This is a genomic window from Kitasatospora sp. NPDC127067 (assembly GCF_042724755.1).
GTDB classification, from domain to species: domain Bacteria; phylum Actinomycetota; class Actinomycetes; order Streptomycetales; family Streptomycetaceae; genus Kitasatospora; species Kitasatospora lactacystinica.
The window spans coordinates 1-54,284 of record NZ_JBHXEM010000036.1 but is presented as its reverse complement, the minus strand read 5'-3'; the positions used below and the strand labels follow the sequence as shown (position 1 = coordinate 54,284).

At 74.3% G+C, this 54,284-nt stretch carries 54 protein-coding genes and 2 pseudogenes (1 of these 56 running past the window's edge); 26 read left to right on the top strand and 30 right to left on the bottom strand.

The genetic code is table 11. The features are described from left to right. The 3 genes from ACFWJ4_RS17650 to ACFWJ4_RS17640 all read left to right on the top strand — a co-directional run. Positions 1 to 1,055, top strand: partial view of an STM4012 family radical SAM protein gene (locus ACFWJ4_RS17650; RefSeq protein WP_359903990.1) — the 3' portion only. It extends 280 nt beyond the left edge of the window; the window shows 1,055 of its 1,335 coding nt (coding positions 281-1,335); its start codon lies off the left edge, out of view; its stop codon occupies positions 1,053 to 1,055. Beyond that, on the top strand, positions 1,052 to 1,966 hold the full coding sequence (locus tag ACFWJ4_RS17645) for an STM4011 family radical SAM protein (RefSeq protein ID WP_380544834.1): 915 nt from the start codon (positions 1,052 to 1,054) through the stop codon (positions 1,964 to 1,966). Before ACFWJ4_RS17650 ends, ACFWJ4_RS17645 begins: the two co-directional genes overlap by 4 nt. A gap of 192 nt (positions 1,967 to 2,158) precedes the next feature. After that, the gene (locus tag ACFWJ4_RS17640; RefSeq protein WP_359903984.1) at positions 2,159 to 2,539 is read left to right on the top strand and encodes a VOC family protein; all 381 of its coding nucleotides are present in this window, start codon (positions 2,159 to 2,161) and stop codon (positions 2,537 to 2,539) included. A 75-nt stretch (positions 2,540 to 2,614) separates the two neighbouring features. Here ACFWJ4_RS17640 and ACFWJ4_RS17635 read toward each other — a convergent pair whose 3' ends face one another. Further along, positions 2,615 to 3,325, bottom strand: a complete 711-nt coding sequence (locus tag ACFWJ4_RS17635; protein ID WP_380544831.1) for a rhomboid-like protein — start codon at positions 3,323 to 3,325, stop codon at positions 2,615 to 2,617. A gap of 289 nt (positions 3,326 to 3,614) precedes the next feature. Between ACFWJ4_RS17635 and ACFWJ4_RS17630 the strand changes: the two genes are divergently transcribed. The 3 genes from ACFWJ4_RS17630 (at position 3,615) to ACFWJ4_RS17620 (ending at position 6,815) form a co-directional block, all read left to right on the top strand. Further along, positions 3,615 to 4,274, top strand: a complete 660-nt coding sequence (locus tag ACFWJ4_RS17630; protein WP_380544828.1) for a rhomboid-like protein — start codon at positions 3,615 to 3,617, stop codon at positions 4,272 to 4,274. Positions 4,275 to 4,485: 211 nt separating this feature from the next. Then, positions 4,486 to 5,898 carry an argininosuccinate synthase gene (gene argG, locus ACFWJ4_RS17625; protein WP_380544826.1) on the top strand — a complete coding sequence of 471 codons (1,413 nt, stop codon included), beginning with the start codon at positions 4,486 to 4,488 and terminating at the stop codon, positions 5,896 to 5,898. 248 nt (positions 5,899 to 6,146) lie between these two features. Then, on the top strand, positions 6,147 to 6,815 hold the full coding sequence (locus ACFWJ4_RS17620) for a GAP family protein (protein ID WP_380544823.1): 669 nt from the start codon (positions 6,147 to 6,149) through the stop codon (positions 6,813 to 6,815). 98 nt (positions 6,816 to 6,913) lie between these two features. Here the strand turns inward: ACFWJ4_RS17620 and ACFWJ4_RS17615 are convergent, their stop codons facing one another. From ACFWJ4_RS17615 to ACFWJ4_RS17605, 3 genes are all read right to left on the bottom strand, one after another. After that, positions 6,914 to 7,723 carry a hypothetical protein gene (locus tag ACFWJ4_RS17615; RefSeq protein ID WP_380544820.1) on the bottom strand — a complete coding sequence of 270 codons (810 nt, stop codon included), beginning with the start codon at positions 7,721 to 7,723 and terminating at the stop codon, positions 6,914 to 6,916. Continuing rightward, positions 7,720 to 8,292, bottom strand: coding sequence for an RNA polymerase sigma factor (locus ACFWJ4_RS17610; protein WP_380544817.1), 573 nt, complete (start codon positions 8,290 to 8,292; stop codon positions 7,720 to 7,722). The genes ACFWJ4_RS17615 and ACFWJ4_RS17610 overlap by 4 nt, the downstream gene beginning before the upstream one ends. A 378-nt stretch (positions 8,293 to 8,670) precedes the next feature. After that, entirely contained in the window at positions 8,671 to 9,144 is a 474-nt protein-coding gene (locus tag ACFWJ4_RS17605) for a MarR family winged helix-turn-helix transcriptional regulator (RefSeq protein WP_380544814.1), read from the bottom strand. 169 nt (positions 9,145 to 9,313) lie between these two features. Between ACFWJ4_RS17605 and ACFWJ4_RS17600 the strand changes: the two genes are divergently transcribed. Continuing rightward, complete coding sequence (locus tag ACFWJ4_RS17600; RefSeq protein ID WP_380544811.1) at positions 9,314 to 9,724, top strand: organic hydroperoxide resistance protein; 411 nt, start codon at positions 9,314 to 9,316, stop codon at positions 9,722 to 9,724. A 168-nt stretch (positions 9,725 to 9,892) separates the two neighbouring features. Here the strand turns inward: ACFWJ4_RS17600 and ACFWJ4_RS17595 are convergent, their stop codons facing one another. Further along, on the bottom strand, positions 9,893 to 10,246 hold the full coding sequence (locus ACFWJ4_RS17595) for an SHOCT domain-containing protein (protein ID WP_380544808.1): 354 nt from the start codon (positions 10,244 to 10,246) through the stop codon (positions 9,893 to 9,895). A 151-nt stretch (positions 10,247 to 10,397) separates the two neighbouring features. Here ACFWJ4_RS17595 and ACFWJ4_RS17590 point away from each other — a divergent pair, with 151 nt between their 5' ends. Continuing rightward, the gene (locus tag ACFWJ4_RS17590) at positions 10,398 to 10,964 is read left to right on the top strand and encodes a hypothetical protein (RefSeq protein ID WP_380544805.1); all 567 of its coding nucleotides are present in this window, start codon (positions 10,398 to 10,400) and stop codon (positions 10,962 to 10,964) included. Positions 10,965 to 11,048: 84 nt separating this feature from the next. Here ACFWJ4_RS17590 and ACFWJ4_RS17585 read toward each other — a convergent pair whose 3' ends face one another. The 3 genes from ACFWJ4_RS17585 to ACFWJ4_RS17575 all read right to left on the bottom strand — a co-directional run bounded on the left by ACFWJ4_RS17585 (position 11,049) and on the right by ACFWJ4_RS17575 (position 13,963). Then, positions 11,049 to 11,699 (bottom strand): beta-glucanase, encoded by a 651-nt coding sequence (locus tag ACFWJ4_RS17585; RefSeq protein ID WP_380544802.1) that lies wholly within the window; start codon positions 11,697 to 11,699, stop codon positions 11,049 to 11,051. Positions 11,700 to 11,839: 140 nt separating this feature from the next. Next, on the bottom strand, positions 11,840 to 12,466 hold the full coding sequence (locus ACFWJ4_RS17580) for a CBS domain-containing protein (RefSeq protein ID WP_359904120.1): 627 nt from the start codon (positions 12,464 to 12,466) through the stop codon (positions 11,840 to 11,842). Between the two features lie 297 nt (positions 12,467 to 12,763). Then, complete coding sequence (locus ACFWJ4_RS17575; RefSeq protein WP_380544800.1) at positions 12,764 to 13,963, bottom strand: FAD-dependent monooxygenase; 1,200 nt, start codon at positions 13,961 to 13,963, stop codon at positions 12,764 to 12,766. Positions 13,964 to 14,084: 121 nt separating this feature from the next. Between ACFWJ4_RS17575 and ACFWJ4_RS17570 the strand changes: the two genes are divergently transcribed. Both ACFWJ4_RS17570 and ACFWJ4_RS17565 read left to right on the top strand, forming a co-directional pair. Continuing rightward, entirely contained in the window at positions 14,085 to 14,798 is a 714-nt protein-coding gene (locus ACFWJ4_RS17570) for a TetR/AcrR family transcriptional regulator (RefSeq protein ID WP_380544797.1), read from the top strand. Between the two features lie 120 nt (positions 14,799 to 14,918). Next, a complete protein-coding gene (locus tag ACFWJ4_RS17565) occupies positions 14,919 to 15,719 on the top strand; it encodes a HEAT repeat domain-containing protein (RefSeq protein WP_380544794.1) in 801 nt (266 codons plus the stop codon). A gap of 118 nt (positions 15,720 to 15,837) precedes the next feature. On the opposite strand, the gene ACFWJ4_RS17560 is transcribed toward ACFWJ4_RS17565, so the two are convergent. Continuing rightward, on the bottom strand, positions 15,838 to 16,203 hold the full coding sequence (locus ACFWJ4_RS17560; protein WP_380544791.1) for a hypothetical protein: 366 nt from the start codon (positions 16,201 to 16,203) through the stop codon (positions 15,838 to 15,840). Positions 16,204 to 16,474: 271 nt separating this feature from the next. Here ACFWJ4_RS17560 and ACFWJ4_RS17555 point away from each other — a divergent pair, with 271 nt between their 5' ends. Then, the gene (locus tag ACFWJ4_RS17555; protein ID WP_359903939.1) at positions 16,475 to 16,744 is read left to right on the top strand and encodes a GlsB/YeaQ/YmgE family stress response membrane protein; all 270 of its coding nucleotides are present in this window, start codon (positions 16,475 to 16,477) and stop codon (positions 16,742 to 16,744) included. Between the two features lie 86 nt (positions 16,745 to 16,830). Here ACFWJ4_RS17555 and ACFWJ4_RS17550 read toward each other — a convergent pair whose 3' ends face one another. Next, the gene (locus ACFWJ4_RS17550; protein WP_359904117.1) at positions 16,831 to 18,732 is read right to left on the bottom strand and encodes an amino acid transporter; all 1,902 of its coding nucleotides are present in this window, start codon (positions 18,730 to 18,732) and stop codon (positions 16,831 to 16,833) included. 460 nt (positions 18,733 to 19,192) lie between these two features. On the opposite strand from ACFWJ4_RS17550, the gene ACFWJ4_RS17545 reads away from it, so the two are divergent. Further along, on the top strand, positions 19,193 to 20,776 hold the full coding sequence (locus ACFWJ4_RS17545) for a N,N-dimethylformamidase beta subunit family domain-containing protein (RefSeq protein WP_380544788.1): 1,584 nt from the start codon (positions 19,193 to 19,195) through the stop codon (positions 20,774 to 20,776). 11 nt (positions 20,777 to 20,787) lie between these two features. Here ACFWJ4_RS17545 and ACFWJ4_RS17540 read toward each other — a convergent pair whose 3' ends face one another. Next, entirely contained in the window at positions 20,788 to 21,615 is an 828-nt protein-coding gene (locus ACFWJ4_RS17540; RefSeq protein ID WP_380544785.1) for a hypothetical protein, read from the bottom strand. 158 nt (positions 21,616 to 21,773) lie between these two features. On the opposite strand from ACFWJ4_RS17540, the gene ACFWJ4_RS17535 reads away from it, so the two are divergent. Together ACFWJ4_RS17535 and ACFWJ4_RS17530 are read left to right on the top strand one after the other, a co-directional pair. Then, positions 21,774 to 22,508, top strand: a complete 735-nt coding sequence (locus ACFWJ4_RS17535) for a polyprenol monophosphomannose synthase (protein WP_380544782.1) — start codon at positions 21,774 to 21,776, stop codon at positions 22,506 to 22,508. Between the two features lie 108 nt (positions 22,509 to 22,616). Then, complete coding sequence (locus ACFWJ4_RS17530; protein WP_380544779.1) at positions 22,617 to 23,996, top strand: aromatic acid exporter family protein; 1,380 nt, start codon at positions 22,617 to 22,619, stop codon at positions 23,994 to 23,996. On the opposite strand, the gene ACFWJ4_RS17525 is transcribed toward ACFWJ4_RS17530, so the two are convergent. The 6 genes and pseudogenes from ACFWJ4_RS17525 to ACFWJ4_RS17500 form a co-directional block, all read right to left on the bottom strand. Then, positions 23,945 to 24,394: an SRPBCC domain-containing protein gene (locus tag ACFWJ4_RS17525; RefSeq protein WP_380544776.1), complete on the bottom strand. Its 450-nt coding sequence runs from the start codon at positions 24,392 to 24,394 to the stop codon at positions 23,945 to 23,947. The genes ACFWJ4_RS17530 and ACFWJ4_RS17525 overlap by 52 nt on opposite strands. 4 nt (positions 24,395 to 24,398) lie before the next feature. Next, the gene (locus tag ACFWJ4_RS17520) at positions 24,399 to 24,872 is read right to left on the bottom strand and encodes a VOC family protein (RefSeq protein ID WP_359903924.1); all 474 of its coding nucleotides are present in this window, start codon (positions 24,870 to 24,872) and stop codon (positions 24,399 to 24,401) included. Between the two features lie 89 nt (positions 24,873 to 24,961). Next, positions 24,962 to 26,980, bottom strand: a complete 2,019-nt coding sequence (locus tag ACFWJ4_RS17515; protein WP_380544773.1) for a phosphocholine-specific phospholipase C — start codon at positions 26,978 to 26,980, stop codon at positions 24,962 to 24,964. Between the two features lie 44 nt (positions 26,981 to 27,024). After that, positions 27,025 to 28,461 carry an endonuclease/exonuclease/phosphatase family protein gene (locus tag ACFWJ4_RS17510; RefSeq protein ID WP_380544770.1) on the bottom strand — a complete coding sequence of 479 codons (1,437 nt, stop codon included), beginning with the start codon at positions 28,459 to 28,461 and terminating at the stop codon, positions 27,025 to 27,027. Between the two features lie 305 nt (positions 28,462 to 28,766). Beyond that, positions 28,767 to 29,015 (bottom strand): annotated as a pseudogene (locus ACFWJ4_RS17505) (metal-sensitive transcriptional regulator); the annotation flags it as partial. A gap of 151 nt (positions 29,016 to 29,166) precedes the next feature. Further along, positions 29,167 to 29,514: a PRC-barrel domain-containing protein gene (locus ACFWJ4_RS17500; protein WP_380544883.1), complete on the bottom strand. Its 348-nt coding sequence runs from the start codon at positions 29,512 to 29,514 to the stop codon at positions 29,167 to 29,169. A 267-nt stretch (positions 29,515 to 29,781) separates the two neighbouring features. On the opposite strand from ACFWJ4_RS17500, the gene ACFWJ4_RS17495 reads away from it, so the two are divergent. Beyond that, positions 29,782 to 30,597, top strand: coding sequence for an SAM-dependent methyltransferase (locus ACFWJ4_RS17495; RefSeq protein WP_380544880.1), 816 nt, complete (start codon positions 29,782 to 29,784; stop codon positions 30,595 to 30,597). Positions 30,598 to 30,791: 194 nt separating this feature from the next. Further along, complete coding sequence (locus ACFWJ4_RS17490) at positions 30,792 to 31,253, top strand: GNAT family N-acetyltransferase (RefSeq protein ID WP_380544767.1); 462 nt, start codon at positions 30,792 to 30,794, stop codon at positions 31,251 to 31,253. A 28-nt stretch (positions 31,254 to 31,281) separates the two neighbouring features. Here ACFWJ4_RS17490 and ACFWJ4_RS17485 read toward each other — a convergent pair whose 3' ends face one another. The 3 genes from ACFWJ4_RS17485 to ACFWJ4_RS17475 all read right to left on the bottom strand — a co-directional run bounded on the left by ACFWJ4_RS17485 (position 31,282) and on the right by ACFWJ4_RS17475 (position 35,743). Continuing rightward, on the bottom strand, positions 31,282 to 31,959 hold the full coding sequence (locus ACFWJ4_RS17485; protein ID WP_359914739.1) for a response regulator transcription factor: 678 nt from the start codon (positions 31,957 to 31,959) through the stop codon (positions 31,282 to 31,284). Then, a complete protein-coding gene (locus tag ACFWJ4_RS17480) occupies positions 31,956 to 33,317 on the bottom strand; it encodes a histidine kinase (protein ID WP_359914736.1) in 1,362 nt (453 codons plus the stop codon). The genes ACFWJ4_RS17485 and ACFWJ4_RS17480 overlap by 4 nt, the downstream gene beginning before the upstream one ends. 224 nt (positions 33,318 to 33,541) lie before the next feature. Further along, positions 33,542 to 35,743 carry an MMPL family transporter gene (locus ACFWJ4_RS17475; protein WP_380544764.1) on the bottom strand — a complete coding sequence of 734 codons (2,202 nt, stop codon included), beginning with the start codon at positions 35,741 to 35,743 and terminating at the stop codon, positions 33,542 to 33,544. Positions 35,744 to 36,121: 378 nt separating this feature from the next. On the opposite strand from ACFWJ4_RS17475, the gene ACFWJ4_RS17470 reads away from it, so the two are divergent. From ACFWJ4_RS17470 to ACFWJ4_RS17460, 3 genes are read left to right on the top strand one after another with little or no spacing between them, the layout of a single operon-like run. Continuing rightward, complete coding sequence (locus ACFWJ4_RS17470) at positions 36,122 to 37,246, top strand: DegT/DnrJ/EryC1/StrS family aminotransferase (protein WP_380544762.1); 1,125 nt, start codon at positions 36,122 to 36,124, stop codon at positions 37,244 to 37,246. A gap of 22 nt (positions 37,247 to 37,268) precedes the next feature. After that, on the top strand, positions 37,269 to 38,213 hold the full coding sequence (locus ACFWJ4_RS17465; RefSeq protein ID WP_380544760.1) for an NAD-dependent epimerase/dehydratase family protein: 945 nt from the start codon (positions 37,269 to 37,271) through the stop codon (positions 38,211 to 38,213). Positions 38,214 to 38,225: 12 nt separating this feature from the next. Next, a complete protein-coding gene (locus ACFWJ4_RS17460; protein WP_380544757.1) occupies positions 38,226 to 39,317 on the top strand; it encodes a hypothetical protein in 1,092 nt (363 codons plus the stop codon). Positions 39,318 to 39,372: 55 nt separating this feature from the next. Here the strand turns inward: ACFWJ4_RS17460 and ACFWJ4_RS17455 are convergent, their stop codons facing one another. The 3 genes from ACFWJ4_RS17455 to ACFWJ4_RS17445 all read right to left on the bottom strand — a co-directional run bounded on the left by ACFWJ4_RS17455 (position 39,373) and on the right by ACFWJ4_RS17445 (position 41,966). Beyond that, the gene (locus tag ACFWJ4_RS17455) at positions 39,373 to 40,143 is read right to left on the bottom strand and encodes a polysaccharide deacetylase family protein (RefSeq protein WP_380544754.1); all 771 of its coding nucleotides are present in this window, start codon (positions 40,141 to 40,143) and stop codon (positions 39,373 to 39,375) included. Further along, entirely contained in the window at positions 40,140 to 41,000 is an 861-nt protein-coding gene (locus ACFWJ4_RS17450) for an SDR family NAD(P)-dependent oxidoreductase (RefSeq protein ID WP_380544751.1), read from the bottom strand. Before ACFWJ4_RS17450 ends, ACFWJ4_RS17455 begins: the two co-directional genes overlap by 4 nt. Positions 41,001 to 41,078: 78 nt before the next feature. After that, the gene (locus ACFWJ4_RS17445; protein ID WP_380544748.1) at positions 41,079 to 41,966 is read right to left on the bottom strand and encodes a DMT family transporter; all 888 of its coding nucleotides are present in this window, start codon (positions 41,964 to 41,966) and stop codon (positions 41,079 to 41,081) included. A gap of 201 nt (positions 41,967 to 42,167) precedes the next feature. Here ACFWJ4_RS17445 and ACFWJ4_RS17440 point away from each other — a divergent pair, with 201 nt between their 5' ends. After that, positions 42,168 to 42,890 carry a DUF981 family protein gene (locus tag ACFWJ4_RS17440; protein WP_359914711.1) on the top strand — a complete coding sequence of 241 codons (723 nt, stop codon included), beginning with the start codon at positions 42,168 to 42,170 and terminating at the stop codon, positions 42,888 to 42,890. A 263-nt stretch (positions 42,891 to 43,153) separates the two neighbouring features. On the opposite strand, the pseudogene ACFWJ4_RS17435 reads toward ACFWJ4_RS17440, so the two are convergent. Next, positions 43,154 to 43,273 (bottom strand): annotated as a pseudogene (locus ACFWJ4_RS17435) (serine hydrolase); the annotation flags it as partial. 51 nt (positions 43,274 to 43,324) lie between these two features. Next, positions 43,325 to 44,128 carry an SAM-dependent methyltransferase gene (locus tag ACFWJ4_RS17430; RefSeq protein ID WP_380544745.1) on the bottom strand — a complete coding sequence of 268 codons (804 nt, stop codon included), beginning with the start codon at positions 44,126 to 44,128 and terminating at the stop codon, positions 43,325 to 43,327. Positions 44,129 to 44,426: 298 nt separating this feature from the next. Between ACFWJ4_RS17430 and ACFWJ4_RS17425 the strand changes: the two genes are divergently transcribed. Both ACFWJ4_RS17425 and ACFWJ4_RS17420 read left to right on the top strand, forming a co-directional pair. After that, positions 44,427 to 45,026 carry an RNA polymerase sigma factor gene (locus tag ACFWJ4_RS17425; RefSeq protein ID WP_380544742.1) on the top strand — a complete coding sequence of 200 codons (600 nt, stop codon included), beginning with the start codon at positions 44,427 to 44,429 and terminating at the stop codon, positions 45,024 to 45,026. Further along, complete coding sequence (locus ACFWJ4_RS17420) at positions 45,023 to 45,754, top strand: hypothetical protein (protein ID WP_380544740.1); 732 nt, start codon at positions 45,023 to 45,025, stop codon at positions 45,752 to 45,754. The genes ACFWJ4_RS17425 and ACFWJ4_RS17420 overlap by 4 nt, the downstream gene beginning before the upstream one ends. Before the next feature lie 29 nt (positions 45,755 to 45,783). Here the strand turns inward: ACFWJ4_RS17420 and ACFWJ4_RS17415 are convergent, their stop codons facing one another. The 5 genes from ACFWJ4_RS17415 to ACFWJ4_RS17395 form a co-directional block, all read right to left on the bottom strand. Continuing rightward, positions 45,784 to 47,598, bottom strand: coding sequence for a condensation domain-containing protein (locus tag ACFWJ4_RS17415; RefSeq protein WP_380544737.1), 1,815 nt, complete (start codon positions 47,596 to 47,598; stop codon positions 45,784 to 45,786). Positions 47,599 to 47,721: 123 nt separating this feature from the next. Further along, the gene (locus ACFWJ4_RS17410; protein WP_380544734.1) at positions 47,722 to 48,399 is read right to left on the bottom strand and encodes a 4'-phosphopantetheinyl transferase family protein; all 678 of its coding nucleotides are present in this window, start codon (positions 48,397 to 48,399) and stop codon (positions 47,722 to 47,724) included. Beyond that, positions 48,396 to 49,181, bottom strand: coding sequence for a hypothetical protein (locus tag ACFWJ4_RS17405; RefSeq protein WP_380544731.1), 786 nt, complete (start codon positions 49,179 to 49,181; stop codon positions 48,396 to 48,398). The genes ACFWJ4_RS17410 and ACFWJ4_RS17405 overlap by 4 nt, the downstream gene beginning before the upstream one ends. 4 nt (positions 49,182 to 49,185) lie before the next feature. Continuing rightward, positions 49,186 to 49,476 (bottom strand): phosphopantetheine-binding protein, encoded by a 291-nt coding sequence (locus tag ACFWJ4_RS17400; protein ID WP_049653836.1) that lies wholly within the window; start codon positions 49,474 to 49,476, stop codon positions 49,186 to 49,188. A 145-nt stretch (positions 49,477 to 49,621) separates the two neighbouring features. Continuing rightward, positions 49,622 to 50,554 (bottom strand): 3-oxoacyl-[acyl-carrier-protein] synthase III C-terminal domain-containing protein, encoded by a 933-nt coding sequence (locus ACFWJ4_RS17395; protein ID WP_380544728.1) that lies wholly within the window; start codon positions 50,552 to 50,554, stop codon positions 49,622 to 49,624. 178 nt (positions 50,555 to 50,732) lie between these two features. Between ACFWJ4_RS17395 and ACFWJ4_RS17390 the strand changes: the two genes are divergently transcribed. The 4 genes from ACFWJ4_RS17390 (at position 50,733) to ACFWJ4_RS17375 (ending at position 54,166) form a co-directional block, all read left to right on the top strand. Beyond that, positions 50,733 to 50,996, top strand: coding sequence for a hypothetical protein (locus ACFWJ4_RS17390; protein WP_380544725.1), 264 nt, complete (start codon positions 50,733 to 50,735; stop codon positions 50,994 to 50,996). Beyond that, the gene (locus ACFWJ4_RS17385) at positions 50,993 to 52,138 is read left to right on the top strand and encodes a glycosyltransferase (RefSeq protein WP_380544723.1); all 1,146 of its coding nucleotides are present in this window, start codon (positions 50,993 to 50,995) and stop codon (positions 52,136 to 52,138) included. Before ACFWJ4_RS17390 ends, ACFWJ4_RS17385 begins: the two co-directional genes overlap by 4 nt. Positions 52,139 to 52,377: 239 nt before the next feature. Next, positions 52,378 to 53,361, top strand: a complete 984-nt coding sequence (locus ACFWJ4_RS17380; protein WP_380544720.1) for an ATP-binding cassette domain-containing protein — start codon at positions 52,378 to 52,380, stop codon at positions 53,359 to 53,361. Between the two features lie 40 nt (positions 53,362 to 53,401). Continuing rightward, a complete protein-coding gene (locus ACFWJ4_RS17375; RefSeq protein ID WP_380544717.1) occupies positions 53,402 to 54,166 on the top strand; it encodes an ABC transporter permease in 765 nt (254 codons plus the stop codon). Positions 54,167 to 54,284 lie beyond the last annotated feature (118 nt).

The window sequence follows — 54,284 nt, the reverse complement described above, 5'->3', positions numbered from 1 at the left end:
ACGACGGGGCCCGGTTCGCGCTGGCCGCGTTCGGCGGCGGCACTCCCACCTATCTGACGGCCGGCGAGCTGGAACGGCTGTGCGACATCGCGGAGCGGCGGATGGGCGCCGACCTGCGGGCGGTGCCGCTCTCGGTGGAGGCCTCGCCCGCCACCGCGACCGCCGACCGGCTGGAGGTGCTGGCCGCCCGGGGCACCACCCGGCTGAGCCTGGGCGTGCAGTCCTTCGACGACGCCGAGGCGCGCTCCGCCGTCCGCCCGCAGAAGCGGGCCGAGGTGGAGGCCGCCCTCGGCCGGATCCGCGCGGCCGGGTTCCCGGTGCTCAACATCGACCTCATCTACGGCATCGACGGCCAGACCGAGGCGAGCTGGCTCCGCTCGCTGGACACCGCGCTCGCCTGGCGGCCCGAGGAGCTGTACCTCTACCCGCTGTACGTCCGCCCGCTGACCGGCCTGGCCCGGCGCGGGGAGCAGGAGAGCCGCTCCTCCTGGGACACCCGGCGGCTCGCGCTCTACCGGGCCGGCCGCGACCACCTGCTCGCCCACGGCTACCAGCAGGTGTCGATGCGGATGTTCCGCCGGGCCGCCTCCCCGCAGGCCGGCGCGGGCGAGTACGCCTGCCAGACCGACGGCATGGTCGGCCTGGGCTGCGGCGCCCGCTCCTACACCTCGCGGCTGCACTACTCCTTCGACTACGCGGTGAACGCCACCGAGGTGCGCGGCATCATCGACGACTACGTCGCCACCGAGGACTTCCACCGTGCCGAAGTGGGTCACTGGATGGGCGGTGCGGAGCCTCGCCGGCGGCACCTGGTGCAGTCGCTGCTCCAGGCCGAGGGCATGCCGCTGGCGGACTACCGTGCCCGGTTCGGCGGGTCCCCGGCCGAGGACTTCCCGGCGGAGCTGGCCCGGTTCGCCGAGCGCGGCTGGCTCGCCGACGGCGACCCGGCGTTCCTGCGGCTCAGCCCGGAGGGCCTGGCGCACTCGGACGCCGTCGGGCCGATGCTGTTCTCGCCCGGGGTCCGGGCCCTGATGGCGGCGTACGAGGCGAAATGACCTTCCTCGGCATGCCCTCCGCCTCGCCGCCGGAGGAGGACGGCGCGCGGGACCTCACCCTGCTCTACCGCGGTCCGCTCTCCTCCTGCGACTACGACTGCCCGTACTGTCCGTTCGCCAAGCGGCGCGACAGCCCCGGACAACTGCGGGCTGACCGGGCCGCGTTGGAGCGCTTCACCGGCTGGGCCGCCGGGCGCGCTGGAACCGGCGACACCCTGTCGCTGCTGTTCACGCCCTGGGGCGAGGGGCTGGTGCGGTCCTGGTACCGCCGCGCGCTGGTCGAGCTGAGCCGCCTGCCGCACGTCCGCCGCGTCGCGATCCAGACCAATCTCAGCTGTCGCACGGGCTGGCTCGCCGAGGCCGACCTCGACGCCCTCGCCCTCTGGGTCACCTTCCATCCCGGCCAGGTCACCCGTGACCGCTTCCTCGCCAAGTGCCGCGAGCTGGACGCACTCGGTGTGCGGTACAGCGTCGGTGTCGTCGGCCAGCCCGAGCACCTCGACGAGGCCGGCCGGCTGCGCGCCGAGCTCTCCGAGGACGTCTACCTGTGGGTCAACGCCGCCGAGGGCCTCGACTACACCGACGCCGAGGCCGCCCGATGGGCCGCTCTCGACCCGCACTTCGGCTACAGCCGGCACGCCCATCCCAGCGCCGGGCTGCCGTGCCGCACCGGCGAGTCCGTGCTGTCGGTGGACGGCGACGGCACGGTGCGCCGCTGCCACTTCGTCCGGGACGTCCTCGGCAACCTGTACGACGGCAGCTACCGCACCCGACTGCGGGCGCGGGCCTGTCCGTTGCCGGTCTGCGACTGTCACATCGGCTACGTCCACTTGGAGGCCCTGCCGCTGTACGAGCTGTTCGGTGCGGGAGTACTGGAACGTGTGCCGCACGGCTGGCCACGGGGCCGGTGACACCTCCGCCGCCGGCCGGCCACCCCGGGTGAGGGCCTCACTTCGCCCGCGCCGCCGAAGTCACCTCGCTCCGGAGGCCGGCCCCGCATGACGTCCGGCAACCTCCCGCGCACAGTCCGAAGCCGTTCCGCGCCCACCGGGCGGTACCGCCCGCACATCCCTAGCCTGGTGACAGGGAGGAGGCGAAACACCATGCTTGGAGACGCTCCGCTGCAAGCAGTCATCCCCGCCGCCGATCTCACCCGCGCCAAGGCCTTCTACACCGACACCCTCGGTCTCAAGCTCGCCGAGGAGAGTGAGGAGGAGTTCGTCTGCGACACCGGCGGCACCCAGGTCACCGTCTACCACACCCCCAGCGGCGGTCAGGCCGCCCACACCCTGGCCAGCTTCAAGGTCGCCGACCTCGACACCGAGATGGCCGGCCTCCGCGACCGCGGTATCACCTTCGAGGAGTACGACTTCCCCGGTCTGAAGACCGTCAACGGCGTCGCCGAGGGCGAGGGCATGCGCGCGGCCTGGTTCAAGGACAGCGAAGGCAACATCCTCTGCGTGTCCCAGCGATTCGGCCGGTAGTAGTCCCGCCACCCGCCCGGTCGGCGGGCGGCCCCGCAAACCCGCCCGCCGACCCGTCCCATCGACGGCCGTCGGTCACCGTCGGCGCGCCCGCCGCCAGACCGTGCGGGCCGAGGCGACCGGGTCGAAGGAACCCGGGCGGTCGCGGGTCAGCGGGTAGCAGGCGAAGCCGATCAGGGCCGCGCTGAAGTGGCCGATGCTGGTGTAGTCCCGGCTCTGCAGCACGCCCAGTCCGTAGACCACCAACACCCCGGCCGCGTACAGGTATCGCCAGGGCCGGACGATCAGATAGGTGAGTACCGCGACCACTCCGGCCAGCGCATAGCTGACGCCGTAGTCCAGGGTGTAGACGGCGCTCGGCGAGGCCAGTCCGCGGTGGATCGCCCAGCCGAGCACGCCCTCGCTGAGGTACGTGGCGCCGACGTGCGCGAGCGCCGCCACCGAGATCCAGCGCAGCGTGCCGAGCCATCGTTCGGCGGGCACGTGGAAGAGGTTGTACAGCAGGAAGTAGGACAGCCAGCCGCCGCCCGCGATCCAGAGGGCACTGGTCACCAGGACGCGGACCGGCGAGACCTGGAGGTGGTGGAGGTTGGTCGAACGCCGCTCCAGGATGCGGTCGGCGGTCGCCGGATCGACGTGCCGGATCACCTGCGTGGTGACGAGCAGGATCGCCAGCCAGATGTAGGTCCCCGGCGCGCGCCGGACGTAGGCCCACACCGCGTGGGCGGCACGCACCCACCGGGGCCGCCGGTGTGCCTCGGGGCCCTTGACGGTGCTGCCGGCCATCGACGCCTCCTCGCGACACTCCTCACCATCCCCCTCACCCTCGCCCCCGCCCGGCCCCGCCGCCACCCACCACCTTGTCGCCGGTCGCCGGGTCGCCCGCCACCCGCAACGACCTGCCACCACGACGTGGCCGCACGAGAGAACGGCACCTCCCGGCACCCCGCCTCCGGCCCCGGCGCCTTCCGGCCGTTCGCGTACGCTGACGCTCGGACCGTCCCGGCCGCCGCCTTCCCCGCCGCGCACCGGGCGAGCCGGTTCCGGGAACCGCCGAACAAGGGCACCAGGCACGATGAGCGATCGCCTCGCCACGAGGACACCGACCGGCCCCGCGGCTTCCCGGCACCCGGCGCTGAGAGCCGCCGTCCGGCTGCGCCTCACCACGGCGTACGTCCTGCTGCTGACCGTGACGGCCTCCTGGCTGGCGAGCCAGGGCCATGCCGAGCGGGCCCGGTTCGTGCGGCACAACAGCAGCAACATCCATCACATGGAAGTGGGCAAGTGGTGGACCCTGTTCACCAGCGGCCTCGTGGTCGACGGGGTCCCGTCCTGGGCGGGTATCGCGGCTGTCGCCGTCGTCCTGGGCCTGGCCGAGTGGCGCTGGGGTCCGGCCCGGGCCGGTGCGGTCTTCGTCTTCGGGCACCTGGGCGCCACCCTGCTCACCGAGGGCGCCATGTGGGTGATGGTGACGGCCCGCATCCCGGGCGCGCTCTCCCGCGCCCGGGACGTGGGCATCAGTTACGGCCTGGTCGCCACCGGTGCCTGCCTCCTCGCGCTCGGCCCGCGTCCGCTGCGTCGCTACGGACTGTCGGCGCTCGCCGTGGCCCTGGCCGCCGCCTGGGCGCTGGATCAGCAGCTGGCCGACGCCGGCCACCTGGTCGCCCTCGGGCTGGGCACGCTCGCCTCCCGTACCGCCTGGCTGCGCACCCGGGCACCCGCACCGGCCTCCTGATCGGCCCCAACTACCCGTCCGACCAAGCGAGTCGGCCGGCTCACCGCCCGACGCGCGGCGGCCGGGCAGCCCCCTGCAGCCTCCCAGGCTTTCGTATGCTCTTGCATTACTCTGCAAATCTATGCCAGAGTTCGGGCATCGGATCGATTACGCCGAATCCCGTCACACATCGCTAGATCAGGGGCCCGCCATGCGGGTCAAGGGTGCATCCATGTCGAAGGTCTTGAGCAAGCTGCCGGTCGGTGAACGGATCGGCATCGCATTCTCCGGTGGGTTGGACACCTCCGTCGCCGTCGCGTGGATGCGCGAGCACGGTGCGTTCCCCTACGCCTACACGGCCGACATCGGCCAGTACGACGAGCCGAACCTCGCCGACGTCCCGGCCCGTGGCCGCGCGTACGGCGCCGAGCAGGCCCGGCTGGTCGACTGCCGGGCCGCGCTGGTCGAGGAGGGCCTGGCCGCCCTCGCCTGCGGCGCCTTCCACATCCGCTCCGCCGGGCAGACGTACTTCAACACCACCCCGCTCGGCCGCGCGGTGACCGGCACCCTGCTGGTGCGCGCCATGCAGGAGGACGGCGTCTCCATCTGGGGCGACGGCTCCACCTACAAGGGCAACGACATCGAGCGGTTCTACCGCTACGGCCTGCTGGCCAACCCCAGCCTGCGGATCTACAAGCCGTGGCTGGACCAGGCGTTCGTCGACCAGCTCGGCGGCCGCAAGGAGATGTCCGAGTGGCTCGCCGAGCGCGACCTGCCGTACCGGGACTCCGCCGAGAAGGCCTACTCCACCGACGCCAACATCTGGGGCGCGACCCACGAGGCCAAGCGGCTGGAGTACCTGGACACCTCCCTGGAGATCGTCAGCCCGATCATGGGCGTGGCCTTCTGGGACCCCGAGGTCGAGATCCTGACCGAGGACGTCACCGTCGAGTTCGAGTTCGGCCGCCCGGTCCGGATCAACGGCCAGGAGTTCGCCGGCGCCGTCGACCTGGTCCACGAGGCCAACACCATCGGCGGCCGGCACGGTCTGGGCATGTCGGACCAGATCGAGAACCGCATCATCGAGGCCAAGAGCCGGGGCATCTACGAGGCCCCCGGCATGGCGCTGCTGCACATCGCCTACGAGCGGCTGCTCAACGCCATCCACAACGAGGACACCATCGCCACGTACCACACCCAGGGTCGGCGGCTCGGCCGGCTGCTGTACGAGGGCCGCTGGTTCGACCCGCAGTCGCTGATGCTCCGGGACAGCATCCAGCGCTGGATCGGCCACCCGGTCACCGGCAGCGTCACCCTGCGGCTGCGGCGCGGCCAGGACTACTCGGTCCTCGACACCCAGGGCCCCCACTTCAGCTACCACCCGGAGAAGCTGTCGATGGAGCGCAGCGTCGACGCCGCGTTCGTCCCGGACGACCGCATCGGCCAGCTGACCATGCGCAACCTCGACATCGCCGACTCGCGCAGCAAGCTGGAGCAGTACGCGGTGCACGGCCAGCTGGCGCCGTGGAGCGGCCTGATCGGCGAGCTCGCCCCGGGCGGTGCGGCTCCCATCGCCGCCGGCACCGGTGACGAGAAGGACCCCACCGCGCTCGACCTCGCGGCGATCGAGTCCGGCACCGACTGACGCGGCCCGTGCCCGCGGAGGGCCGTCGCACCCCGGTGGTGCGGCGGCCCTCCGTCGCTCTCCGCCTCACCCTCCGCCCGCAGCCGCCCGCAGCCGCCCGTCGGCACCCCTCGGCGCCCATCCCCGCACCCGCCCGAACCCGCGCTCCGTGCCGCCCTCACCCGAACGGCGGCACCGGCCGTGCGCCGCCCGCCCGTCGGTAGCTGAATGGCGGACGGCGCCCGGCGACGGGAAGGGCAGGTGCGGGGATGGGCGAGGCGATCGGCCCGATGCTGGCCTCCGCGGTGGCGGTCGCGCTCTCCCCGCTGCCGCTGATCGCCCTGCTCCTGATCCTCGCCTCACCTCGCGGCCGGGCCAACGGGATCGCCTTCACGGCCGGCTGGCTGCTCGGCCTGACCGCGGTGGTGGCCGCCGTCGTGGCGGCGGGAACCGCGTGGAACCCCACCCGCACCACGCCGACCTGGCCGTCCTGGCTGAAGCTCGCCCTCGGTGTCGTGCTCCTCCTGCTGGCCGCCCGGCAGTGGCGCGAGCGGCCGCGCCCCGGCCGGGTCACCGCGCCGCCGGTCTGGCTGCTCTCGATCGACCGGCTGTCCGCCGCCCGGTCCGCCGGTCTCGCCGTGGTCCTGGTCGTGACCCGTCCGAACACCCTCGTCCCGGCCGTCGGCGGGGCCGCCTCCATCGCCGCCGCCCCGACCGGTGGCCGGGAAGCGGCGGTGGCGGCCGCCGTGCTGGTGCTGCTCGGTTCGCTGGGCACCCTGGTGCCCTTCGCGGTCCACCTGCGGGCCGACGGCCGCGCGCGGCGCTCCCTCGGCGAGTTGCGGGCCTGGACGGCCACCCACAACGCGGCGATCATGGTCGTCGTCCCGCTGCTGCTCGGCGCGGAGTACCTGGGCGCCGCCGTTTCCGGGCTCACCTGACCCCTGCCCTCCCCCGGTCCCCGGCGACGGCCTCGGCCCGCGCGCTCCCCCGGACACCCTCCGCCCCCAACACCGGCCGCCCCGGCAGCCGCACCCGGTCACCTGATCCGCACCACTCCCCGCCCCCGTACCGCCCGGACCGCCAACCGCCCGGGGTCGGCCCCCGGCCGCGCCGCGACCGCTTCCCGCACCGTCAGCAGGATCTCGCCGTCGTAGCGCTCCGCCAGCACCCGCGCCAGTTCCGCCGCCCCGCCCGGCCGGACGTCCGGCGCCAGCTCCGGCAGCCGGCCCGGGGCGCTGAGGTCCTGGGCCTGGGCCGCCCAGTGGGCCGCGTCGCACCGCTCGCCCTCGGCCGTGTAGTGCACCGCCAGGCAGTGCACGGCCAGCTGGTCCCCGTACTGGGCGGCTATCCGCCACCAGAAGACGCCGTCCGCCGTGCGGCCCATGCCGTACAGCAGGCAGCCCAGGGTGCGGAAGGCGGTCTTCTCCGCGAGTTCGAGGTCCAGGGCCAGCTCGCCCGGCTCCACCGCGCCCGCCACCCCCGCGCACAGGTGCCGCAGGTCGCGCCGCAGCTCCGCCCGCCCTCCGGCCCACCGGGTCTGCCCGGGGAGCGCCCCGGGACCGGGTCCCGCCCCCGGACCGGAGCCGGCGCCCGCCCCGGCACCCGCGCCCAGCCCGGCGCCCGTCCCCGCCCCCGCCGCCGGTCCCGGGCTCGGCCCCGAGGCCGGCGCGTGCGGCGGCCGGGCACCGGCGGGCGGCCTGGCGGGGCGTTCGCGCACGGCCGGGGCGGGCCGTCGAACGGCGGCGAGCCGCTCGGCCAGCCGGCGCGTGAAGTCCACCGGATCGTGGTCGTCGAACTCCCGGGCCAGCTCACCGGCGTGCACGCGCAGCAGGTCCACGACCTTCATGTCCGCGCCCCGTCGTCGTCCGGGTGCTCCAACAGGTACTCCAGGTGGCGCCGTCCGAGGCTGTAGTAGGTGCGGGCGGTGGTGTGCGCGATGCCGAGGGACCGTCCGATGTCGTGGTAGGACAGTCCCGCCTGGCGCAGCCGGACCACGTCGGCCTGGACCGGGGCGGCCCGCGCGAGTTCCTCCATCGCCCAGTCCAGGGCGTCCAGTTCGGCGAGCTCGTTCAGCTCGTCCTGGCTGGTGTCGGGACGGCGCTGGGCGATCACCCGCAGTCGCTTGCGTTCGGTGCGGCGGCGCTCGCGCAGCACGTCCACGACCGCGTCCTTGACGATCTTGAAGGCGAAGGCCTGCGGATCGGGGCTGGCCAGAGCCCGGCGCCAGTTCTTGTAGAGCGTGGCGCCCGCGTTCTGGACGGCGTCCTGGGCGTCCTCGCGGTGCCGCAGGCGCTGCTGGGCGTAACGGAGGTACCCGGAGTTCTCGCGAGTGAAGAAGGCCTCGAAGTCGTTCGGCAGGTCGCCGAGCGGGTCGGCTCGCAGGCCCCGCTCCTCGCCCGGCCCGGGAGTGCTCACGCGGCCCCCCCTTTCATCGGTCGGCTGGCCGGCCCACCGGGTGGCACGCCGACGGCCCCTTGGGGGCTCGTCGTGTAACCGTCCGGGAGCTCCGGGTTGTTGACCGGATCGGGCGGACAATTGCCGAACGTTTCCGTTCACTTCCGAACAGCGTGGCTGACCTGCCGCTTCGCCCTGACGAGCCCGGCCCGAGGGGCAACAATGTGACCCAGATCACAGAGCACGGGAGGGTGGCTTGACAAGCCCCACGACCGCACCTCCGACTCCCACGCCCCACCGGCCCACCTCGCCGGCCCGTCCCACCGGCCCGCCGATCCACCGGCCCACCCGGCGAGCCGCCGCACCACCCCCGCGCACGGACGCGGGCCGCTCCACCCCCTACGGAGCCGGCTCCACCTCCGCCGCGTCCAGCGCGGCGGTGACCCGGTCCAGCAGTCCGCGCAGCGCGGCCAGGTCCTCGACCGGCAGCCCGGTCGCCGCGAGCAGCCGGCGCGGGACCTGCCCGGCCCGCTCACGCAGCGCCGACCCCTCGGGGGTCGACCGGACGGTCACCGACCGCTCGTCCTCCGCACTCCGCTCGCGGCGCACCAGCCCGGCCGCCTCCAGCCGCTTGAGCAGCGGGGAGAGCGTCCCGGAGTCCAGCCGCAGCCGCTCGCCGATCCGCTTGACGGGCAGCTCGCCCTCCTCCCACAGCACCAGCATCACCAGGTACTGCGGGTAGGTCAGCCCGAGATCCCGCAGCAGCACCCGGTACACGCCTCCGAAGGCGCGGGAGGCCGCGTTGAGCGAGAAGCAGATCTGCTGGTCGAGGCGGAGCAGCTCCTCGTCGGCCATGCCGGAATGGGTGGTCATGGACCCATGGTACCGATCACCATCACGCCATTGAGTTGTGCGCAATTGAATTGCGTGCTCTACTGGTCGCAGCGCAGCGACGACCCAGCGGCCGCCGCGAAGCACGCCGGACCGGCAACCGCCCGGACCACCGGCCGCAGGAACACCCAGGACCTGAAGGGACGCCACCATGGACGCGCTCTACACCGCAGCCGCCACCGCCAACGGCCGGGAGGGCCGTGCCGTCAGCTCCGACGGACAGCTGGACCTCGCCCTCGCCATGCCGCCCGCGCTCGGTGGCAGCGGCCAGGGCACCAACCCCGAGCAGCTCTTCGCCGCCGGCTACGCCGCCTGCTTCGCCAGCGCCCTCGGCCTGGTCGGCCGGCAGGCCCGGGTGGACACCAGCGAGGTCTCGGTGACCGCCGAGGTGTCCATCGGCAAGGACGGGGCCGGCTTCGGCCTCTCCGTGGTGCTGCGCGTCGAACTGCCCGAGTCCCTCGCGGGCGAGACCGGCGAGCTGCTGGTCAAGCAGGCGCACGAGGTCTGCCCGTACTCCCGCGCCACCCGGGGCAACATCCCGGTCGAGCTGGTCGTCGAGTAGGCACCCGGCCGTCGGCCGGTCACCGAGACCCCCCGACCGGCCGACCACGGTCCCGCCCCCGGCGACGGAGCGGGCCCGCCGCACCCGCAGTGCGGCAGGCCCGCTCCGTGTCGTTCCGGGGTCGATCGCCACCGGGCTCGACCGCCGCCGGACCGATCGGCACCGGGGTCAATCGCCGCCCGGCCGGTTCGCCGAACGCAGCGTCTCCAGTCGGTGCCGGTACTCCTCCGCGTCGATCTCACCCCGCGCGAACCGCTCCGCGAGCAGCTGCTCCGGTGGCGTCCCCCAGCCCCCTAGGCTCCCCTGCCCGGCCTGGCCCCAGCCCTGCGGGCCTCCCGCCCCGGATCCGCCCGTGCCCGGAGCCCCCCGACCGGGCGGGATCGGCTGCCGCGAGCGCGAGAAATAGCGGAACAGGGCCACGGCCAGGAGCACGGCGATCACCAGGAGCAGCAGCGTCCCGAACGCCATCAGCCCCATGCCCCAGCCACCCACGACGTGGCCGTGTCCGTGCCAGTACCTCATCAGGACCTCCTCCTCCGGCCCCGTCGGGGCCCGCCGAGGTGAGCAGCGCCTACCACCATCGTGCGCCCGCCACCGGTGAAAGCGGCATGAGGGAAGCCGGAGAAAACGGTCCGGTGCCCGGCGCGGCGCCCACCGGGGTAGCGTGCCGCTCGTGACCCACCATCCGCCGCCCGTGTCCCACCCCCAGTGGCCCACGACTCACCAGCCACCCACGGCCTTCCGACCGCCGGACGACGACCGCTCCCCCGAGCAGCTCGTCGCCGCCGGGGCGCTGCGGCGTCACCCGGACGCGCGCCCCGTCCCGGCGCTCGGCCACTCCCCGATCGGCTACGTCACCACCGCGCTCTGGGCCGAGCTCACCGCCCTCGCCATCGCGCCGGGCGCCGCCGAGACCACCGCCGCCGCGCTGCTGCGAGCGCTCGCCGACCGCGCCGTGGACGCGGCGCTCGCCCCGGGCAACGAGCGCGCCCCGCGCGACGACCTGTACGTGACCGACCCCGCCCACATCGGCCCGCACCGCCGGGCGGTCTGGTTCCAGCGTTCCGGCCGGCCCGGCCCGCAGGGCGCGAACGGCCTGTACGGCCACAACGGCCAGAACGGTCCGCAGGGCCTGTACGGCCCACGCGATCCGCACACCCTGCTCACCCCGCTCGACCCGCGCGGCGGGTACGCCCCGCGCGGCCCGATCACCGCCGCCTTCGCACCCCGCGAACCGTAGGCACCCCACGAGCCGCAGGAGCCCCACGGAGCGCCGTCACCTCGGGCACCCGTGAGCCCGCCCGCCCGCTCGGCGCCCGCCCGCTCAGCGCTCGACCCGGAGGCCGCGGCAGACCCAGCTGAGCCGGTCCGGCCCGCCGTAGGGCGGCCGGTCGTGGTACGTCCCGTCCGCCACCGACATGTTGACGATCAGGTACGCGTGCCACCCGGACCCGACGCCGTGCAGGTCCGCGTAGACCAGCTCGTCCTCCACGTACCAGTCCACCGAGTTCGCGCCGAGCACCACCCGCAGATCGAAGGTCGCCCCCGGCCCGATCCCGGAGCCCGCGCCGTGCCAGTACCGGTAGCCGCCCCGAACGTGATTGGAGATCTCCAGCAGGTCGGGGTTGTCCGGGTGGTACTCGAAGACGTCCACCTCGTTGCCGCCGTCCCGCCAGGTCCAGATCGCCGGCCAGGCGCCGAGCTCGACGGGCAGTGTCACGTTCGCCGACAGCACGTCCCCGGCACGGAGCTGGAAGCCGTCCGGACTGCCCTCGGTGGTCAGCAGGTTGCAGCTCCACAGCCCGCCGCTGTGCCGCCGGACCGCCGCGAACACGCCGTCGGGGCAGTAGTCGCGGTTGAGGTAGTCGAGTTTGTGGTCGCTCCGGTTGGTCGGCCCCATCCGGGGATAGGCGCTGCTGCGCCCGGCGATCCACTGACTGGTCGAAGTGAAGTCCGCGTCGAACACGACTGCCACGGCCGCCTCCCCGAAGCTCCGCCGTCCCGGCAGTCCGCACTGACGGGCACACAGGGTGAGTTACCCGATACCCTCCGCAGTATGCGAAGCGGATCGTTCGGGTCCGGGGCGAACGCGCGGATCGGGGACGGCGCGACCGGTCAGCCGACCGGCGCCGCCCCTTCGGCCCCGAGCCGGTCGGTCACCGAGACCACCCCGTCCACCGAGCGGCACAGGTTGAGCACGATCGGCACCAGGTGCTGCTCTGGCACGGTGCCGCTGAGCACCACCCGCCCCTGGTTGACCTCCACCCCGACCTGCGCCGGGCTGACCCCGTCGATCCGGCCGAGCACCTCCTCGACGATCTCGCGCCGGATCACCACGTCCTCGCGCAGGAACACCCGCAGCAGGTCGCCGCGGCTGACCATGCCGATGACCCGCCCCTCCTCGTCCAGCACCGGCAGCCGCTTCAGGCCGTGCCTGCTCATCAGCCGCGCCGCCGCGACGATGCTGGTGTCCGGTGTGGTGCAGACCGGTTGCGCCGTCATCAGATCGGCCGCGGTCACCTCGCCGTTCGGGCCGGCCTGCGCCGACTCGGGCGCGGGCAGCAGGCTGGCCGGGTCCTCCTGCGCGGCCAGGGTCCGCAGCAGGTCGGCCTCCGAGACCACGCCTAGCGGGCGCGCCTCCGGGTCCACCACCGGCACGCCGGTGATGTCGTACTCGCTCAGCAGCGTCACGATCTCCCGGAATCCGGTCTCGGGGGAGACCAGGACGACGGGGCTGGTCATCACGGATTCGACGGTGGCATGCCGCACGCCGGTTCACCTCGTCCAACGATCCTGCTCCGACCGGACGCGGATCGTCCCGGCCGGTACCGGCAGCATCGCTCGCGGCGGCGCCGATCGCCAGGGGCCAAGGGGCCGAACGGGTGGGACCTTGGGCCCCGGCCCGCGAACACGTTCCCGACACCGGGTCCGCCGGACCGCACCCCCGGCATCACGTCCCCCGGAGGGCGCGGCCCTCGCACGATCGACTCGCGGGACCGTCCGGGTGGAGGCTCCTGGGGCCGTACCGGGTGTCGCCGGTCAGCCAGCGAGTTCCCGCCGACGCTGTGAGTCGCGCTCGTAGTCCGGCAGTTCGACGCCGCTGACCCGCTTGCCCAGCTCCAGCATCCGCTCCAGCACCCAGCGCCGGTTGAGCAGCGCGTTGCGGAACCGCAGGCCCGCGGCCGTGCGCGGGGCGAGGAACGGCCCGGTCCGGTCCCCGCCCTTCTGGCAGCCCTGCGCGTAGCCGCGCAGCAGCTGCTCGTACCGTCCGAAGGCGGCCCGGTGGTCGCCGCGCGCCCGGGCCAGCTCGCCCGCCAGGACGTACGCGGCCACCACCGCCGTGCCGGTGCCCATACCGCCGATGGTCGCCCCGCAGGCGGCGTCGCCGATCAGGGCGATCCGGCCGGTCGACCAGGCGGGCACGTCGGCGCGGCTGATCGAGTCGAAGTACAGCTCGGGGGCGGCGTCCAGGCTCTCCAGCAGCTGCGGCACCCGCCAGCCGAGGCCGGTGAAGGCGGCCCGGACCAGGGCCTTCTGCTGCGCCGGGTCGCGGCGGTCGTGGCGCAGCTCGGGCGAGGCGAAGAGGCAGAACGCGCCGGCCCGGCCGGGGTCGCGGTGGGCGGCACCGACGGACATCAGCCGGCCGGGGACGTTGAGGCCGACCGCGCCCGTCGGCAGCCCGAGGTCGTTGGGCAGCTGCCAGGTGGCCGCGTAGTAGCCGAGGTGGCGGACGTAGCGCCGCTCGGGGCCGAAGGCGAGCCGGCGGACGGTGGAGTGCAGCCCGTCGGCGCCGATCACCAGGTCGAACTCGCGTGGTGCCGCGTGCCGGAAGGTGACCCGGACTCCGCTCGGGCTCTCCTCCAGTGCGGTGACCGAGTCGCCGAAGACGTACTCGGCGCGGGCGCTGCTGTGCCGGTGGAGCAGTTGGGCGAGTTCCCCGCGCGGGACCTCCAGGTCGCCGCCGGCGAATTCGGCGGGCAGGTGCAGCAGTCGGCGCCCGTCGGGGCCCACGAAGGTCATCGGGCTGCCGCCGGTGCCGAGCGTGCGCAGTTCCTCCAGAACTCCCATCCGCTCCAGCACGGTCAGGTGGGTGCGACCGCGGAAGTCGACGTCCTGGCCGCCGTCGCGCAGTGCGGGGGCCAGCTCGACCACGGTCACCTCGAAGCCGTACCGGCCCAGCCAGTGGGCCAGCGCGGGGCCGGCGATGCTCGCGCCCGAGATCAGGACCTTGGTGCTCATGGAAACCACTCCGTCCGGGAATCAGAAAACTGTGTCTCGCGGACACTGTTTGTTGCTGTGTACGGTAGACACAGTTGGCCTGGAAGGACAACCCCCCAGGCCGCGGCCCAGGACGGAGCGAATGATGGCCGAGGCGGCGAACGACACGGTGCGACTGCTCTGGGGGCCGCCGGCCAGACCCACCCGGGGGCCGAAGCCGGCCCTGAGCCTGGAGCGGATCGCCGCGGCGGGGGTCGAGGTCGCCGACGCGGAGGGGCTCGCCGCGGTCTCCATGCAGAAGGTGGCCGGACTGCTCGACTTCACCAAGATGTCGCTCTACCGCTACGTCCCCGGCAAGGCCGAACTGATCGCCCTGATGGTCGAGTCGGCCGTCGACGCGCCCCCGGACGCCTCGGAGGGGGCCGACTGGCGGGATCAACTCACCACCTGGGCCCACCACTTGGCCGAGTCCTTCGCCCGCCACCCGTGGCTGCTGGACGCCACCGTCGGCGCGCGGATCATCGGCCCGAAGGAACTCGGCTGGCTGGAACGGGTGGTGACGGCACTCGACGGCCACGGGCTGACCGGCCCCGAACGGATGGACGCCGCCGTCCTGCTCACCGGGCACGTGCGCGGGATCGCCGCGCAGGCCCGCGCCGCCGGGCCGGCCGCCACCCCCGAGGCCGAACTCCTCGCCGCCCTCGGCACCGTGGTCCAGGAGCACGCCGACCGCTTCCCCGCGGTCGCCGCCGCCATGGCCGACCCGGGCGGCCGCGACCAGGCGCTGGAGTTCGGCCTGGAGCGCATCCTGGACGGACTGGCCGCCCTGATCGACCGCCGCGCGGGCACCGCCTGAACCGCGCCCCCCCGGGACAGCGGGCCGCCTCCCCGGGCCGCCGGGCCGCCTCGCCGCCCGGCAGTGGCACCCGGAAAATCGCTCGGAACGCCACCCGGCCGCTCGCTAGGATCCCGCCCCATGGCGATGTTCGTACACCTGACCGCCGCGGCGAACGCGCCGCGCATCCGCCGCACCGGGATCCGCGCCGACAGCCGGGGCCAGGGCGGCGCGCGCGGGGTGTACTGCTTCCCCGTGCTGCCCTCGTACACGCTGACCCACCAGTGGCTGCGCGAGCTGGCCCGGTTCGGCCCCAAGGGCGCGCTGGTCGCGGTGCACCTCCGGCTGGACGACGAGCAGGAGGTCCTGGCCGGCCACTACCGCGACCGGGCCCGGGGCGTCCAGCAGCCGCTGCGCGCGGCCGAGGCGGTCCGGCGGATCGGCACACTGGCCGACCCGCGCGGCTGGGAGGTGTTCCTGCCGCGCGCGGTGGGCGCCCGCGAGGTGCACCGGGTCCGCGCCGTGCCGCAGGTCACCGGCTGGCGCTACGTGCCGGGCGCCCACGGCACCCGGCCCTGCACCTGTCAGGGCTGCCGGATCTACGGCGAGTACGGCGGCCGCCGGCTGCGCGAGCGCCACCCGCACCCGCTGGACGGCCCGCCGCCGCCCGTGCCCGTGCTGCTCGCGCGGATCGCGGCGGCCGGCGAACCGGGCGACCCGGCCGAACTGCGCTCCGCGCTGCACTGGTTCGGACTGCGCCGGCGCGGCCCGGTGGACCGGCTCGCCCGGCTGGCCTCCCATCCGGCCCCGGAGGTGCGCGAGGACCTGGTTCGGGCCGTCGGCCGCTGGTCCACCCCGGGCGTCGCCGAACTGCTGGACGGCCTGGCGGAGGATCCGCACCCGCGGGTCCGCGAGGCCGTCACGGCGGTCCGGGACGTCTGAGGTCCCGGCCGCCGTCGGGTCGTACGCCGCCGCCGGGTCGTTCACGGGTGCCGGACCGTTCGCCGGTGCCGGCACTCTGTCGCCGGTTCGGGCCCCGGCACCGGATCGGGCGTCGGCGTCAGGAGACGCGCTTGAGCTGCCAGGAGTTCTTCTCCAGGCTCGGCACCGCGGAGTACTGACAGCCGGAGCCGTAGAAGGTGCTCACGATCGTCCAGCCGGCCGGCGGCCAGGTCGAGGCGCAGGCGTTGACGACGGTGCCGACCGGGTAGCCGGTGAGCTGCATGATCTTCTTGGTGTTCGGGGTGAACCCGGAGCCGCAGCCGGCGCTGTTCCACCACTGGACGTCCACGAAGCCGGTCGGCGTCAGCGAGGAGGAGCAGCTGGTGCTGGTGTCGCCGGGCGCGGCCTGGGCCGTCCCCATGGTGAGGGTGAGCGCGGCGGCGGCACAGCCCAGGGTCAGCGCGGCGGAACGAAGTCGAATCACGGGGGTCGGCTCCTCTCGGCGACGCGGCACGTCCGCGTCCCGCCCATTCCTATCCGTGCGGCCGCGACGGCGGACAGCGGATTTCCCGCCCGACCTGCGGCGGGTTCTCGCCCGTCCCGGCCGGGAGCGGCCCGGTGGCACGCCGCCGACCTGCGCGGTCTCCGGTCGACGTGCCCGTTCGCCCGATCCGGGTGATCATGGGACGAACCTCGTCATCGGCGATTCGGCGCACCGGGCCGTCGGCCCGGGTGCGCCCGGAAGGTGGACTGCGATGTTCCAGCTCCTGTGGATTCTGCTCATCGGCTTCGTGCTGGGCGTGATCGCCAAACTCATCCTGCGCGGACCGCAGTCGATCCCCTGGTGGCTGACCATGCTGCTCGGCGCCGCCGGGGCCTGGCTCGGCAACGCCGTCTCCGGCTGGATCGGTGTCCGCCACACCTCGGGGATCGACTGGATCCGCCACATCCTGCAGATCGTCTTCGCCGTCGCCCTGGTGGCCTTCGTCGCCCCCGCGTGGAGCAGATCCCACCAGAACCGCTGACCGGCCGGCGCGCCGTTCCGTCCCGAAGCCGGGAGGGCCCGGTCACCGGCCGACGCGCCGTGCGGGCCGCCGGCGGCCGGGCCCGCTCAGCCCACGTGGACGGCCGGCCGGCGTGAGCGGTCCGGCTCGGCCTCGCGCAGCACCTCGCGGGTGACCGGGGCGATCTCGCCCTGTCCGAACAGGAAGAACCGCAGGAACTGGGCGAACGGGTTGCCCTCGGTCCACTCGAAGTAGATGTGCGGCTGTTGCCCGGTGAGGTCGCGCACCCGGAGCAGCAGGGCCGCCAGGGCGTTGGGCACGCTGGAGCTCTCCAGGGTGAGCACCCGGTAGCGGTCGTGCAGCACCTCGCCGCGCACGGTCAGTTCGGCCTCGAAGTCGGACGGGTCTAGCACGGTGACCTCGACGAAGACCAGGTCGTCCTCGGCCGGGATGTCGTTGTCCCGCCGGATCTGGTGGATCTTGTCACGGTACTCGGCGAGGTCCCGGCTGTTCGGTTCGTTGGCGATCAGCCGCAGCGGGCGGTGGGTGTAGTCCCGGACGAACCGCTCCGCGACGTCGTCCAGCACCACGTCGGTGACGCGCAGTTCGAAGGCGCGCTTGAGCCGGGAGAGGAACGAGACCAGCATGATGCCCGCGATGAAGCAGGCGCCGATCTTCACCCCGTCCGGCCGCTCGGCGATGTTCACCGCCGTGGTGTAGAGGAACACCGCGGCGATCACCGCGAAGCCGGCCCGCCAGCGGCGCTGCCCGGCCTTGTGGGCGGCGATGGTGACGGCGATGGCGGCGGAGCTGATCAGCACCAGCACGCCGGTCGCGTAGGCGCCGCCCTGGGCGTCCACGTTGGCGTCGAAGATCCAGGTCACCAGGAAGGCGATCAGGGTGAGCACGACGACGGTCGGCCGCACCGCGCGGGCCCAGTGCGGGGCCATGCCGTAGCGGGGCAGGTAGCGCGGCATCAGGTTGAGCAGCCCGGCCATCGCGGAGGCCCCGGCGAACCAGAGGATGGCGATCGTGGAGAGGTCGTAGACGCTGCCGAAGGTGCTGCCCAGGTACTCGTGGGCGAGGAAGGCGAGCGCCCGCCCGTTGGCCTGGCCGCCGGGCTCGAACTGGTCCGGCGGGATGAGCAGCGTGGTGATGAAGCTGGTGGTGATCAGGAAGACGCTCATGATCGCGGCGGCGGTGGTCAGCAGCTTGCGGGCGCCGCGGATCCGGCCGGTGGGCTTCTCCTCGGTGTCGTCCGGGTCGCCCTCGATGTGCGGCATCACGGCGACGCCGGTCTCGAAGCCGGACAGGCCGAGCGCCAGCTTCGGGAAGACGATCAGCGCGACGCCGATCATCGCGATCGCGTTGCCGTGCTCCACGGTCAGCGCGTCCGTCCACTCGGTGAACAGCTGCGGCTCGCTGAACACGTGCCACAGCCCGTTGGCCACCACCACGACGTTGAGCGAGAGGTACACCGCGACCAGCACCACGGCCAGGCCGATCGCCTCGCTGAAGCCCTTGAGGAAGACCGCACCGAGCAGCGCGATCATGATCATGGTCAGCATGATCTGCTTGCCGGTCAGCGCGTCGTGCAGGTGCGGGTTCTCCACCAGGTGCGCGCTGGCGTCGGCGGCGGACAGCGTGATGGTGATCATGAAGTCGGTGGCCGCGAAGCCCAGCAGGGTGAGCACGAAGAGCTTGCCCTGCCAGAAGGACAGCAGCCGTTCCAGCATCGCGATCGAACCCTGGCCGTGCGGGCTCTCCTGGGCCACCCTCCGGTAGACCGGCAGCGCGCCCAGCAGGGTGACGGCCACCAGCACGATGGTCGCCAGCGGCGAGACCAGCCCGGCCGCGAGCGCGGCGATGCCGGGCTGGTAGCCGAGCGTGGAGAAGTAGTCCAGGCCGGTCAGGCACATGACCCGCCACCAGCGCCGGCCCTCCTCGTGCGGAACCTCGGCGTGCGGGCCGGGGTGCTGCTTGGCCTTTTCGGCCAGGCCCTCCAGCATCCAGGCCCGGAACCGCCCGCGCCGGGAGTCCTGCCCCGCCCCCGCTTCGGCCGACCCCGACGAAACCACGTGCACCCCTGTCCACGACTCGGCCGGGCGCGGACGGCTCCGGACCCCCTGCGGCCGCCGGACGGCGCGCCTGGTCAGGCTAGGGGACCGGCCCGCCGGGGCCGGGCCACCGCGCCGGTCGACACACCCGGGTGCGCCCGTACGGCCCTGCCCGGTCGCGGGCCGTCCCGGCCGCCTTCGCCGGCGCCCCTGAAGCGCCCCTGTGGCGCCCCCACGGAGCCCGGCGACGGCTGCGGCCCGGCGCGGCGGCCCGCACGGGCCTCGCGAAACACGCGAGGATGTCCGCGCGGCCGACACACCGGGCCGGCGGCCCGCAGCGCGCCGCCACCGACCGGGTCGACGCGCCCACGGCCCCGGACACGGGCACGCACGAGGAAACACGGAGGTCGCGGTGGCGGAGCCGAGCCGGCGCAGGATTCTGGGCCTGGGCCTGATGGCGGCCGCCGTCACCTCCTGCGGCCACCCCCGCCCGGCCCCGGCCGCCGCGCAACCGTCCGCCGCCGCGGCCGCGGCGGCCTCCTCCGCCCCGAGCACCCCCGGCAGCCCGGCCGCCGACGGGCGCACCGGGCCGACGAGCGAGCGCTCCCGCCCCGGCAACCCCGACTGGGAGATCACCGACCCCGGCCCGGACGACGCCATCGCGGGCTTCGCCGACCGGGTCAGCGTCCTGCCCGGCGAGCCCTTCGGCCTGCACGTCTCCACCCCGGCCGCGGCCTTCACCGTCTCCGCCTACCGGATGGGCTGGTACGACGGCGCCCGCGCCCGGCTGGTCTGGCGCCGCGAGCACGTCCCGGGCAGCCGGCAGGCCGCGCCGCACGTGGACCCGGTGACCCGCACCGTGCTGACCGGCTGGCAGCGCACCCTCGCGGTGGACACCGCCGGTTGGCCCGAGGGCGCCTACCTGCTGCGCCTGGACGCCGAGGACGGTTCCGGCCGGCGCTACGTCCCGCTCACCGTCCGCTCGGCGAGCACCGCCGGCAGGACCGTGATCATGAGCGCCCCGGCGACCTGGCAGGCCTACAACGAGTGGGGCGGCTACAGCCTCTACAACGGCCCGACCGGCGGCCTGGCCACCCGCTCGCTGAAGGCCGTCTTCGACCGACCGTACGACTACGACCACGGCGCCGGGCTGTTCCTGGTCTACGAGGCGCCCCTGGTCGCCCTCGCCGAGCGGCTCGGCCTGCCGCTCGCCTACACCACCGGCATCGACGTGGCCCGCGAGCCCGGCCTGCTGACCGGGGCCGCCGCCGTCCTGTCGCTCGGCCACGACGAGTACTGGTCGCCCGAGCAGCGGGCCAACGTGGTCACCGCCCGCGACGCCGGGACCAACCTGGCGATCCTGGGCGCCAACTGCTGCTTCCGCCGGGTCCGGTTCGAGCCGACCGACCTCGGGCCGGACCGCGCGGTGGTCTGCTACAAGGACGCCTGGGCACAGGACCCGGGCCACCTGTCGGGCGCCCCGGCGACCACCGACTTCCGGGCCGGCCCGGGCGCCGACCCGGAGAGCTCGATGCTCGGCGTCATCTACGACGGCTACCCGGTGGACGCCCCGTACGTGGTCACCTCGCCCGGGCACTGGGCCTTCGAGGGAACGGGCGTCGCGGCCGGGGCCTCGTTCCCGCACCTGGTCGGGGTCGAGTACGACCGGGTGGACACCGGCTTCCCCACCCCCCGCCCGATCGAGGTGATCGCCCACTCCCCCGTGGTCTGCGACGGCCGCCGCTCCCACTCCGACACCGCCTACTGCACCGTGCCGGGCGGCGCCGGGGTGTTCGCCACCGGGACGATGCGCTGGGTCGAGGCGCTGGACGCCCGCGGCCCCGGCGGCGGCCGGGCCGACCACGGCATCGACGCGCACGCCGGGGACCTGGTCCGCCAGGTCACCGAGAACGTCCTGCGCGCCTTCGCCGCCGGCCCGGCCGGCCGGGCCCGCCCGGCCCAGGACAACCTCGCCGCCGTCTACGGCACGGCGTAGCGGGGCCCGGCTCAGCCGGTGGCCGGCGGGGTGAAGGTCTCCGCGGGGCCGAAGTCCGAGACGCGTTCCTTCGTCACGACCGGCTTGCCGGCGACCACCGTCGATTGTTCACTGCGGACGGTCCGGCCGAGCCGGTCGATCCACAGCTCGCAGTCGGCCCCGTCCGTGCCCTCGTTCTGGCGCCCGACCCCGTAGCTCGGGTCCGCGCGGCGCAGCTCGGCCGGTGAGAGCCGGGCGCTCAGGTGGAACACCGGCACGCCCGCCTCGGTCTCCATGCCCTTGCGGGCGGCGGGCCCGGCGTCCAGCAGGACCTTGGCGTAGCCGTCGTTGTCGTATGCGCCGACCCCGACGCTCGCCGGGGGCTTCTGATCAGTCGTCCACCGGGTCTCACCGTTCTCCTTGTTCCGCCGGTAGACGGCCTGGTCGATGATCACTGTCTCCTCCCAGGCCAGCACGGAGGGCCCGCGGACCATCTTCGCCTCCGTACGGGATCCCTCGGCCGGAGTGTTGTGGTTCGACCGGGCGGTGACGGTGGTCAGCTCCTTCTCGCCGCCCTCGCCCCTCTCGACGGTCATCTCAAGGGTCGCGGCGTACGGCTCCCGGGAGCGGTGGGCGATCGCGACGGCGGGGTCGAAGGCTCCGGTCGCGTCGGCCGGTGCTCCGGTCGCATCGGCCGGTGCGCCCGTGGCGCCGGCCGGTGCGGCGGTGGCGCCGGTGGACGCTCCGGCCGTGGGGGCGGCCTTCGGCGGAGCGGCGCTGTCGGCGCCGCAGCCGGTCAGCGTGGCCAGTGCGAGGACCAGGGCGGTGACGGGCAGAGCGGTGCTGCGACGAATCGTCAAGGAGGGCTCCGGGTCGGCGTTCGGAAAGGGCGGCGGCAGCCTCCCACATCGGCCCATCGCGGTCGAACGGGTTTCCGCCCCGCCCGGGGCGGGAGCCGGCCGACACGCCGGATAGACTCGCACGGTCCCATCCGGAGCAGGCACGAGGGAAACAGAACATGGTCGAGGCCTCCCCCAAGGTCGTTGTGGTCGTCCCCACGTACAACGAGCGGGAGAACCTCCCGGTCCTCGCGGGCATGCTCGCGGAGCTTCCGGTGCCCAACCTGCACCTGCTGGTGGTCGACGACAACTCCCCCGACGGCACCGGCGAGATCGCCGACAAGCTGGCCGCGGACTCCGGCGGCACCGTGGGCGTGCTGCACCGCACCGAGAAGGACGGCCTCGGCCGCGCCTACCTGGCCGGCATGGCCAAGGCCCTGGACGAGGGCGCCGACGTGGTGGTGCAGATGGACGCCGACCTGTCCCACCCGGCCTCGGTGATACCCGTGATGGTCGAGACGCTGCTCGCCGACGACACCGCCGTGGTGCTGGGCTCGCGCTACGTCCCCGGCGGCTCGACCGCCGAGGAGTGGCCCTGGCACCGCAAGGCGCTGTCCGCCTGGGCGAACTTCTACGTCAACGCGATCCTGAGCCTCGGGGTCAGGGACGCCACCGCCGGGTTCAAGGCCTGGCGCGCGAGCGCCCTGCGCGCCATCGACCTGCCGACCGTGCAGAGCAACGGCTACTCGTTCCAGGTCGAGATGAACTACCGGGTCGTCAAGCAGGGCCTGTCGATCCGCGAGGTGCCGATCCGTTTCGAGGAGCGGATCGAGGGCGCCTCGAAGATGAGCATGGGCGTGCAGGTCGAGTCCGCGCTGGCCCCCTGGAAGCTGCGCTTCAACCGCGACAACTAAGCCGGCGGGCCCCGGCTGCGGCGCGCCGGCCCGGCCCGATGCGGGCGTACGGGTGCCGGAGCGCCCCGGGAGCGGTGTGAACGGCGGATGCGGGGAAAGAAGGGCGACATGGCCCTTCTCCCGGAGTCCCTCGCGGACCTGGTCCGCCGCAGTGCCCGAGAACCCTTCGTGGTCCAGACCGTCCGGGCCACCGTGGCGGCCACCATCGCCTACGCGGTGGCGACGCAGCTGAGCAGCGAGCCCGCCCCGCTGACGGCGCCGCTGACCGCGCTGCTGGTCGTCCAGGTCACCGTCTACTCGACGCTGAAGACCAGCATCCGCCGGGTCAACTCGGTGGTGGTCGGGGTGCTGATCGCGATCGGGTTCAGCGCCGTGGTCGGGCTCTCCTGGTGGAGCCTCGGGCTGATCATCCTGGCCTCGCTGGTCGTCGGCCGGTTCGTCCGGGTCGAGGAGTTCGTCCAGGAGGTCGCGATCAGCGCGATGCTGATCCTGGGCGTGACCAAGCTGGCCTCGCAGGCCTGGGACCGGGTGCTGGAGACGCTCATCGGCGCCGCCGTCGGCCTGCTGTTCAACCTGCTGTTCGCGCCGCCGGTCTGGGTGGACACCGCCGGGGAGTCGATCGAGGACCTCGCCCGGCGGGCCCGCCAGCTGCTCCTGGACATCTCCGAGGAACTGGGCCGCCCCACCCCGGTGGCCCGGGCCGCCGAACGGCTGCACGAGGCCCGGCGGCTGGACCAGGCGATCGCCGACGTGGACGCGGCGCTGCGCCAGGCGGAGGACAGCCTGCGCTTCAACCCGCGGATCAGCGAGGGGCTGCTGTCCCGGCTGGTGCTGCGCACCGGGCTGGACACCCTGGAGATCTGCGTCGTGGTGATCCGGGTGCTGGCCCGCTCGCTGACCGACCTGGCCAAACGGCGCGCGCCCGGCGAACGGCTCTTCCCGCCGGACGTCGCGTCGGGGCTGGAGGAGCTGCTGGCGCACGTGGGCGACGCGATGGTGAGCTACGCGGTGCTGGTGACCACACAGGTGAGCCGCAACGCCGAGGAAGCCGAGGACAGGCTGACCGCCGAGCTGGCGGCGGCCTGGGCCTGCCGGGAGAACGTCGCCCAGGTGCTGCTGCGCAAGGTCCAGGAGCACCCGGAGGCCTGGCAGTTGCACGGTTCGATACTGGCCGAGGTGGACCGCATCCTGGACGAGATGGACCTGGAGCACCGCAGCCGGCGGCTGATGGAGGAGCTGGACCGGGCCTCGGTGGCGAACCGGGAGCGGTTCTCCCGCTACGCCGCGCTGCGCCGCCTGCTGCGCGGCGAGCGGGCCCGCGACGGCCGGTCCGCCACGGCGGAGCGCCCGGCGGCGTTGGGCGCTCCGCCGTGGCGGACACGCCCCGGCCGGGCGCCGTTCGCCACAGGCCGGGGCCAGGGGTCAGGGATCAGGGGTCAGGGCATCAGCCAGGGCTGCTGCGGCAGCGGGTGGCCGGTCTCCAGGTAGGTCTTGAGGTTGGCGAGCACCGCCGACCAGCCCTGTTCGGCGTCCGCCCGGGCGGCCTCGTCGGCGAGGTCCACGTGGGTGACGGTGAGCCGGGTGAGGTCCTGCCAGCCCTGGAGCTCGAAGGTGACCCGGGAGGGGAAGTCGGCGCGCTGCTCCTGCGGGCCGGCCCAGGTGGTGACCAGCAGGTGCGGGCGGTCGACCGCCTCGACGGTGCCGATGACGTCGGCGGTCCCGGAGCCGTCGGTCCGCTGGTGTTCCCAGGGCGCGCCGAGCAGCCAGGTGGAGACGTTGCGGTGGCCCCAGTAGAGGCCGGACTCGTCGGCGTTGGTGAGCGCGTGCCAGACCCGCTCGGGGGTGGCCCGCAGGTAGGTGATGCCGCGGTGGCTGAAGGCGGTCACGGCCTCACCCCTGCGCCGCGTCGAGCAGCGGCTGGATCTCGATCTTCTGCATCCGCAGCATGGCCGCGAAGACGCGGTCCGCTTTGGCCCGGTCCTCGCCCGCGACCAGATCGAGCAGCACCCGGGGGGTGATCTGCCAGGAGAGGCCGTAGCGGTCCTTGAGCCAGCCGCACGGACCCGGCTGACCGCCGTCCGCGGTGAGCTCCGCCCAGAGCCGGTCGACCTCCTGCTGGTCCTCGCACTCCACCTGGAGCGAGATCGCCTCGGTGAAGTGGAACGCCGGACCGCCGTTGAGGGCCGTGTACTCGCGGCCGGCGAGCTCGAACTCGACGGTCATCACCGAGCCCGCCGGGCCGGGGCCGGTCTCGCCGTACCGGTTGGTCCTGGTGACCCGGGAGTCCGGGAACAGGGTGGTGTAGAAGGCGACGGCCTCTTCGGCCCGGTCGTCGAACCAGAGGAAGGTGGTGATCTTCTGCATGCGCCCGACGGTAACGGCGGGCTCCGGCACGGTGGCCGAGCCACGGCCGGGGGTCACCGGATCGGCGCCCCCGGCCGGACCGGCCGGGCTCAGTGCACCCAGCCCGCGTAGCGCTGGACGAAGCGCTGACCGGTGTGGGCGGTCACGACGACGTCGTAGCGGCCCTGCTTGTCCAGCGGCCAGGCCAGGTCGGCCTGCTTGCCGGGCTTGACGTGGACGGTCTGCGCGGTGCCCGCGAAGTCGTTCGGCGCGGCGGTGAAGGCCACGTCGGTCATCCCGTCGTTGGCCACCTGGAGGGTGAGCCCGCGGTTGCCGCGCAGGTCGGCGGTGACGATCGGCACGCCGATGTCGTTCTGGCCGTCCTGGCCGTCGCGCACCACGGTGCCGGCGAAGCGTCGGACGAAGCCGTCCGGGCCGTGCACGGTGAAGTCGTAGCGGCCGCCGGTGGCGGCGGCGTCCCAGACGTAGCGGGCGGTGGCTCCGGGGGCGACGGTGTACGGGGTGCCGGCGAAGGGGAGCAGGATGTTCGGGTAGACGGTGTACGGGAAGGCCACCGAGCCGTCGTTGCTCATCGTGCAGGTGACCCTGCCGGTCTTCCGGTCCACCTCGACGTCGGCCCACGGCTGGTACGGAAGCGGCCGGTGCGGGCGTTCGCCGCGCTCCTGGACCGGCATCGCCTGGGCGCCGACCGCCGGCAGCGCGACGCCGGGCAGCTTGGTGCCCGCGTCGGCCCTGGCCATCAGGGCCTTGGTGTCGGGCAGCGCCGGGATCGAGTGCTCGGGGGCGGCGAAGTCGAAGCAGCTGGTGAGGTCGCCGCAGACGGCCCGGCGCCAGGCCGAGATGTTGGGCTCGGCCACCCCGGTGACCAGCTCCATGAAGCGCAGCACCGACGTGTGGTCGAAGACCTGGGAGTTGACCCAGCCGCCGCGCGACCACGGCGAGATCACCCAGAGCGGCACCCGGTTGCCGAGGCCGATGGCCCGTCCCTGGGTGAACTCCTCGGGGGTGCCGGGCTCGGGGGTGGGCGGGACCATGTGGTCGAAGTAGCCGTCGTTCTCGTCGTACATCACCAGGAAGACGGTGTGCTGCCAGACCTCCGGGTTGGACATCAGCGACTGCAGGGCCTGGTCGACCCAGTGCGCGCCGTAGGCCGGACCGGCCTCCGGGTGCTCGGAGAACAGGTAGGGCGCGACCAGCCAGGAGACGGTCGGCAGGGTGCCGTCCTTGCAGTGGCGGTCGAAGTCGGCGGGGTCGAACTTCGTCATCGCGTTGACGTACCGCGGGTCGTCGTGCGGGAACTCGTGGAACTGCTTGAAGTAGGAGAGCGCGTTGTCGTCGTAGTCGCCGGTGCGGTCGTCCTTGCTGGGGTTGTGGTAGACGCGCCAGCTGACGCCGGCCGCCTCCAGGCGCTCGGCGTAGGTGGTCCAGTCGGCGACGGGGTTGTCGGTGACCGGGGTGTTGTCGATCCACGGGCCGGTGGTGCCGTCCCGGCCGGGGCCGGCGGTACCGGTCCACAGGTAGAGGCGGTTGGGGTCGGTGGGGCCGGCCAGCGAGGTGAAGTAGGCGTCGCAGACGGTGAACGCGTCGGCCAGGGCGTACTGGTAGGGGATGTCGTCGCGGGTGAAGTAGCCCATGGTGCGCTCGCCCTTGGCGGCGATCCACTTGTTCATCGCACCGTTGTTGATGGCCTGGTGGCCGGTGGCCCAGTCGTGCGGGAGGCCGCCGGCGTTCTGGGCGTTGTACTTGGCGGTGTCCATCCGGTAGGGCAGCATCGCGCCGCCGTCGCTGCGCCGGCTGTCGGGCTGGCGGAAGACGTCGGTGCCGTCCGGGAATTGGAGCGCCTGCTTGTCGCCGAAGCCGCGGACGCCGGCCAGGGTGCCGAAGTAGTGGTCGAAGGAACGGTTCTCCTGCATCAGGACGACGACGTGCCTGACGTCCTTGATGGTCCCGGTGAGCGGGGCGGCGGGCTTGGCACCGGCGGCGGTGGCGGAGGCCGGGGTGGCGGGGCCCGGGGCGGCGGCGGCCTGGGTGGTCGCCAGACCGGTCAGGGCGGTGGCGCCGGCGGCCGCGGTGGCGCCGACGAAGGTGCGGCGGGAGAGCTCGGGCATGACGAACTGGCCTCTCGGAGCTGGGGGATGGGGAGCCGGGGAGCTCAGAGCCGGAAGGTGGCGACCGCGGCGGCGGTGTCGGAGGGCCACTCGTTGGCGGCGGAGCCGGGCTCGGGCTGCGGCCAGTCGGCGACCAGGGTGTGCGCCTCGACCAGCTTCAGCGGGCCCGCGTACTGGACGTAGTCGACGCGGTCCTGCGGCTCCGGACGGTCGCCGCGCCGCTTGCGGGTGGGCGACCAGGTGTTGCCGGGGGCCTTGACCGGATCGGGGCACTCCTCGCGGAAGGTGTCGGTCAGTCCGGCCCCCTGGAGGGCCGTGGTGACCGGCCAGGCGAGCGCGCCGACGCCCTGGTGGGCGGCGGCGGTGGCGGCCGTCCAGTCGCGGTGCGAGGGCGAGGAGAGCGCGCCGGCCAGCACCACCGGGGTGCGCCGGGCGATGTCGGTGCGGACGGCGGCGGCCAGCGCCCGGGCCTGCCGCAGCCGCAGCGAGCCGTTCTCGGCGGCCTCCACCTCGGCGGCGCTCCGCCCGTCCTGGACGGCGTACGGGCCGTAGCCCGCCTCGTCCAGGTGCGCGGCCCAGAAGCGGACGCTGCGGCCGCCGGGCAGTCGCAGGGTGGCCGCGGCGGCGGGCAGTTCGGCGGTCGGGGCGGTGACGTCGGTGAGCGGGTGGCGGCTGAGGATGCCGACGCTGCCCGGGCTCTGGTAGGCGTACCAGCCGAGGGCGTCGGCCAGGGTCCTGGCCCGCTCCCCCGCGGTCTCCTGCAGGGCGAGCACGTCCAGGCCCTGGGCGAGGACCACGCGCAACTGCTTCTCCAGCGCGTCGGTGTGGGCCGAGCCCGCGTCGTGCAGGTTCCAGCTGGCGGCCTTGAGGCGCAGCGGTGCGGCCGGGTCCACCACCGGGACGAGGACGGTGACGGTGTCGGTGGCACCCGTGCTGTCCTTGACGCCGACGACCACCGGCTCGGGGTTCTTGCCGGCGGCGGCGGGGGCGGTGCCGGTGAGCGTGCCGTCGGCGCTGACGGCGGCCCAGGCCGGGCCGCCGACCTTGCGGTAGGTGGCGGAGCCGGCCGGGTTGCCGGCCGGGCGGGACCAGAGGCCGCCGATCCGGACCGTCACGGCGGCGCCCGGGGCGACGGGCGTGGCGGTGAACGCGTCCACGGCGGCGTGCGGGCGGACGACGGCGGGCCTGGGGCGGAAAGAGAACGGCTCGGTCCTGGCGAGGATGCCGTAGCCGTCCTTGGCGAGCAGGTAGGCGGTGTACGGGCCGCCGGTCAGCGCGGAGGTGTCGAGCTGGACGTCGCCCGAGGTGCCCGGGGTGTACTTCCACAGCAGCGAGCCGCCGTTGCCGGGCTGGCGGCCGCCGTCGTAGATGCCGACCCAGTTCTTGGCGTCGGGGGCGTCGGTGGTCCACTGGAAGGTGAGCCGGTCGCCTTCGGTGGGGTTGGTGGAGGAACTGAGCGTCAGGGCGCTGCCTGCGGCCACGGTTGTCCTGTCCGCCGCCCGGGACCGGGCCGCCGGGGGACGGTTCGCCGGGGCCGGGTACGGCTGGTCACGGAGGCTGGGAGAAGGGAGCTCGCGCAGTTGGCTGTACAACTGCGGGCGGCCTCATTCACCCGAAGGCCGGCGACCGGCGCATGAACGAAGCATGACGGGGCGTCGGGCGGTGCGGGAACTTCGGTGGGCGCACCTGCGGACATACGACGGGGGCCGCGGGGGGGCCGGACACCCCGCCCCCCGGCGGACCCAGCGACTGAGGCGCGCAGCGCCCGGCAGGGCCGGGGGCGGCAGATCATCTCCAGCTCGGCCTCGCTCATCGGCGGGGCGTCCTCGTCCGCGGCGGCCATGCACTGGCGCATGCCGCTCGCGACGATCTTGAACCCGGCCCGGTCGAGCGCGCGCGAGACGGCGGCGAGCTGGGTGACCACGTCCTTGCAGTCCCGGCCCGCCTCGATCATCGCGATCACCCCGGCCAACTGCCCCTGCGCGCGACGCAGCCGGTTCAGGACCGCGCCGACCGCCTCCTCGTCCACCTGCATGTCGGGCCGCCTTTCACATCGACTGTCGATGGACAAGTGTACCCGGCGGGGTATTCATTCCCGGGTGGCGAACGTCGTACCCGACCCGCCAGCGCCGGACGCGGGTCGGCGGCACGGGCGGGCGCGGGTCGGCGGCGGGCCAGGGCACGGCTCAGCGGCGGGCCAGGCGGCGTTCCCCGCCCGCGCCGGTCGCGTACGGAAGCTCGTAGTGCGCGAACACGGCGGGCTCGTCCTCGACGGGCAGCACGTCGTCGGTGCCGATCGCCGGCGCCTGCTTGACGAGGTTGCGCGGGTACGCCACCCGGAGGTAGTCCGGACCGGCCACCGCACCCTCCAACGGGACGAACACCAGGCGGCGCCGACCGGCGAACCCGACCGTGACGGTGGCGAAGAACGGCTCGTCGCTGGCCGTCTCCACGTAGACCGACTCCAGCGAACCGATGCGGTGGCCCTTCTCGTCGACCACGGCGTGGCCGCGCCACTCGCGGATGTCCGCCATCGCGATGCCCACGGTCCGACCTCCCGTCCCCGGCTGTTCCCCTGTTCCCCCGCCCCGGTCTCCCATCCTGCTCCGGGAGCGGCCGGGACGCGCGGCGAGACCATGAGCCCCCGGCCCGACGAAAGGGACATACGGGGGTGACCCGGCCAACCGCCACGGGCGCCGTGACCTGGGCTTTAGGCTGTCCGGCAGCAGGACCGCGAGTGGATCGTCAGCGGTGTCAGTGGTGTCCGGGCGAAGGGGGCGGCAGCCGTGGGGTACGAGAACATGTGGGAGTCCGACGGGGCCGGGATCGCGGCCGACCTGCGGCCCGACGTGCCGCATCCGGCCCGGATGTACGACTACTACCTCGGCGGCAAGGACAACTTCCCCGCCGACCGCGCCGCCGCCGAGAAGGCGCTCGCCGCCAACCCGGAGTTCCGCTCCACCGCCCGCGCCAACCGCGCCTTCCTCACCCGCGCGGTGCGGTGCGTCGCCGACCTCGGCATCGACCAGTTCCTCGACATCGGCACCGGCATCCCCACGGCCGGCAACACCCACGAGATCGCCCGGACGGCCAGGCCCGGTGCCCGGGTCGTCTACGTGGACAACGACCCGATCGTGCTCAGCCACGCCCGGGCCCTGATGGCCGGCTCGGGCGCCGGCCGCACCACCGTCATCCAGGCCGACCTGCGTGAGCCCGGCCATCTGCTGGACGCCGTCCGGGCGGTGGAGCTGCTCGACTTCTCCCGCCCGGTCGGGCTCGTCCTCGCCGCGGTCCTCCACTTCCTGCGGGACGAGGACCAGCCCCACCGGGTGCTCGCAGGGCTGCTGGACACCCTGCCCTCCGGCAGCCATCTGGTCCTGTCGCACGGCACCGCCGACTTCATCCCTTCCACGACTCGCGACCGGGTCACCGGCGTGTACGACAGGGCCACCGCTCCCCTCGTCGGCCGCTCCCGCGAGGAGGTCCGGGCCTTCTTCGACGGCCTCGACCTCCTCGAACCCGGCGTCACCACCGTCCCCCTCTGGCGCCCCGACACCACCCCCGAGCCCGGCGCCGACCGCGTCAGCATGTACGGCGCGGTGGCCCGCAAGCCCTGAGGCCCGGGCCGGTCGGCCGGTGCGCGGGAAGATCCGGCTGTCGGCCCCCGTGCGATCGCGCGCGAACGGGCTGACGTGGCCCGGGGCAGGCGGCCCGTACCGCCTTGAGCGGAGCGGGCCGGCCTGGAACGATCGGCAGTTCGGATACGTCAGGCACCGCGACTCGGGGAGAGCCGCGCGATCGGGGAGGCCGTGTGATCATCGCCCGCGAGGTGGAGTTCGACCGCGACGAGATGTTCGAGCTGTACGACGCGGTGGAGTGGGAGGGCTACACCAGCGACGTCGACAAACTGATGCGCGGCCTGGCCAACTCCCATCTGGTCGTGACCGCGCGCGACGAGTCGGGGGAACTGCTCGGGCTGGCCCGCACCATCTCGGACGACGAGGCGGTCTGCTATGTCCAGGACGTCCTGGTGCACCCGCGCCACCACCGCGAGGGCGTGGGCCGTGCGCTGATGGAGCACCTGATGGACCGCTACGCGCACTGCCGCTTCTTCCTGCTCTCCACCGACCACGAGTCCACCCCGGAGGGTGTGCGGAACCACGCCTTCTACCGCTCCCTGGGCTTCCTCTCCTACGAGGAGAAGGAGATGTCCGCCTTCGGGCTCCCCCGCGTCCGCGCTCCGCGGGCGGGTGCGGGTCAGCCCCCGGCCTGACCCCGGCCCCGCCGCGCCCGCCGCACGCTCAGACCGGACGGCCGGGCGGGACCAGGCCGGTCTGGTAGGCGATGGCGACGAGCTGGGCCCGGTCTCGGGCGTCGAGCTTGGACATCGCCCGGTGGACGTGGGTGCGGACGGTGAACGGGCTGACGAACATCCGCTCGGCGATCTCCTCGTTGGTGAGGCCGGTGGCGGCCATCGACATCACCTCGCGCTCACGGGCGGTGAGGACGGCCAGCCGCTCGCTCGCGGGGGTGGCGGACGCCGGCTCGGGCTGGGCCAGGAACTGGTCGATCACGGCCCGGGTGGCGGCGGGCGAGAGCAGCGCCTCGCCCGCCGCGACGGTGCGCACGGCGGCGAGCAGTTCCTTGGGGTCGGCGCCCTTGCCGAGGAATCCACCGGCGCCCGCGCGCAGCGCCTGGGCCACGTACTCGTCGATCTCGAAGGTGGTGAGGATGAGCACCCGGGTGCCGGACAGCTCCTCGTCGCCGCAGATCTCGGCGGTGGCACCGAGACCGTCGACGCCGGGCATCCGGATGTCCATCAGCACGATGTCGGGCTTGGTGGCCCGGGCGAGCGCGACGGCCTCCCGGCCGTCGGCGGCCTCGCCGACCACCTCCATGTCCTCCTCCGCCTCGATCAGCAGGCGGAAGGCACCGCGCAGCAGGGCCTGGTCGTCGGCGAGCAGTACCCGGATGGTCATGCGTGGTCCCTGTCCTCTCGGAGCGCGCCGTCCGCTCGGGCGGCGTGCTCCTGTCGTTCGGCCGGTGTCGGGCGATCGGTACGGGTGGTGCGCGCGGCCCGGGCAGCCCGGGCGACGTCGGCGGCGGTGAAGGCGCCCGCGGACTCGGGGCCGTCGTCGCGGGCGCCGGTGCGCAGCGGCAGTTCGGCGGTGACCAGGAAGCCCCCGTCGGGCCGCCGGTCGGCACTGAGCCGGCCGCCGACCGCCCCGGCCCGCTCGCGCATGCCGATCAGGCCGAAGCCGCCCTCGCTGGGCGGGTGCTGGGGCAGCGACACCGCGCGGCGGCGGCCGGTCGCGGTCGGTCGGCCGTTGGCGACGCTGACCGCGACCCGGCTGCCGCTGTAGGCGAGGGTGATCTCGGCGTCGGCGCCGTGGGCGTGCTTGGCCACGTTGGTCAGCGACTCCTGGACGATCCGGAAGGCGGTGAGGTCCACGCCGGGCGACAGCGGGCGGGCCTCGCCCTCGACGGAGAGCCGGATCGGCAGGCCGGCCCGCTCGAAGGTGGTGATCAGTTCGGGCAGCCGGTCGAGGCCCGGGGCGGGTTCGAGCGGGGCGCGGTCCTCGGCGCGGCGCAGCAGGCCGACGGTGGCGCGCAGTTCCTGGAGGGCCGAGCCGGTGGCGTCGGTGATGTGGCTGAGCACCTCCCGGGCCTGGACGGGGTGGTTGTCCATGAGGTGGACGGCGATGGCGGCCTGGGCGTTGGCGAGGGCGATGTGGTGGGCGACGACGTCGTGGAGGTCGCGGGCGATCCTGATCCGCTCGTCCGCGACCCGCCGACGGGCCTCCTCCTCACGGGTGCGCTCGGCGCGTTCGGCACGCTCCTCGATGGCGGCGAGGTGGGCGCGGCGGTTGCGGATCGAGTCGCCGAGGGCGCCGGGCAGCAGGGCCCAGGCGAGCACGCCGAGCCGTTCGCTGACCGGCCCGCCGGGGCCGAACAGCAGGGCGATCCCGGTGAGCAGGACGGCGGCGGCGACCGAGGCGCGCAGCGCGGTGGCGCGGTCGGTGCGGATGGCGAGGAAGTAGAGCGCGAGCAGCAGCGGGGTGGCCAGGGTCGGGGTGAGCCGGGGGCTGACCATGGCGAGCAGCATCGTGCAGAGCAGCGTGACGGCGACCACCGCACGCGGGTGGCGGCGGTGGGCGAGCACGGTGACGGCGGAGACCAGCGCGATGACGAAGGTGGGCGCGGCGAACGGGGTGAAGCGGCCGCCGGTCTGGTCGATGGTGGCGCCGAGGGCGGTGACCGTGATCATGGCCGTGCCGCCGGCGACGTCGAGCAGCCGCGGATGGTCGCGGCGCAGGCGCTGCCAGAAGTCGCTCATGCTCCTGCTCTCCGGTCGGGGGACGCTGGCCACGCCCGCAACCGGGCAGCCTGGGTTCGAGCCGCGCCGATCCCGCTCGGGGGCGCGGCTGGCCGCGGCGGGGGCCTCCGCACACGCGGTGGCCCCCGACAGCAACGGTAACGGTTGGGCTCGAACCGGTGTCCGAGCGGTAGGGCGCCGGCCCGGCCCCGCACGGTGTCGGGGCGGGGCCGGGCGGCAGTGCCCTAGACGGTGACCGACTCCCGGGCCGGGGCCTGCTCGGGGGCGGGGGTCTCCAGCTTGCTGCCCTCGACGTCCACGTCCGGTATCAGGCGGTCGAGCCAGCGCGGCAGCCACCAGGCGCGGCGACCGAGCAGGGCGAGGACGGCCGGGACGACGGTCATCCGGACGATGAAGGCGTCGAAGGCGACGGCCGCGGCGAGGCCCAGACCCATCATCTTGATCATCGGCTCGCTCATCCCGATGAAGCCGGCGAAGACGGCGATCATGATGAACGCGGCGGCGGTGACCACCCGGGCGTTGTGCCGGAAGCCGGTGACGATCGCCTCGCCGGGCTCCTCGCCGTGGACGTAGCCCTCGCGGATGCGGGTGACCAGGAACACCTCGTAGTCCATGGCGAGGCCGAAGACCACACCGATCATGAAGATCGGCATCATGCTCATCACCGGGCCGGTCTGTTCCACGCCGATCAGCTCGGCCAGCCAGCCCCACTGGAAGACCGCGACCACGGCGCCGAGCGCGGCGACCACAGACAGCAGGAAGCCGAGGGCCGCCTTCAGCGGCACGAGGATCGAGCGGAAGACCACCATCAGCAGGACGACGGCGAGGCCGACGACCACGGCGAGGTAGGGCAGCAGGGCGTCGGACATCTTCTGCGAGACGTCGATGTTCATCGCCGTGGTGCCGCTGACCAGGACCGTCGCCCCGGTGGCCGTCTTCAGGCCGGCCGCGTCGTGGCGGATGGCGTGCACGATGCCCTTGGTCTCGGCCTCGCTCGGACCGGTCGCCGGGACGGCGTTGAGCAGGGCCGTGTCGCCCGCCTGGTTGAACATCGGCGGCGTCACCGCGACGACCCCCGGCAGCCCGGAGACCTTCTTGGCGACCTCGTTCGCGGCGGCCTTCGGGTCGGCGACGCCCTTGGCGTCCACCATGACCGTCAGCGGGCCGTTGAAGCCGGGGCCGAAGCCCTCGGAGAGCAGGTCGTACGCGCGTCGCTGGGTGGTGGAGGTGGGCTTCGACTCGTCGCCCGGCAGGCCGAGCCGCAGGTCGAGCGCGGGGGCGGCGAGCACGCCGAGGCCGATCACACCGCCGAGCAGTACCGCGAGCGGGCGGCGCAGGATGAAGCGGGCCCAGCGGGCGCCGCCGTTCTCCTTCGCGGCCGGGGCCGCCCCGCCGCGGGCCTTGCGGGCCTTGCGCGGCAGCACCTTGCGGCCGAGGAAGCCGAGCAGGGCGGGCACCAGGGTGAGGGCGACCAGCACGGCGATGACGACCGTCCCGGCGGCGGCCATGCCCATCTTGGCCAGGATCGGGATGCCGACCACGGAGAGGCCGGCGAGCGCGATCACCACGGTGAGGCCCGCGAAGACCACCGCGGACCCGGCGGTGCCGACCGCCCGGCCCGCCGCCTCCTGGGGCGCGCGGCCCTCGGCGAGCTCGGCGCGGTAGCGGGAGACGATGAACACCGCGTAGTCGATGCCGACCGCGAGGCCGAGCATCATGGCGAGGGTGCCGGTGGTGGTGGAGAGCCCGAGCGTGCTGCCGAGCGCGGTGATCAGCGCCATGCCGAGGCCCACGCCGACGACCGCGGTGAGCAGCGGCAGGCCGGCCGCGACCAGCGAGCCGAAGGTGATCACCAGCACGACGGCGGACAGCGCCATGCCGATGGCCTCGCTGCTGCCCCCGGCGTCGGCCTTGGCCATCAGCGCGGTGCCGCCGATCTCGACCTTGAGCCCGGCGTCCCGGCCGTGCTGGGCGGCCCGCTCCAGGGTGTCGGTGGCGGTCTTGGACACCTCGCCGGCCTTGGCGGAGTAGCTCACCGTCGCGTAGGCGGTGGTGCCGTCCGAGGAGACGGCGCCCGGCATCTTGAACGGGCTCACCGCGCCGGTGACCTGCTCGGAGCCGGCGAGCTCGCCGACCGTCCGCTCGACCGCCTGCTGGTTGGGCGCGGCGGTGATCTTCTGGCCGGAGGGGGCGACGAACACCAGGCGCGCCGAGGCCCCGTCGGCGTGGCCGCCGGGGAAGCGCTCGTTCATCAGGTCGAACGCCTTCTGCGCTTCCGTGCCGGGCATCGCGAAGCCGTCGTCGGGTGCGGCGGGCGCCTTGGCCGCCAGGACTCCGACGGCTGCCAGCACGGCGACCCAGAGGAAGGTCACCAGCCGGCGCCGGACGAAGGTCCATCGGCCCAGGCGGTAGAGGAACGTGGCCACGGGAGAGCGGACTCCTTCGGATGCGGTTCTCGGGAACAGGAGGCGCCGCGGCCGACCGGACGTCCTGGTGGACGCGGTCCCCGCAGCATGACCCATCCTTGATCGCCGACCCCTGCTCCGTCGTCGTCCCTGTGCAGGCCGTTTGCGTACTGCGGACGCAGTAGTGCCATCCCCCGCACGGAGGAGCGCACGCCCTGCGCCGGAAGCAGCCCCCGGACCTGCGGCGGCAGCAGATCCGGTCACCCGTGCGGTCGGCGACGGCGGGCCGGGGACCGGTGGGCGAAGTAGCGTGATGTGCCTGACCCGTCCGCTGACGTGCGGTTCGGGAGGATTCGACCCGATCGGTGCTGCTCCGGCAGCCCGCCGCCGGAGGTGCCCATGGGCGTTCCAGCCGCCCGCATCGTGTTCGACGAGAGCGACCGCGCGGCCGTCGCCGAAGCGGTGACCGAGATGCTCACCACCGGCGCGCTGACCCTCGGTCCGTGGACCGAGCGCTTCGAGCAGGCCTTCGCCGCCGAGCACGGCGCCTCGCACGCCGTCGCGGTGAGCAGCGGCACGGCGGCGCTGGAGGTGATCCTGCGCAGCGTCGACGTCCGGGGCCGCGACGTGGTCGTCCCCGCCGTCACGTTCTACGCGACCGCCGGGGCGGTGGTGCACGCGGGCGGGCGGCCGGTCTTCGCCGACGTCGATCCGGCCACCCTCGCGCTGTCCCCCGAGACCCTGGAGGCGGCGCTCACCCCGGACACCGCCGCCGTCGTCCTGGTGCACATCGGCGGGCTGGTCGGCCCGCGGGTCGACGCCCTGCGGGCGCTGTGCGACCGGCGCGGCGTCCCACTGGTCGAGGACGCCGCGCACGCCCACGGCAGCAGCTTCAACGGGCGCGCCGCCGGCACCTTCGGCCTGGCCGGGGCCTTCTCCTTCTACCCGACCAAGGTCACCACCAGCGGCGAGGGCGGGATGATCCTCACCGAGTCGCCCGAGCTGCGCGACGGGGCCCGGATCTACCGCGACCAGGGCAAGGGCTCCTTCACCACCAACCACCACGTGAAGCCCGGCTACTCCTGGCGGATGAGCGAGCCGCACGCCGCGATCGGCGCGGTGCACCTGCGCCGGCTGAAGGAGTTCATCGAGACCCGCCGGGCCGTCGCCCGCCGCTACGACACGGCGCTCGCCGGGCTGGACGGGCTCGACCCGGTGCCCGAACCGCCCGGCTGCCGCGGCAACTACTACAAGTACGTGGCGCTGCTGCCGGCCGGGGTCGACCGCGCCGAGTTCAAGCGGGCGGTGGCCGAGGAGCACGCGGTGCGGCTTTCCGGCGAGGTCTACGACCTGCCGCTGCACCTCCAGCCGGTGTTCGCCCCGTACCGGCGCGGGCCGCTGCCCGTGGCCGAGGACGTCTGCGCCCGGCAGGTCTGCCTGCCGGTGCACTCCGACATGACCGAGGACGAGACGGAGCAGGTGGTCGACGCCGTCTCCGCGGTGTACCGGCGCCTGGCCGGGTAGCCGGAGCGAAGGGAGCAAGATCGTGCGGATAGCCGTCACCGGGGGCTGCGGGTTCATCGGCTCACACGTCGTGGACCACCTGATCGCGGCCGGCCACGACGTCCTCGCGGTGGACACCACCGACAAGTACCTCAACCCGGACGCCGAGCACGCGCGGCTCGACGTCCTCGACCTCAAGGCCCTCACCGCGGCGCTGGCCGGCAGCGAGGTGGTCTACCACCTGGCCGCCATGGCCGACGTCGAGCAGGTCAGCGCCGACCCGGTCCGCGCGGTGCGGACCAACATCGACGGCACCGAGGCCGTCCTGGAGGCCGCCCGGCGCAGCGGCCTGAGCCGGACGGTCCTGGCGAGCACCGTCTGGGTCTACGGCGCCGCCCTCACCGACGAGCAACTCGACAGCAGCGAGCAGGAGTTGGACGAGCACGTACCGATCGAGCTGGAGCACAGCGGCCATCTGTACGTGGCCACCAAGCTCGCCGCCGAGATGCTGGTGCACAGCTACCGCGAGCTCTACGGGCAGCACTTCACCATCCTGCGCTACGGCATCCCGTACGGCCCCCGGATGCGGGACGAGCTGGTCGTCGCCCGGTTCGTCCAGGCCGCGCTGGCCGGCCGGCCGATCACCATCGCCGGGGACGGCCGGCAGAGCCGCAACTTCGTCTACGTCGAGGACCTCGCCGACGCCCACGTCCGGGCCCTGTCCCCCGCCGCCGAGGACCAGACCTTCGCGCTGGAGGGCTCGACGGCCGTCTCGGTGCGGGACATCGCCGACACGGTGGACGGCCTGCTGGGACCCGTCACCATCGAGCACATCGACGGGCGGAAGGCCGACTACGCGGGGCGGCGGATCTCCTCGGCGCAGGCCAAGCGGCTGCTGGGCTGGTCGCCGAGCACCAACTTCACCGACGGCGTGCGGCGGTACGCGGACTGGTACCGGGCCGCCGTCGGCACCGCCGCCGGCGCCTGACGGGGCCGCCCGATGCCGCACGCCCTGCTGGTCTCCGGCTCGCTCGGACAGGGCCACGACGTGATGGCCCAGGCCTGCGCCGACACCCTGCGGGAACGCGGCTGGACCACCCGCACCGTCGACGCCATGGCCCTGCTCGGGCAGCGCTCGGGCGCGGCCGGGGAGGCGGTGTTCCGCCGGCTGCTCGACCTGCCCGGGGTGTACGACGCCTTCCACTTCTCGGCGCTGCGGCCCGGTGCCCGGATCGCCCTGCTCGCCGACGCGGCGGCCCGCGGCCGGCTGGTCCCGGCGCTGCGGGAGCTGATCGAGGCGCAGCGGCCGCAACTGGTGGTCTCGGTGTTCGCCACCGCGACCTCGGCGGTCAACCGGCTGCTGCGGCAGGCGCCGGAGCGGGAGTTCCGGCACTTCGTGTTCTGCACCGACGTGACGCCGCACCGGCTCTGGGTGCAGGAGGGGACGGACCTGTTCCTGGTCACCTCCGAGGTCGCCGCGTGCGCGGTCCGGCGGTACCGGCCGGATGCCGACATCGCCGTCGTGCCGGCGCCGCTGCGCCGGCCGTTCTACCGGCCGCCGCGACGGGCCGCGGCGCGGGCGGAGCTGGGCGTGCCGGCGGGCGCCGCGTGCGTCCTGCTGATGTCCGGCTCCTGGGGGCTCGGTCCGCTCGCCCGCACCGCCGCCTCGCTGGCCGCCGCCGGGCCGCACGTCCTCGCGGTGGCCGGGCGCAACCGGGAACTGGAGCGCCGGCTGCGGGCCGCCGCGCGCCGGGAGCCCCGGCTGCACCCCTTCGGCTACACCGACCGCGTCCCCGCGCTGATGGCCGCCGCCGACCTGGTGGTCACCAGCTCGGGCGACACCTGCAGCGAGGCCCGGGCACTGGGCCGGCGGCTGCTGCTCCTCGACGTGGTGCAGGGGCACGGGCGCGACAACCTCCAGCACGAGCTGGAACTCGGCCACGCCGACGTCGCCACCGCCCACCCGGCCGAGGTGGTCCGCAACGCCCTGGCCGCGCTCCACCGCCCCGAGCCCGCGCCGTCCGCCGGCGCCACACCGGAGGCGTGGCAGGCGGGGTTCGGGGCGGCGCTGCGGCGGATGGGGCTGGGATAGCCGCACCGGGCGCGGCCGGAGCGGCCGGCGTCCGGCACTCCTGACGACGCGTCGGTCACACCGGACGGTTCCGGCCGGCGGGCGGCGGCACCCGGTGGTCGCGGAGGGGGCCGAGGGTGAGGCGGCGGGTGCGGCAGTGCGCGGCGATCAGGGGGAGCGCGGCGAGGGTGGCGCGCCAGGAGCCGGGGGCGGAGGTGCAGTCGGAGTCGTGCAGCAGGAGGGTGGCACCGCCGGTGAGGCCCGGGCGGGCGGTCGCGTAGACGGACGCGCCGGTGGCCTCGGCCGTCCAGTCGCGGCCCCAGGCGGTCCACAGCACGCTGCGCAGGCCGAGGCGGCGGGCGGCCAGGGCCGGGCCCGCGGTCAGGACCCCGTACGGCGGGCGGTACCAGAGCGGACGGGCGCCGCAGAGTCCCGTCACCGCCTCGGCGGCGCGACGCAGTTCGCGCAGGTCGCGGACGGGGGCCGGGTACCACTGCCGCCGGTGGTGCCAGCCGTGGACGGCCACCTCGTGGCCGCGCAGCACCAGCTCCCGGCCGAGCGCGGGGGCCCGCTCCAGCATCGCGCCGAGCAGGAAGAAGGTGGCGCGCGCACCGAGTTCGTCCAGCGCGTCGAGGACGTACGGGGTGCTGCGCGGATCGGGGCCGTCGTCGAAGGTCAGGGCGACGTGGCCGGGCGCGGTGCCGTGGCCGGCGGTGCGGCGTGCCAGGGTGCGGCGCAGCGGCGGCAGCCGGACGGCGGCCGGGGCGAGGTGCAGGAACTCGGCCCCGGCGGCGACGGCGAGGGCCCCGGCGGTGAGCGCCCCCGGGCGCCGCACGGCGGCGCTCACCCGAAGCGGGAGGCCATCCGGCGGAACACGCCCGGGGCCACCCCGTGGATGCGGGCCGGGAAGCCGAGCCACTGCGGGACGTAGAGCCGGTCGCGCCCGGTGGTGATGGTCGCGACCACGACGTCCGCGACCCGCTCCGCCGGGACCGGGCGCGGGCGCTCGCGCTGGTACGGCGTGCCGCGCCGGTCGAAGAACGGGGTGTCCACGGGCCCCGGGAGCACCAGGCGCACCCCCACCCCGGTGCCGCGCAGCTCGTACCAGAGGCTCTCCGCGAACATCGTCAGCCCGCCCTTGGTGGCGGCGTACCCCGACTCGTCCCGCACGCCGACCTGGCCGGCCATCGAGCCGAGCAGCACGATCCGGCCGCGGCGGCGTTCCAGCATGCCGGGCAGCAGCAGGCGGACCAGGCGCAGCGGGGCGGCGAGATTGACCTCGATCATCCGGTCCAGGGTGTCGGAGGGCGTCTGCGCGTACGGGCCGCGCCAGCCCAGGCCGGCGCTCGCGATCAGGGCGTCCACCCGGCCGGCCGCGGCCAGGGCGGCCTCCGCGAGGCGGGCCGGGCCGTCCGGCTTGCTCAGGTCCTCGGGCAGGGCGCGGCCGCCGGTGCGGTCGGCGAGTTCGTCGAGGCGGGCGCGGTCGGTGCCGGAGAGCAGGGTGTGCCAGCCGGCGTCGGCCAGGCGGGTGGCGGTGGCGAGGCCGATCCCGGAGGAGGCGCCGGTGATCAGCGCGACCGGGCGGTCGGCCGGGGCGGTCCGGCCCTCCGGGGATTTCGGGGCCGAGGGCTCCTTGGGGTCCGAGGGGTCCGTGCGGGCCTTCGGGCCTGACCACCGGGGTCGGGAGTGGGACTCCTCCGCCATCGGGCACCTGCCGCTCTGTGGCCGCGTCGCCGTCCGATTTGTCCGGCAAGTCACCTTCGCATGGCGGAGCCGTCCGGGCTACCGGGGCGGGACGGCGGGCTCCCCCTCGGTGTCCCGGTGCGGAGCCACCAGTTCGGCGGACTCGCCCTCCAGCTCACCGAAGCGGGAGAGCACGAAGGTGCCGCCCACCGCGACCACGAAGCCGGTCAGCGCGCACCACTCGAACCCGGGCCGGGCGGCGTCCCCGAGCACCGTCACGCCGATCAGCGCCGGGCCGAAGGTCTCGGTCACCGTCCCGGCGGCGGTCGCGGCCGTCACCGTCCCGCGCTGCAGCGCCAGGGCGTAGGCGAGGTAGCCACCGAGGCCACCGACGGCGAGGGCGTAGGCGGCGGGATCGGTGAGGACGGCGACCGGGCCGGAGACGTCCAGGACCCGCACGGCCAGGCTGGTCACGCCGAAGCCGACCCCGGCCAGCAGGCCCAGGCCGGCCGCGACCGCGTTGCCCTCCCGGCGCACCAGGACGACGGTGGCGAGCACCATGGCGGCGGTGGTGGCGAGCAGCGCCCAGTGGAAGGCGGTCGCGGCGTGGTCGCGGCCCTCCTGGCCGGAGCCGAGCGCCAGCAGGGTCAGGCCGAGGACCACCGCGAGGATGCCCGCGAAATCGCCCCGGCGCAGCCGGGCGCCCAGCAGCCAGACGGCCGCCAGGGCGGTGACGGCCAGGCTGGCGTTGGTGACGGCCTGAACGAGGAAGAGCGGGAGGGAGCGCAGGGCGACGATGCTCAGCACGAAGCCGACGATGTCCAGCAGCGTGCCGAGGATGAACTGCCAGGACCGCAGCAGCGCGGCCAGCAGGCCCGCCCGCACCCGGTCAGCGCGCGGGGCCGACCGCGCGCCGCGCGCCTGGAAGACCGCCCCGAAGCCGAAGCAGACGGTCGCGGCCAACGCGGTGGTGAGTCCCAGCAGCATGCCTCTCCCTGCCTCGCGGGGCAGCATTCGGTCCCCCACCAGTCTGTGCCCGGGGGAACGGGGGCGCACGGATGGAGCGCACGGGACGAGGGTGCACGGGTGGAGCGCGTGGGGCGGGACGGGGCGGAGCGGCTCGGCCCACCGGGTCCACCTGAGCGGCGGGCGGTTTGCCGACGAGCGGTGTTGCGTCATGCCTGATCCATGATTCAGCACGCCGTGCCGCTCGCCGCATCCGGTCTGAAGATCGACTGGGCAAGGATGCCGACCTACAACACGATCATGTCCGTGGCCGCCGGTGCCGGGCTGCTGCTCGTGGTGGAACTGGGACGTCGGCTCCTCGCCCGGGGCCGCACCATCACGCTCGACGGCTGGGCGCTGGCGTTCGGGGCCCTCGGGTTCACCCTCGTCACCACCGGCCTGCACATGACCCTGACCTGGCCGCTGGCCAGGCAGGGCTTCCCGTTCGACAACATCATCTTCGGCGAGCCCGCCCTGGCGTTCGGCGTCCTCCTGCTCACCGCCTCCTTCTACCTCTGGACGCGCGGCAGCGAGCTCCTCGCCGCGGACGGCGTCGACCGGACGGTCCGGGTGGCCGCGCCGATCTCGGTGTTCGTCTTCGGCATGGGGCTCGCCTGCTTCGGCATCGCCGCCGCGGGCTGGAGGTACACGCTCTTCGCCGCCCCGCCCGAGGAACCCGTCTCGGGGGAGTTCTCGGACCGGCCGTGGCTGGAGGCGAGCTTCATGTCCGGGCTGTACGTCCTGGTCGGCATCGGGGCGCTGCTCTTCCCGTTCGCGCTGCGCTCGCCCCGGCGGTGGACGAGCCCGGTCATCGGCGCCGCATGGGGGCTGGCCGGCCTCGCCTTCCTGGCGTTCGGCGGGCTGAACTACTTCACCCACATCGGGCTCATCGTCAACACCATGTGACCGACGGCGGTCCTGCCGGGGCCCGGTGGATCCGGATCCACCGGGCCCCGGGGAGCGGCCGCCCCCGGAGTCCCGGACGGGCCGGAGCGCCCACCCGCGGGACGCGGCTCCGGGTCAGCCGAGCGCGTCCGCGAGCAGCGTGGCCGTCCGGGCGGCCAGGGGTTCGTCCATCGGGGCCGCCTCGTCCGCCGGCTCGGTGGTCAGTACGGCCAGGAGGACGGGGGCGCCGGCCGGGGTCCAGGCGATGCCAGGCTGGTGACACGGTCGCCGATCGAGCGGGCGAAGCCGGTGACGGCGGTCGGTCCGCCGAGTTCGCGGAGCAGCAGGTTGGCCGCGGTGCTGTCGCTGCAGGAGATGGCGGCGGAGCAGAGGTCGGCGGCGGTGTACCGGATCCGCACTGACGGTTCGTCAGCGGTGGTCATCCGTCCGATGGTTCACGGCCGGACGGCCACCGCGGCGTACAGCGAGACTTCCTCGGCGGCCCCGGGCGTCTCCTCCGGCGCGGGCCGCCACTGCGCGATGGGGACGAGCCCCGGGTCGAGGAGCGTCCAGCCGTCGAAGAAGCGGACGATCTCCGACCGGGTGCGGGCCTGGGCGGCGGTGCCGGCGGCCTCGTAGATCCGGGTCAGCCGGGCGATGTCCTCGGGTGCGAACTCAGGGCTGACGTGGGTCAGTACCAGGGCGCTGCCGGGGACGAGGGCGGATTTGAGGCGCTCGACCAGCTCGTACGCGCCGTGGGTGTCGGGGACGAAGTGGAGCAGGGCGTTGAGGGAGAGCGCGACCGGGCGGGACAGGTCGAGGGTCTCCCGCAGGCCCGGGGCGGCGAGCAGTCCGAGCGGGTCGGTGACGTCCGCCTCGACGTACGCGGTGCGGCCCTCGGGGGTGCCGGTGAGCAGGGCCTGGGCGTGCGAGAGCACGATCGGATCGTTGTCGGCGTAGACCACGCGGGCGTTCGGCCGGATGCCCTGGGCGACCTCGTGCAGGTTGGGCGAGGTGGGGATGCCGGTGCCGATGTCGATGAACTGGTCGAAGCCGGCCTCGGCGAGCGCCCGGGTCGAGCGCTGCATGAAGGCGCGGTTGACCCGGGCGGCGGCGCGCAGCCACGGCGCGACGGCGAGGGCCTGTCCGGCGGCCTCGCGGTCGGCGGCGAAGTTGGTGAAGCCGCCGAGGAAGTAGTCGTACATCCGGGCCGAGTGCGGCACGTTCAGCCGCAGGTCCACCCCGTCGTAGAGACCCATCGCGCTCTCCCCCGGTTCCGCTCCCGACCGATCATTCCCGACCGATCGCTCCTGACCACGATAGGCGGGACCGGTCGTGTTCCGAACAGCTTCGGAGCATTCCAACCAACCGACGGCGCCCATGAGATGACCATCTGTATTCGGATTGCATCCTGGAGTGACGGGCCTGATGGAATGAGGATGGGCACCGACAGCCCGACCCTCGGGTGGCCGGGTGAGCAGCCGACGGCCACGGAAAGCAGGCTCGATGACGATCGACAGGGGTGCCCCGGCGCGCAGGTTCCGGGGCGGAACGGCCGTGGCGCACATTCACGGAGCGGAGACGGCGCCGGCGGCCGGCTCCGACCGCGCTCCCCGGTCCGACCCCGAACTCCGCCTGGGCCTCGCCTACGCCGCCTTCTGCGAGACGCACGAACCCGCCTGGCACGCGCTCGCGTTGACCCGGATAGGCAACCGGTCCGACGCGGAGCTGGTCGTCGGGGCGGTGAAGTCCGACCTGGCCCGCTGCTGGCCGCAGGTCCTGCGGTTCGAGGAACCGGCCGCCTACGCCTGGCGGTTGGCCAACCAGCACGTCTCGGACTGGGTGGCCGCCGAGGAGCCGGTGGAGGTGGAGGCGGTCACCTTCGCGGCGGTGATCGGGGCCTTCAAGCAGGTGGCGAAGGGGCTGCTGCACAGCGAGGCCGACGAGGTGCGGCTGTACGCGGCGATCCTCGAACTGCCGGACCGGCAACGGGACGTGGTGATCCTGCGGTACCTGCTCGGCCTGCACGTCAAGGTGATCGCGGCGTACCTGGGGCGGCCGGTGGCGACGGTGCACTCCAACCTCCGGCACGCCCGGGAACGGCTGGCCCGCCGGCTCGGGGTGGGCGAACTCCCGGACGACGAGGGCGAGCTGTGACGGGCAGACCGGAGGAGGGCGCCCCGGCCCGCGCGGAACCGGCGGACGGCGGCCGGACGGTGTTCCGCGTCCCCCGGCCCGAACGCGCCCATGCGGAGCGGGTCGCGGCGCTGCGCCGGGCCAGGCTCACCGCCGCGCCCGCCCACCTGCCGTCGGAGCACGAGCAGGCGGCGTTCGAACTCGGCCTGGTGGTGGCCCTGCTGCTGGGCGCGCCGGACGCCTCGCGCGGACTCGACCTGCTGGTGAACGCGCGCCGGATCGAACCGGAGGGGGCCGAGGTGTTCGGCGCGCTGCTGTATGCCACCGGCAAGGAGGAGGGCGCCGAGTTCTGGTGGCGCTTCGCGGCGGGCTCGGGCAGCGGGACGGCCGCCTACTGCCTGCACCTGCACCACCTGATGCTCGGCGAGACGGACGACGCCGACTACTGGCGGGCCTGGTCGGACCAGCTGGCGACGGCCGAACGAGCGCCCGGGCCGCGGGTGTTGCGGATGAACCGGCCACTGCTGCCGGACGACGTACGGCGGGACATCCTGTCCCGGGTGCACCGGGGGCTCGCCCCGCAGCTGCCGCCGGCCCTGGTCGCAGTGATCGACCGGCTGCCGGTGCAGGACGGGGACGAGGAGGAGGTGCCGAGCCCGTGGGGGCTCACCTCGGGGGCGACCTCCGGCTGCTCCTGGACGGACCTTCCGTGGGGAGCCGGGGACGATCACGGCGCCCCGTGGGAGTGAGTGTCCCGCGGGCTGCCGTGATCATCCGTTCAGGTGAGCGCCGACAGCCGGGCGACGACGGCCCGGTCGCGCCCGCTCCCGGTCTCGGTCCACTCCCCCGCCGGCGTGGTGTGCCGGACGACGTACCGGTGCGGTGCCATCGCGGTGTCGCGTCCGGCCAGGGCGGCGACCACGGCTCGGTGGGCCTCGGCGGGGCCGAACGAGGGGTCGACGGCGGCCACCTCGGCCACCAGCCTTCCCTCGCTCACCGAGAGCCGGTGGTCCCCGAGCGCGGCGTGCAGGAGTTCGCGGACGGCCGCGAGATCGATCCAGGAGCCGTCGACCAGCTTCCATTCACCGCCCCGGCCGGCCCCCGGCGGCCCGAGCGCCGCGGGCAGGTCGGCCAGCAGCACCGGGCCCTCGGCGGCGGCCGCGAGCACGGCCGGCAGCGCCCGGGCGAAGCTCTCGGCCTCCTCGGGGTCGAGCACCTGGGGACAGGCGATCAGGGCGAAGTCCAGGCTGCCGGTGATCCGCAGGACGGTGAGCATCAGCCGGACCGGCAGCGGCGGGGCGGGCAGCACGGTGAGTTCGGGGTCGGCGGCCGGGGGCGGCTGGACGGCGGCGACGGAGGCCGGGATGGTGAGGCTCAGATCGTTGACGACCACCTGGCGGGCGAACCGGGCGCCGCGCACATGGGCCGCGTCGTCCACCAGCTGCCAGACCTTCTCGGCGTCCAGGGTGCTGTGCCAGTAGGCGCTCAGCGAGGCCGACTTGGCGCGGCCGATCAGCTGGTCGAGGTCGGCCGCGCCGGCGTCGAGCAGGATCAGCGCGTCCTGCGCGAGGGTGCCGACGTGGTCGATCAGGGCGGCGCGCTGACGGTTGGCGGACAGCGCCGAGAACACCAGCTCGGAGCGGCCCGCACGGTGGGCGACCAGCGCGGCGAAGGCGGCGAGCAGGACGACCGAGGGGCTGGCACCGGTGCGCCGGCAGACCGCGGCGAGGTCGTCGGCGGCGGTGCGCGAGCGGACCAGCAGGGCGCTGTGGTCGCGGGGCGGGCCGCTGATCCGCGCGTCGGAGAAGACGCCCACCGGACCGGCGGTGAGGATCCGGGCCCAGTGCCGCAGGGCGGCCGCCGACCTGCGGCGGCCCTGGGCGCTCTGCTCCGCCACGGCGATCCCCAGCGGGGTCGGCGCGGTGACCGGCGGCAGCTCCTTCCCGGCGGCGAGGGCGCACCAGTCCTCGATCAGCACGGCGGTGGCGGCGCCGTCGGCGCCCGCGTGGCAGACCACGGCGACCAGCCGCAGCAGTCGATCGCCCGCGGCGATCAGCGTGAACCGGATCCTCGGCGGCAGGTCGAGGCCGACCGGAACGGTGACATCGACCCGGCCCAACTCCTCGGCCATCGCGTTCAGTTCGGCGTCCGAGCGGCAGCCGGCCTCGACCACGGAGACGGCGAACCGGCCCTGCCGGTGCACCACCTGGCGGTCCGGGAATCCGTCCGGACCGGGGCCCGTGGGAAAGGAGGTTCGCAACGATTCGTGCCGCTCGACCAGCCGACGGAGGGCGACCAGCCCGGAGGGGACCGAGGTGCCGTCGGGCACCGGCCAGACGGACTCCTTGTTGATCGCCTCGGGGGCACTGGCCCGGATGCAGCGGATCATGTTGTCCTGGCCGCGGGTGAGCGGTCCGGAGCCGCTGCTCTCGGCGGCGTACCGCACGGTGACCCGCCTGGTGGCCGGATTCGCGCCGTACGGTGTCGCGCCGAGCAGCGTCGGGTCGTGCGGTGTCGCGCTGAGCAGCGTCGGGTCGTGCGGTGGAGCGCCGAGTGACGTCGGGTCCTGCGGTGGAGCGTCGTGCGGTGCCACGTCGTACACGCCTTTCGGCTTGCCGGGGAGGGCCGGGAAGGGCTCGGCAGGGGGTGTGACCGGGACGCTACCAGCGCGCTCGCCAGCTGGTCCAGACCAAACCGGACCTGATCGAGCGTTTCGTCAATTCCCTTTCCACTCATGCGAGTTGACATGTATTGGCGATCCCCCGAGGGCGGCGACGGCAGCCCGGAACGGTTCCGCAACGGGGACGTCGCAGAGCCGGGCCGGGCCGGCGCCGAGCACGCCCGGGTCGGCCACCAGCACAGGCGACGGACCGGCGACGGGCACGCCGAAGGACTGCACGACGCGCCCGCCGTACGCCTTGACGCAGGCCTCCCGGCGGCACCACAGCGCGGTGAACCGCGCCGCCCGCTCGGCCGGTTCGACGGGCTCGGCGACGAACCACGCCTCCTCGGCCGGGAACCAGCGGGCGGCCATCCGCTCGGCCGTCCGCGGGTCGTGGAGCCGTTCGACATCGACACCGACCGCCCGCCCCTCGGCGAGGGCCAGCACCGCGACGGCGTCCGAGGCCGACCAGCTGACCCGCAGCCCGCCGTCCCCCGCCGGCTCGGGCTTGCCGTTCGGCCCGTACCGCCAGACCACGTCGGCCGGGTGAACGCCGAGCCGGGCGGCGACCAGCTGCCGGACGGCGCCGCGCACCACGGTGAAACGCTCGCACGCCCCGGGGTCCATCCCGGACGCCCGGGCGCGCTCGCCCTGGTCGAGCAGCTGCCACAGCTCCCCGGCCGGAGCGGCCGGTTGACGTGTGTCGATCAGCCAGAGGTCGATCGCCGTCACGGCAGGGTCAGCGTACTCAGCACGCCGAGCCGGCGGTCGAACCCGGCCAGCAGCGCGGGCCGGCCTGCCGCCCGCCACTGCGGGAGGTGTTCGGCCAGCTCCGCCCAGAGTCCGGTGAACGGCTGGGCCGGCGGGGGCTCCGGCGGACCGAAGCCGGGACCGAGCAGCAGTGCCGCCTCGGGCCCGAGCTCCCCGGCCGCGGCCCGGACCGACTCGGCCGGGGAGGTCGCGCCTCTGGCCTGCCGGACGGCCAGACCCTCGCCGGGGGCCTCCTCGCAGACCAGCACCACCACCGCGTGCCGCTCCGGCAGCGGCACCGGTCCGGGCGGCTCGTAGTGCAGCGCGGTCTGTTCGGCCAGCACCACCACGGCCCGGCGGCAGCCGCCGGTGCGCTGGTGGCCGGCGGCCAGCCGCAGTGCGGTGAAGGCCGCCGCTCCACCCTGGTCGCAGACCGCGAAGGCGAGCGGGCCACCCGGGACGGACCGGCTGAGCGCCAGCGAGGACGGCGCGCCGGGCCGCACGTCCGGGGTGTCGAAGGCCAGGATCAGCAGGTCGGCCGGCTCGTCCTCGGCGAGCGCCTCGCGGAGCACTCCGGCGGCCAGTTCCTCGTAGGAGTGACCGACGCCCTCGCCCAGCAGGTCCTCGCGCAGCGGCAGGCCGTAGGGGCGGACGAGGTCGGAGACGAAGACCCGCAGGTCCGGGTCGAGCGAGGTCTCCGAGCGGCCGTCGAACCGGCGGGCCAGCGCCCGGGTGATCCGCAGACCGGTGGGACCGGGGGCCACCCGGTCAGTCCTCGGGGATGACGTGCCCGGCGACGTAGTCGGCCAGCCTGGTGACCGACCGCAGGTCGTCCTCGGTGATCTGCTCGACGTCCACCTGGATGTCGAGGGACTCCTCCAGCTCCAGGATCAGCTCGATGGTGCCGGCCGAGGTGAGGCCGAGGTCGTCGAAGAGGCAGGCGTCCTGCGGGATCTCGGGCAGTTCGCGCTTGAGGACGCGCGGCAGGAGCTCGCCGATGCCGTGCAGGATGCGCTCGCGCAGTTCGGGGTCGGTGGTCTGGACCGCGGCTTCTGACATGGGTGTCCCGTCCCGTCGTACGTGGGATGTGTGCTCCGGGGCTTGCAGGCGCCCCGGGGCTCTGGGTGGTGTGGGAATCCGGCGTCACCGTGCGGACGGCGGCCGGCGGATTCGGCGGCATCGGCGGCCGGTGGCCGGCGGACCGTCAGTACCGCATCGCCATCGCGGAGAAGGTCGCTCCGACACCGGCGGCGGCGATCAGGTAGTGGTCGCCGCGGCGGAGCAGCCCCCGCGTGGTGGCGGTGTGGAGATTGATGAGGCTGTCCGAGGCGAAACTGTGCCCGACCGACCGCACGTTGTCCAGCACGACTTTCTCGACCGGATAGCCGATCCGGCGCGCGATCATCCGCCAGGACGCCTGGTTGACGTTGTGCGGCAGGATCGCGGCCAGGTCGGAGAGGTCCAGACCGGCCTGGTCCAGGGCGGCCTCGATCGCCTCCACCATCACGTTCGGGTACTCGCGCTGGTAGCGGGCGAGCAGGTCCGGGTCCTCGGCCAGCCGGCCGTCGAACTCCGGGCGCTGGCGCACCACGAAGGAGAGCATCCGGTGACGCTCGCCACCGGCGCTGACCAGGCAGGCGGCCGCGCCCTCGGCGAAGATGCCGGTCTCGGGCACCACCTGGGCGTCCCTGGTGAAGGTCTTCTCGCCGGTCAGCACCAGGGCGAGCGCCGCCGGGTCGGGTTCGTCCGCGAGCAGCCTGCCGGCCAGGTCGATGGCCAGCAGGCCCACCGCGCAGGCGTGGTGGGTCACCGTGAAGGCGTTGGCGTGCGCCAGTCCACGGGCGTCGAGCAGGTCGTGCAGCGGGTTGAGCGGATGGGGCACCGCCACCGGCATGCTGCGGGCGTGGATCACGAAGCGGATGTCGGATTCGCGTCCACGCAGCTCCGGCAGGTTGTCCAGGGCGGCGTCGAGCAGGTCGGGCAGCGTCCCGGTCGGATCCAGACGCAGCTGGTCCAGGCCGTGGAAGCGGCGGAAGAGACGGAGTTGACGTGGGGTCAGGCCGATGAGCTCGCCCACAGCCTCGATGGGAACGGCGTGCGGGGGGAGGTGGACGGCCACTGCCTCCAGTGCGGTCACCCGGGCTAGTATTCCGACGCCCGCCGGGTCGCACAAGTGATCTCGGGCCCCCTCCGTCGCCGCCGCTCCCCGGAAGCCGGTCAACTTTCCCCCGGCGCGGCCGCGTTCACCCCCGTGCCGTCGAGCAGGTGGGAGATCTCTCATGTCGAACCCTGAACCCCCCTACCCCGGAGCCCCGTTGAACCAGGATCTGGTGGCCCTGCTGGTCGAGGTGGCCGGTGCGCCGCCCGGCTGGGCGCGTCACGTCACCCCGGACGCCCGGCTGGACGGCGACCTGCTGCTGGACGAGGACGAACTCGCCGAACTGGCCGATCGGCTGCGCGGGCGCTTCGGCCCGCAGGCCGACCTGGCCGCGCTGCGCGCCGGGCTCGACCTGGCCGCCCTGGAGGCCCTGACCGTCGCCGATGTCCAGCGGCTGCTCCCCGAGGAGGGCGCACGATGACCCGGTTCCTCCTGGTGATGCCGCCGTTGACCGGCCACGTCAACCCGGCCGCCGGCATCGCCGCCGAGTTGACCGCACGCGGCCACCAGGTCGCCTGGACCGGCACCGAATCGGTGCTGCGCCCGCTGCTCGGCCCGCAGGCCCGGGTGCTCGGCACCGGTACCCGGGCGTTCCGGGCCCAGGGCGGACACGGGCTGGCCGCGTTGCGCTCGCTCTGGGAGGGCTTCATCGTCCCGTACACCAGGTTCACGCTGAAGCCGCTGGACGCCGTCGTGCGGGAGTGGCGGCCGGACGTGCTGCTGGTCGACCAGCACACTCCGGCGGGCGCGCTGGTCGCGCACCGGCACGGTCTGCCGTGGGCGTCCTTCGCGCCCGGGGCGATGGAACTGGGGCGCCCCTACCGGGCGTTGCCGCAGGTCGAGGCCTGGATGACCGGGCTGCTGCGGGGGCTGTGGGAACGCGCCGGGCTGCCCGCGGAGGAGTACCTGGACCCGCGCTTCTCCCCCGCCCTGGTCCTGGCGACCACCGGTCCGGCCCTGACCGGCTCGACCCCGCCGCCGGAGCACGCGCTCGTCGGGCCGGTGATCACGGCGCGGCCGCACGATCCGGACTTCCCGTGGGAGCGGCTGCTGCCCGGTCGGCGCCGGGTGCTGGTCACCATGGGAACCCTGGCCGGCGAGCTGGGCGCGGACTTCCTCGCCCGGTCCGTCCGGGCGCTGGAGCTGTGCGGTGACGAGGTGCAGCCGGTGTTCGCCGCGCCGAGCGAGCTGCTGCCCGAACTCCCCTCCCGGGCCGTCGCGGTGGGGCGGGCGCCGGTGCTGGAGCTGATGGCGCGCGGCGAGCTGGACGCGGTGCTCTGCCACGGCGGGATGAACACCGTGGGCGAGGCCCTGGCGCACGGACTGCCGCTGGTCACCGCACCGATCCGGCACGACCAGCCGATCGTGGCCGGCCAGGTGGCGGCGGCGGGCGCGGGGCTGCGGGTGCCGTTCGCGCGCGTCACCTCGGTGCGGCTGGCGGACGCGCTGCGGGCCGTCCTGGACTCCACGGCCCACCGGGAGCGGGCGGTTCAGGTCGGGAGCCGACTGCTCGCCGGGGGCGGTGCGGTGGCCGCGGCGGACCGGCTGGAGGCGCTCGGCTGAGCGGGCCGGACCGGGCTCGTCCCACCCCCGGACCGGCCCCGATCCACCCCCGGAACCGCCCCGCCCCGGCCCGGAACCGCCGCCCCTTAGCAGACCGGCCGAGGGTACGTCCATTGGTCTAGGCCATTGTTTCCGGGGCGGGGTTCGTCCTAGGGTGTCGCAGCGGCACCGCCCTCCGCAGGTGCCGAGCCCCGCCTTTCCAGGTGCCGTGGCAGCCCATCCCCGCACGGGAGTTCCGGTTGATCGAGACCGCGGGACTGCGCAAGTCCTACCGCAAGAAGACCTCCCGCCGCAGCGGCGAGCACCCCACCGTCGACGCCGTCCGCGGCATCGACCTGTCGGTCGCCGCCGGCGAGATCTACGGCTTCCTCGGCCCCAACGGCGCGGGGAAGACCACCACCCTGCGCATGCTGGCCACCCTGATCCGCCCGGACGGCGGACGGGCCACCATCGCCGGGGCCGACCTGTTCACCGACCCCGCCGGGGTCCGCCGCCGGATCGGCTACGTCGCCCAGGGCGGCGGCACCACCGACCACGTCAGCGGCCGCGAGGAACTGGTCCTCCAGGCCCGGATGTACGGCGCGGCCAAGGCGCAGGCCGTCCAGGCCGCCGCGGACGCGCTCAAGGCCTTCGACCTGGCCGATTTCGGCGACCGCCCGTGCGCCACCTACTCCGGCGGCCAGCGCCGCCGGGTGGACATCGCGCTCGGGGTGATCCACCAGCCCCGGGTGCTGTTCCTGGACGAGCCCACGGTCGGGCTGGACCCGGCCAGCCGGGCGCACGTCTGGGAGGAGATCCGCCGGCTGCGCACCGAGGGCATGACGGTGGTCGTCACCACCCACTACCTGGACGAGGCCGACGCGCTCTGCGACCGGGTCGCCATCGTCGACCACGGCCAGGTCGTGGCCGAGGGCACCCCCGAGGCGCTCAAGCGCGAGATCTCCGGCGACGTCGTCCTGGTCGGGCTGGATGCCGCGGACGCCGCGGAGGCCGCCTTCGAGCGGGCCGCCGAGGTGCTGCGCGCGCAGCCGTACCTGCACCGGCTGGAGCAGAACGGCGACGAGGGGCTGCGGCTGTACCTGGAGGACGGCGCCGCCGCCATTCCCCGGCTGCTGCGCGCCCTGGACGCGGCGGGCGTGACGCCCGGCACCGTGCAGCTCCAACGGCCCAGCCTGGACGACGTGTTCCTGGCCCGCACCGGCCGCTCGCTGCAGCAGTCCTGACCCCGTACCGCCCGGACCCGCACAACCCCCTGGGGAGACCGTGAAGCTCGCCCGCGACACCTGGCTGGTCTTCCAGCGCCAGCTGCTGCTCATGATCCGCACCCCGATCTGGATCGCCGTCGGCATCATCCAGCCCGTGTTCTACCTCCTGCTGTTCGCCCCGCTGCTGAAGAAGGTGCTCGCCCCGCAGGGCGCCGACAGCTACGCCGACGCCTACCAGGTGTACGTGCCGGGCCTGTTGGCGGTGCTGTGCATCTTCGGCGGACTGTTCACCGGCTTCAGCCTGCTCGGCGAGCTCAGGGCCGGCATCATCGAGCGCTCCCGGGTGACCCCGGTGAGCCGGCTGGCGCTGCTGCTGGGACGGGCGCTGCGGGAGATGGTGGCGCTGCTGGTGCAGGCCGTCCTGATCACCCTGATCGCGCTGCCGTTCGGGCTGCGGGTGAACCCGCTGAACCTGCTGCTCGCCTACCTGCTGCTGGGCCTGCTGGCGCTGATGACCTCGGCGCTCTCCTACGGCATCGCGCTGATGGTGCCGACCGACGCGGCGATGTCGCCGGTGGTCAACACCATCGCGCAGCCGATCGCGCTGCTGTCGGGGGTGCTGCTGCCGCTCACCCTGGCGCCCGGGTGGCTGCAGCAGGCGGCCAGGTGGAACCCCTTCTACTGGGCCGTGGAGGGCATGCGCGCGCTGTTCTCCGGGCACGCCGGGGACAGCGTGGTGTGGCAGGGACTGCTGGTGGTCGTGGTGATGACCGTCCTGGCGGTGTACTGGTCGGCCCGGCTGTTCTCCACCCGGGTGCGCTGACCGACGAACGAGGGAGGGGCCCGGGGGGGGGGGGTGGCGGGCCCCCGCCCGGGCGTGGTGTCGGGCCCCCCCGGGCGGCGCCCGGGGGCCCGGGCGCTCCGTCAGCCCCCAACGGCGG

What these genes read in the sequence shown, in the direction of transcription:
- ACFWJ4_RS17645 (WP_380544834.1), top strand. Translation starts at nt 1,052, where the DNA reads ATGACCTTCCTCGGCATGCCCTCCGCCTCGCCGCCGGAGGAGGACGGC.
- ACFWJ4_RS17520 (WP_359903924.1), bottom strand. Translation starts at nt 24,872, where the DNA reads ATGCAGAAGATCACCACCTTCCTCTGGTTCGACGACCGGGCCGAAGAG.
- ACFWJ4_RS17570 (WP_380544797.1), top strand. Translation starts at nt 14,085, where the DNA reads ATGATGGCCGAGGCGGCGAACGACACGGTGCGACTGCTCTGGGGGCCG.
- ACFWJ4_RS17575 (WP_380544800.1), bottom strand. Translation starts at nt 13,963, where the DNA reads ATGAGCACCAAGGTCCTGATCTCGGGCGCGAGCATCGCCGGCCCCGCG.
- ACFWJ4_RS17600 (WP_380544811.1), top strand. Translation starts at nt 9,314, where the DNA reads ATGGACGCGCTCTACACCGCAGCCGCCACCGCCAACGGCCGGGAGGGC.
- ACFWJ4_RS17530 (WP_380544779.1), top strand. Translation starts at nt 22,617, where the DNA reads ATGGCCCTTCTCCCGGAGTCCCTCGCGGACCTGGTCCGCCGCAGTGCC.
- ACFWJ4_RS17440 (WP_359914711.1), top strand. Translation starts at nt 42,168, where the DNA reads ATGATTCAGCACGCCGTGCCGCTCGCCGCATCCGGTCTGAAGATCGAC.
- ACFWJ4_RS17565 (WP_380544794.1), top strand. Translation starts at nt 14,919, where the DNA reads ATGGCGATGTTCGTACACCTGACCGCCGCGGCGAACGCGCCGCGCATC.
- ACFWJ4_RS17500 (WP_380544883.1), bottom strand. Translation starts at nt 29,514, where the DNA reads ATGGCGGACATCCGCGAGTGGCGCGGCCACGCCGTGGTCGACGAGAAG.
- ACFWJ4_RS17400 (WP_049653836.1), bottom strand. Translation starts at nt 49,476, where the DNA reads ATGTCAGAAGCCGCGGTCCAGACCACCGACCCCGAACTGCGCGAGCGC.
- argG (WP_380544826.1), top strand. Translation starts at nt 4,486, where the DNA reads ATGTCGAAGGTCTTGAGCAAGCTGCCGGTCGGTGAACGGATCGGCATC.
- ACFWJ4_RS17615 (WP_380544820.1), bottom strand. Translation starts at nt 7,723, where the DNA reads ATGAAGGTCGTGGACCTGCTGCGCGTGCACGCCGGTGAGCTGGCCCGG.
- ACFWJ4_RS17635 (WP_380544831.1), bottom strand. Translation starts at nt 3,325, where the DNA reads ATGGCCGGCAGCACCGTCAAGGGCCCCGAGGCACACCGGCGGCCCCGG.
- ACFWJ4_RS17555 (WP_359903939.1), top strand. Translation starts at nt 16,475, where the DNA reads ATGTTCCAGCTCCTGTGGATTCTGCTCATCGGCTTCGTGCTGGGCGTG.
- ACFWJ4_RS17470 (WP_380544762.1), top strand. Translation starts at nt 36,122, where the DNA reads ATGGGCGTTCCAGCCGCCCGCATCGTGTTCGACGAGAGCGACCGCGCG.
- ACFWJ4_RS17640 (WP_359903984.1), top strand. Translation starts at nt 2,159, where the DNA reads ATGCTTGGAGACGCTCCGCTGCAAGCAGTCATCCCCGCCGCCGATCTC.
- ACFWJ4_RS17535 (WP_380544782.1), top strand. Translation starts at nt 21,774, where the DNA reads ATGGTCGAGGCCTCCCCCAAGGTCGTTGTGGTCGTCCCCACGTACAAC.
- ACFWJ4_RS17550 (WP_359904117.1), bottom strand. Translation starts at nt 18,732, where the DNA reads ATGCTGGAGGGCCTGGCCGAAAAGGCCAAGCAGCACCCCGGCCCGCAC.
- ACFWJ4_RS17485 (WP_359914739.1), bottom strand. Translation starts at nt 31,959, where the DNA reads ATGACCATCCGGGTACTGCTCGCCGACGACCAGGCCCTGCTGCGCGGT.
- ACFWJ4_RS17430 (WP_380544745.1), bottom strand. Translation starts at nt 44,128, where the DNA reads ATGGGTCTCTACGACGGGGTGGACCTGCGGCTGAACGTGCCGCACTCG.
- ACFWJ4_RS17630 (WP_380544828.1), top strand. Translation starts at nt 3,615, where the DNA reads ATGAGCGATCGCCTCGCCACGAGGACACCGACCGGCCCCGCGGCTTCC.
- ACFWJ4_RS17605 (WP_380544814.1), bottom strand. Translation starts at nt 9,144, where the DNA reads ATGACCACCCATTCCGGCATGGCCGACGAGGAGCTGCTCCGCCTCGAC.
- ACFWJ4_RS17495 (WP_380544880.1), top strand. Translation starts at nt 29,782, where the DNA reads ATGTGGGAGTCCGACGGGGCCGGGATCGCGGCCGACCTGCGGCCCGAC.
- ACFWJ4_RS17460 (WP_380544757.1), top strand. Translation starts at nt 38,226, where the DNA reads ATGCCGCACGCCCTGCTGGTCTCCGGCTCGCTCGGACAGGGCCACGAC.
- ACFWJ4_RS17445 (WP_380544748.1), bottom strand. Translation starts at nt 41,966, where the DNA reads ATGCTGCTGGGACTCACCACCGCGTTGGCCGCGACCGTCTGCTTCGGC.
- ACFWJ4_RS17385 (WP_380544723.1), top strand. Translation starts at nt 50,993, where the DNA reads ATGACCCGGTTCCTCCTGGTGATGCCGCCGTTGACCGGCCACGTCAAC.
- ACFWJ4_RS17450 (WP_380544751.1), bottom strand. Translation starts at nt 41,000, where the DNA reads ATGGCGGAGGAGTCCCACTCCCGACCCCGGTGGTCAGGCCCGAAGGCC.
- ACFWJ4_RS17580 (WP_359904120.1), bottom strand. Translation starts at nt 12,466, where the DNA reads ATGACCAGCCCCGTCGTCCTGGTCTCCCCCGAGACCGGATTCCGGGAG.
- ACFWJ4_RS17515 (WP_380544773.1), bottom strand. Translation starts at nt 26,980, where the DNA reads ATGCCCGAGCTCTCCCGCCGCACCTTCGTCGGCGCCACCGCGGCCGCC.
- ACFWJ4_RS17595 (WP_380544808.1), bottom strand. Translation starts at nt 10,246, where the DNA reads ATGAGGTACTGGCACGGACACGGCCACGTCGTGGGTGGCTGGGGCATG.
- ACFWJ4_RS17480 (WP_359914736.1), bottom strand. Translation starts at nt 33,317, where the DNA reads ATGAGCGACTTCTGGCAGCGCCTGCGCCGCGACCATCCGCGGCTGCTC.
- ACFWJ4_RS17620 (WP_380544823.1), top strand. Translation starts at nt 6,147, where the DNA reads ATGGGCGAGGCGATCGGCCCGATGCTGGCCTCCGCGGTGGCGGTCGCG.